Annotated in this window: 53 protein-coding genes and 1 pseudogene (2 of these 54 cut by a window edge); 32 read left to right on the top strand and 22 right to left on the bottom strand. The window is 73.0% G+C overall.

Annotated elements, in window-relative coordinates; translation table 11 throughout:
• A protein-coding gene (locus ACFFR3_RS08760) for a winged helix DNA-binding domain-containing protein (RefSeq protein ID WP_345407690.1) crosses the window boundary here: on the bottom strand, positions 1–853 show its 5' portion. The gene continues 242 nt to the left of window position 1, outside the view; 853 of the gene's 1095 nt are visible here — the first part of the coding sequence; its start codon is at positions 851–853; its stop codon lies off the left edge, out of view.
• A gap of 147 nt (positions 854–1000) precedes the next feature.
• Here ACFFR3_RS08760 and ACFFR3_RS08755 point away from each other — a divergent pair, with 147 nt between their 5' ends.
• The 12 genes from ACFFR3_RS08755 to ACFFR3_RS08700 all read left to right on the top strand — a co-directional run bounded on the left by ACFFR3_RS08755 (position 1001) and on the right by ACFFR3_RS08700 (position 10366).
• Positions 1001–1978: a helix-turn-helix transcriptional regulator gene (locus tag ACFFR3_RS08755; protein WP_345407688.1), complete on the top strand. Its 978-nt coding sequence runs from the start codon at positions 1001–1003 to the stop codon at positions 1976–1978.
• A 36-nt stretch (positions 1979–2014) separates the two neighbouring features.
• On the top strand, positions 2015–2659 hold the full coding sequence (locus ACFFR3_RS08750; RefSeq protein WP_345407686.1) for a GntR family transcriptional regulator: 645 nt from the start codon (positions 2015–2017) through the stop codon (positions 2657–2659).
• Positions 2660–2701: 42 nt separating this feature from the next.
• Complete coding sequence (locus ACFFR3_RS08745) at positions 2702–3901, top strand: MFS transporter (protein ID WP_364379516.1); 1200 nt, start codon at positions 2702–2704, stop codon at positions 3899–3901.
• A 137-nt stretch (positions 3902–4038) separates the two neighbouring features.
• The gene (locus tag ACFFR3_RS08740; RefSeq protein WP_379482900.1) at positions 4039–4272 is read left to right on the top strand and encodes a hypothetical protein; all 234 of its coding nucleotides are present in this window, start codon (positions 4039–4041) and stop codon (positions 4270–4272) included.
• Positions 4273–4393: 121 nt separating this feature from the next.
• Positions 4394–5155, top strand: a complete 762-nt coding sequence (locus ACFFR3_RS08735) for a TSUP family transporter (RefSeq protein ID WP_364379521.1) — start codon at positions 4394–4396, stop codon at positions 5153–5155.
• 51 nt (positions 5156–5206) lie between these two features.
• The gene (locus ACFFR3_RS08730) at positions 5207–6178 is read left to right on the top strand and encodes a helix-turn-helix transcriptional regulator (protein WP_345407680.1); all 972 of its coding nucleotides are present in this window, start codon (positions 5207–5209) and stop codon (positions 6176–6178) included.
• A 55-nt stretch (positions 6179–6233) separates the two neighbouring features.
• Complete coding sequence (locus tag ACFFR3_RS08725) at positions 6234–6851, top strand: LysE family translocator (protein ID WP_345407678.1); 618 nt, start codon at positions 6234–6236, stop codon at positions 6849–6851.
• The gene (locus ACFFR3_RS08720) at positions 6848–7582 is read left to right on the top strand and encodes an alpha/beta fold hydrolase (protein WP_345407676.1); all 735 of its coding nucleotides are present in this window, start codon (positions 6848–6850) and stop codon (positions 7580–7582) included. The genes ACFFR3_RS08725 and ACFFR3_RS08720 overlap by 4 nt, the downstream gene beginning before the upstream one ends.
• A gap of 3 nt (positions 7583–7585) precedes the next feature.
• The gene (locus ACFFR3_RS08715) at positions 7586–7798 is read left to right on the top strand and encodes a hypothetical protein (RefSeq protein ID WP_345407674.1); all 213 of its coding nucleotides are present in this window, start codon (positions 7586–7588) and stop codon (positions 7796–7798) included.
• 210 nt (positions 7799–8008) lie between these two features.
• Positions 8009–8665: a TetR/AcrR family transcriptional regulator gene (locus tag ACFFR3_RS08710; RefSeq protein WP_364385911.1), complete on the top strand. Its 657-nt coding sequence runs from the start codon at positions 8009–8011 to the stop codon at positions 8663–8665.
• A gap of 53 nt (positions 8666–8718) precedes the next feature.
• A complete protein-coding gene (locus ACFFR3_RS08705) occupies positions 8719–9891 on the top strand; it encodes an FAD-dependent monooxygenase (protein ID WP_379482899.1) in 1173 nt (390 codons plus the stop codon).
• A 4-nt stretch (positions 9892–9895) separates the two neighbouring features.
• Positions 9896–10366, top strand: a complete 471-nt coding sequence (locus ACFFR3_RS08700; protein WP_345407666.1) for a nitroreductase family deazaflavin-dependent oxidoreductase — start codon at positions 9896–9898, stop codon at positions 10364–10366.
• A 46-nt stretch (positions 10367–10412) separates the two neighbouring features.
• On the opposite strand, the gene ACFFR3_RS08695 is transcribed toward ACFFR3_RS08700, so the two are convergent.
• Positions 10413–11648 carry an aminotransferase class I/II-fold pyridoxal phosphate-dependent enzyme gene (locus ACFFR3_RS08695; RefSeq protein ID WP_379482898.1) on the bottom strand — a complete coding sequence of 412 codons (1236 nt, stop codon included), beginning with the start codon at positions 11646–11648 and terminating at the stop codon, positions 10413–10415.
• Between the two features lie 140 nt (positions 11649–11788).
• Between ACFFR3_RS08695 and ACFFR3_RS08690 the strand changes: the two genes are divergently transcribed.
• Positions 11789–12037, top strand: a complete 249-nt coding sequence (locus ACFFR3_RS08690) for an acyl carrier protein (RefSeq protein WP_345407661.1) — start codon at positions 11789–11791, stop codon at positions 12035–12037.
• Positions 12037–13248, top strand: coding sequence for a beta-ketoacyl-[acyl-carrier-protein] synthase family protein (locus ACFFR3_RS08685; RefSeq protein ID WP_364385898.1), 1212 nt, complete (start codon positions 12037–12039; stop codon positions 13246–13248). Before ACFFR3_RS08690 ends, ACFFR3_RS08685 begins: the two co-directional genes overlap by 1 nt.
• Here the strand turns inward: ACFFR3_RS08685 and ACFFR3_RS08680 are convergent.
• The 4 genes from ACFFR3_RS08680 to ACFFR3_RS08665 form a co-directional block, all read right to left on the bottom strand.
• Positions 13235–14104: a phosphatase PAP2 family protein gene (locus ACFFR3_RS08680; RefSeq protein ID WP_364385895.1), complete on the bottom strand. Its 870-nt coding sequence runs from the start codon at positions 14102–14104 to the stop codon at positions 13235–13237. The two genes, ACFFR3_RS08685 and ACFFR3_RS08680, sit on opposite strands and share 14 nt — an antisense overlap.
• Before the next feature lie 53 nt (positions 14105–14157).
• Entirely contained in the window at positions 14158–16299 is a 2142-nt protein-coding gene (locus ACFFR3_RS08675; protein ID WP_364385892.1) for an MMPL family transporter, read from the bottom strand.
• 271 nt (positions 16300–16570) lie between these two features.
• Positions 16571–17566 (bottom strand): endonuclease/exonuclease/phosphatase family protein, encoded by a 996-nt coding sequence (locus tag ACFFR3_RS08670; protein WP_379482897.1) that lies wholly within the window; start codon positions 17564–17566, stop codon positions 16571–16573.
• Between the two features lie 194 nt (positions 17567–17760).
• On the bottom strand, positions 17761–18402 hold the full coding sequence (locus ACFFR3_RS08665) for a hypothetical protein (protein WP_379482896.1): 642 nt from the start codon (positions 18400–18402) through the stop codon (positions 17761–17763).
• Between the two features lie 164 nt (positions 18403–18566).
• Between ACFFR3_RS08665 and ACFFR3_RS08660 the strand changes: the two genes are divergently transcribed.
• The 4 genes and pseudogenes from ACFFR3_RS08660 (at position 18567) to ACFFR3_RS08645 (ending at position 22896) form a co-directional block, all read left to right on the top strand.
• Positions 18567–19124, top strand: a complete 558-nt coding sequence (locus tag ACFFR3_RS08660) for a hypothetical protein (protein ID WP_364373285.1) — start codon at positions 18567–18569, stop codon at positions 19122–19124.
• 58 nt (positions 19125–19182) lie between these two features.
• Positions 19183–19668, top strand: a complete 486-nt coding sequence (locus ACFFR3_RS08655; protein WP_345407645.1) for a MarR family winged helix-turn-helix transcriptional regulator — start codon at positions 19183–19185, stop codon at positions 19666–19668.
• 88 nt (positions 19669–19756) lie between these two features.
• Positions 19757–20650: pseudogene (locus tag ACFFR3_RS08650) on the top strand (LLM class flavin-dependent oxidoreductase); the annotation flags it as partial.
• A gap of 2 nt (positions 20651–20652) precedes the next feature.
• Positions 20653–22896 carry an LLM class flavin-dependent oxidoreductase gene (locus tag ACFFR3_RS08645; protein WP_379482895.1) on the top strand — a complete coding sequence of 748 codons (2244 nt, stop codon included), beginning with the start codon at positions 20653–20655 and terminating at the stop codon, positions 22894–22896.
• Between the two features lie 7 nt (positions 22897–22903).
• Here the strand turns inward: ACFFR3_RS08645 and ACFFR3_RS08640 are convergent, their stop codons facing one another.
• The gene (locus ACFFR3_RS08640; protein ID WP_345407639.1) at positions 22904–23677 is read right to left on the bottom strand and encodes a phosphotransferase; all 774 of its coding nucleotides are present in this window, start codon (positions 23675–23677) and stop codon (positions 22904–22906) included.
• Between the two features lie 152 nt (positions 23678–23829).
• On the opposite strand from ACFFR3_RS08640, the gene ACFFR3_RS08635 reads away from it, so the two are divergent.
• Entirely contained in the window at positions 23830–25119 is a 1290-nt protein-coding gene (locus ACFFR3_RS08635) for a cytochrome P450 (protein ID WP_379482894.1), read from the top strand.
• Here ACFFR3_RS08635 and ACFFR3_RS08630 read toward each other — a convergent pair.
• The gene (locus tag ACFFR3_RS08630) at positions 25116–26000 is read right to left on the bottom strand and encodes an AraC family transcriptional regulator (RefSeq protein ID WP_417629306.1); all 885 of its coding nucleotides are present in this window, start codon (positions 25998–26000) and stop codon (positions 25116–25118) included. The genes ACFFR3_RS08635 and ACFFR3_RS08630 overlap by 4 nt on opposite strands.
• Before the next feature lie 13 nt (positions 26001–26013).
• Between ACFFR3_RS08630 and ACFFR3_RS08625 the strand changes: the two genes are divergently transcribed.
• Both ACFFR3_RS08625 and ACFFR3_RS08620 read left to right on the top strand, forming a co-directional pair.
• On the top strand, positions 26014–26982 hold the full coding sequence (locus tag ACFFR3_RS08625) for a zinc-dependent alcohol dehydrogenase family protein (protein ID WP_379482893.1): 969 nt from the start codon (positions 26014–26016) through the stop codon (positions 26980–26982).
• A 79-nt stretch (positions 26983–27061) separates the two neighbouring features.
• Positions 27062–29134 carry a hypothetical protein gene (locus ACFFR3_RS08620; protein ID WP_379482892.1) on the top strand — a complete coding sequence of 691 codons (2073 nt, stop codon included), beginning with the start codon at positions 27062–27064 and terminating at the stop codon, positions 29132–29134.
• Positions 29135–29299: 165 nt separating this feature from the next.
• Here the strand turns inward: ACFFR3_RS08620 and ACFFR3_RS08615 are convergent, their stop codons facing one another.
• Together ACFFR3_RS08615 and ACFFR3_RS08610 are read right to left on the bottom strand one after the other, a co-directional pair.
• Positions 29300–30127 carry a peptidoglycan recognition protein family protein gene (locus ACFFR3_RS08615; protein ID WP_379482891.1) on the bottom strand — a complete coding sequence of 276 codons (828 nt, stop codon included), beginning with the start codon at positions 30125–30127 and terminating at the stop codon, positions 29300–29302.
• Between the two features lie 198 nt (positions 30128–30325).
• Positions 30326–31291 (bottom strand): C40 family peptidase, encoded by a 966-nt coding sequence (locus ACFFR3_RS08610; protein ID WP_345407623.1) that lies wholly within the window; start codon positions 31289–31291, stop codon positions 30326–30328.
• Between the two features lie 119 nt (positions 31292–31410).
• Here ACFFR3_RS08610 and ACFFR3_RS08605 point away from each other — a divergent pair, with 119 nt between their 5' ends.
• Positions 31411–31692 carry a metal-sensitive transcriptional regulator gene (locus ACFFR3_RS08605; RefSeq protein WP_345407621.1) on the top strand — a complete coding sequence of 94 codons (282 nt, stop codon included), beginning with the start codon at positions 31411–31413 and terminating at the stop codon, positions 31690–31692.
• Positions 31693–31749: 57 nt separating this feature from the next.
• Here ACFFR3_RS08605 and sigJ read toward each other — a convergent pair whose 3' ends face one another.
• Positions 31750–32637: an RNA polymerase sigma factor SigJ gene (gene sigJ / locus ACFFR3_RS08600; RefSeq protein ID WP_345407619.1), complete on the bottom strand. Its 888-nt coding sequence runs from the start codon at positions 32635–32637 to the stop codon at positions 31750–31752.
• Between the two features lie 143 nt (positions 32638–32780).
• Here sigJ and ACFFR3_RS08595 point away from each other — a divergent pair, with 143 nt between their 5' ends.
• The 4 genes from ACFFR3_RS08595 to ACFFR3_RS08580 all read left to right on the top strand — a co-directional run bounded on the left by ACFFR3_RS08595 (position 32781) and on the right by ACFFR3_RS08580 (position 36602).
• Positions 32781–33938, top strand: a complete 1158-nt coding sequence (locus ACFFR3_RS08595; RefSeq protein ID WP_379482890.1) for a serine hydrolase domain-containing protein — start codon at positions 32781–32783, stop codon at positions 33936–33938.
• 11 nt (positions 33939–33949) lie between these two features.
• Positions 33950–35389, top strand: coding sequence for an MFS transporter (locus tag ACFFR3_RS08590; RefSeq protein ID WP_364373251.1), 1440 nt, complete (start codon positions 33950–33952; stop codon positions 35387–35389).
• An 89-nt stretch (positions 35390–35478) separates the two neighbouring features.
• The gene (locus tag ACFFR3_RS08585; protein ID WP_364373248.1) at positions 35479–35961 is read left to right on the top strand and encodes a carboxymuconolactone decarboxylase family protein; all 483 of its coding nucleotides are present in this window, start codon (positions 35479–35481) and stop codon (positions 35959–35961) included.
• Positions 35962–36095: 134 nt separating this feature from the next.
• On the top strand, positions 36096–36602 hold the full coding sequence (locus tag ACFFR3_RS08580; RefSeq protein ID WP_364373245.1) for a methyltransferase family protein: 507 nt from the start codon (positions 36096–36098) through the stop codon (positions 36600–36602).
• Here the strand turns inward: ACFFR3_RS08580 and ACFFR3_RS08575 are convergent, their stop codons facing one another.
• From ACFFR3_RS08575 to ACFFR3_RS08555, 5 genes are read right to left on the bottom strand one after another with little or no spacing between them, the layout of a single operon-like run.
• On the bottom strand, positions 36603–37676 hold the full coding sequence (locus ACFFR3_RS08575; protein WP_345407615.1) for an adenosine deaminase family protein: 1074 nt from the start codon (positions 37674–37676) through the stop codon (positions 36603–36605).
• Positions 37673–38725 carry an ABC transporter substrate-binding protein gene (locus ACFFR3_RS08570; RefSeq protein ID WP_345407613.1) on the bottom strand — a complete coding sequence of 351 codons (1053 nt, stop codon included), beginning with the start codon at positions 38723–38725 and terminating at the stop codon, positions 37673–37675. Before ACFFR3_RS08570 ends, ACFFR3_RS08575 begins: the two co-directional genes overlap by 4 nt.
• A 14-nt stretch (positions 38726–38739) precedes the next feature.
• Positions 38740–39717: an ABC transporter ATP-binding protein gene (locus ACFFR3_RS08565; protein WP_364373241.1), complete on the bottom strand. Its 978-nt coding sequence runs from the start codon at positions 39715–39717 to the stop codon at positions 38740–38742.
• Positions 39714–40505, bottom strand: a complete 792-nt coding sequence (locus tag ACFFR3_RS08560) for an ABC transporter permease (RefSeq protein ID WP_345407607.1) — start codon at positions 40503–40505, stop codon at positions 39714–39716. Before ACFFR3_RS08560 ends, ACFFR3_RS08565 begins: the two co-directional genes overlap by 4 nt.
• Positions 40502–41242: an ABC transporter permease gene (locus tag ACFFR3_RS08555; protein ID WP_345407605.1), complete on the bottom strand. Its 741-nt coding sequence runs from the start codon at positions 41240–41242 to the stop codon at positions 40502–40504. Before ACFFR3_RS08555 ends, ACFFR3_RS08560 begins: the two co-directional genes overlap by 4 nt.
• Before the next feature lie 217 nt (positions 41243–41459).
• On the opposite strand from ACFFR3_RS08555, the gene ACFFR3_RS08550 reads away from it, so the two are divergent.
• Positions 41460–42404, top strand: coding sequence for a LacI family DNA-binding transcriptional regulator (locus ACFFR3_RS08550; RefSeq protein ID WP_379482889.1), 945 nt, complete (start codon positions 41460–41462; stop codon positions 42402–42404).
• 84 nt (positions 42405–42488) lie between these two features.
• On the opposite strand, the gene ACFFR3_RS08545 is transcribed toward ACFFR3_RS08550, so the two are convergent.
• The 3 genes from ACFFR3_RS08545 to ACFFR3_RS08535 all read right to left on the bottom strand — a co-directional run bounded on the left by ACFFR3_RS08545 (position 42489) and on the right by ACFFR3_RS08535 (position 44714).
• Positions 42489–43304, bottom strand: coding sequence for an inositol monophosphatase family protein (locus tag ACFFR3_RS08545; protein WP_379482888.1), 816 nt, complete (start codon positions 43302–43304; stop codon positions 42489–42491).
• Positions 43268–43690, bottom strand: a complete 423-nt coding sequence (locus ACFFR3_RS08540) for a MarR family winged helix-turn-helix transcriptional regulator (RefSeq protein ID WP_364373230.1) — start codon at positions 43688–43690, stop codon at positions 43268–43270. The genes ACFFR3_RS08545 and ACFFR3_RS08540 overlap by 37 nt, the downstream gene beginning before the upstream one ends.
• A 193-nt stretch (positions 43691–43883) precedes the next feature.
• A complete protein-coding gene (locus ACFFR3_RS08535; RefSeq protein WP_364373227.1) occupies positions 43884–44714 on the bottom strand; it encodes an alpha/beta fold hydrolase in 831 nt (276 codons plus the stop codon).
• Positions 44715–44815: 101 nt separating this feature from the next.
• Here ACFFR3_RS08535 and ACFFR3_RS08530 point away from each other — a divergent pair, with 101 nt between their 5' ends.
• The 5 genes from ACFFR3_RS08530 to ACFFR3_RS08510 are packed head-to-tail and all read left to right on the top strand — an operon-like array spanning position 44816 to position 54131.
• The gene (locus tag ACFFR3_RS08530; protein WP_345407595.1) at positions 44816–45226 is read left to right on the top strand and encodes a winged helix-turn-helix transcriptional regulator; all 411 of its coding nucleotides are present in this window, start codon (positions 44816–44818) and stop codon (positions 45224–45226) included.
• A 21-nt stretch (positions 45227–45247) separates the two neighbouring features.
• A complete protein-coding gene (locus ACFFR3_RS08525) occupies positions 45248–45814 on the top strand; it encodes a GNAT family N-acetyltransferase (RefSeq protein ID WP_345407592.1) in 567 nt (188 codons plus the stop codon).
• Between the two features lie 41 nt (positions 45815–45855).
• The gene (locus ACFFR3_RS08520) at positions 45856–46185 is read left to right on the top strand and encodes a hypothetical protein (RefSeq protein WP_364373219.1); all 330 of its coding nucleotides are present in this window, start codon (positions 45856–45858) and stop codon (positions 46183–46185) included.
• Between the two features lie 12 nt (positions 46186–46197).
• A complete protein-coding gene (locus ACFFR3_RS08515) occupies positions 46198–53583 on the top strand; it encodes a zeta toxin family protein (protein ID WP_379482887.1) in 7386 nt (2461 codons plus the stop codon).
• A 2-nt stretch (positions 53584–53585) separates the two neighbouring features.
• Positions 53586–54131: a hypothetical protein gene (locus ACFFR3_RS08510; protein ID WP_364373213.1), complete on the top strand. Its 546-nt coding sequence runs from the start codon at positions 53586–53588 to the stop codon at positions 54129–54131.
• 54 nt (positions 54132–54185) lie between these two features.
• Here ACFFR3_RS08510 and ACFFR3_RS08505 read toward each other — a convergent pair whose 3' ends face one another.
• From ACFFR3_RS08505 to ACFFR3_RS08495, 3 genes are all read right to left on the bottom strand, one after another.
• Positions 54186–55427: an MFS transporter gene (locus ACFFR3_RS08505; protein ID WP_345407571.1), complete on the bottom strand. Its 1242-nt coding sequence runs from the start codon at positions 55425–55427 to the stop codon at positions 54186–54188.
• Positions 55428–55507: 80 nt separating this feature from the next.
• Positions 55508–55909 carry a hypothetical protein gene (locus ACFFR3_RS08500; protein ID WP_364373207.1) on the bottom strand — a complete coding sequence of 134 codons (402 nt, stop codon included), beginning with the start codon at positions 55907–55909 and terminating at the stop codon, positions 55508–55510.
• 79 nt (positions 55910–55988) lie between these two features.
• A protein-coding gene (locus tag ACFFR3_RS08495; RefSeq protein ID WP_345407562.1) for an aldo/keto reductase crosses the window boundary here: on the bottom strand, positions 55989–56056 show its 3' portion. Its footprint extends 919 nt past the window's final position; 68 of the gene's 987 nt are visible here — the last part of the coding sequence; its start codon lies beyond the right edge, outside the window; the stop codon is at positions 55989–55991.

The following is a 56056-nucleotide window of genomic DNA, read 5'->3' as shown; positions in this document are numbered from 1 at the left end:
AGCCGAGGATCGCGTTGTCGAAGGCGGGCAGGAAGCGTACGGGGGCGGGCGTGTCCGGGTCGGGGAGCGGCGCGTCCGGCAGGTCGAGCAGCAATCGCCCGCGCTCGTCCTTGAACGTGACCAGCTCGTCCCGCACCGCGGCGACCGCGGCAGGCAGCCCGGTCAGGCCGCACCAGGCGCGCAGATCAGCTGAGGCGGCGGGGCCGTAGGCGGCGAGGTAGCGACGGACGAGCTGCCGGCCCACGAGGTCGGAGCCGTCGGCGGGCAGCGGCTCGATCTCCTTGCCCAGCCACGACTCCAGCAGCGCGTTCCGCACCCCCGCCGTGGTCCGCCACAGCCCGCGCGGCGGCAGCTGCACCACCGGGACCAGCGCGGCCATCGCCAGCTCGCCCAGCGGCCGCGGGCCGGGGTCGGGCCAGCGCTCGGCGAGCGCGCGTCCCATCTCGCCCATCGAGCGCGGCTCGCCGTCCGCCATGATCTCGATGGCCGCTTCGCGCAGCTTCTCCACGTCGACGCCGGCCAGCTCCCGCCGGTACGTGGTCAGCACCTTCTGCCGCAGCATCGCGTCATGGCGGGCCCGCCAGGCCAGGGCGTCCTCGGCGGTGACGAGGTGCACGGTCCTGCGCATGAGGTGGACGCGGACGACCTGCCGTCCCGTCAGCAGGTCCGACAGCGCCTCAGGGCGGAACGGGGACAACCGCGACCAGAGCCCCACGAACGGCTCCTGCGGCTCCTGCGCCTGCAGCCCGCACAGGTGCGCGACCGCGTCGAGGGCCGGTACGGCGGCCCGTTCGAGCAGGGACTGCCGGGCCAGCGTGGCGCGGTTGAGCGCCCGCGTGCTGAGAACGACCATGAGCATCCTTCTGGGGGTACGAGATCGGCGCTGCACCGGCAACACTCGCAGGGATTGCGGCCAGTTCGTGGCCGCTTCTGGAGCGCCGCTGATCCTGGCAGGAGAAGGGGACAGGATGTGGCCGCTACTGCGGGCATCATGGCAGGCATGCACAAGACCTCCGCCCGCCTGCTGGCCCTGCTCTCCCTGCTGCAGTCCCGCCGCGACTGGCCGGGGGCGCTGCTGGCCGAGCGGCTGGACGTCAGCCCGCGTACCGTCCGGCGCGACGTCGACCGGCTGCGCGAGCTGGGCTATCCCATCGTGACCTTCAAGGGGCCCGACGGCGGCTATCGGCTGGGGGCGGGTGCGCAGTTGCCGCCGTTGTTGTTCGACGACGAGCAGGCGGTGGCGGTGGCCGTCGCGCTCCAGCTCGCCACCGCCGCCGGCGCGGGCATCGAGGAGGCCGCGGCGCGGGCGCTCACCACCGTGCGGCAGGTCATGCCGTCCCGGCTGCGCCGCCGCATCGACACCGTACGCGTCACCGCCGTCGGACGCCCCGCCGACCGGCCCGCCCCGACCGTGGACACCGGCGTGCTCATGGCCGTCAGCGCCGCCGTCCACGACCACGAGGTCCTCCGCTTCGGCTACCGCTCCGCCGAAGAGGAGGTGCTGCGGCGGGTGGAGCCGCATCATCTCGTCGCCTGGGGCGGGCGCTGGTATCTCGTCGCCTGGGACCTCGACCGCGACGACTGGCGGACGTTCCGCGCCGACCGCATCACCCCGCGCACCCCGAACGGCCCCCGCTTCACCCCGCGCGAGCTGCCCGGCGGTGACGTGGCCGCCTTCGTGGCCGCCCGCTTCCGCGGCGCCCCCGACCCGGGTCCCACATCGGGGGCGGACTGGCCGTGCCGGGGTGAGGTGATTCTCGATCTGCCCGCCGACGTCGTGTCCCAGTACACCCGCGAAGGTCTGGTCGAGGCGCTCGGGCCGGATCGGTGCCGGCTCGTCCTGGGTTCGTGGTCGTGGCCGGGGCTGGCGGCGGCGCTCGGCAGGTTCGACGCCGACATCGAGGTCGTCGGGCCGCCCGAGCTGAAGGCCGCCTTCGCCCACCTCGCCGAACGCTTCTCCCGCGCGGCGGCATCATAGATACATGCTTGCATCCAAGCCTGCTAATCTGGACATATGCCCGAAACCGCCAAGCGGCCGTCCGCTGCTCACACCGCGTACACCGTCACGAAGGAGCTGATCCTCTCCGGCGAGCTGCCCGGTGGCAGCCTCATCAGTGAGGGGGAGATCGCCGAGCGCGTACGCGTGAGCAGGACGCCCGTGCGTGAGGCGTTCCTGCGGCTGGAATCGGAGGAGCTGCTGGCGTTGCATCCCAAGCGCGGCGCGGTGGTCGTGCCGGTGCCGCCGGGGGAGGCGGCCGATGTGCTGGAGTTGCGCCTCGCCCTGGAACGTTCCGCCGCCGAGCGCATCGCCAGGAACGGTCTGCCCGGCGAGTACGACCAGCGGATGCGCGACCTGCTGACCCGGCAGCGCGACCTCGCGGCGGCGGCCGACGTCGGCGGGTTCGCCGAGGCGGACGAGGCGTTCCACCGGTGCATCGTCGAGGCGTCGGGCAACCGGCTGGCCGGCCGCTTCTACGCCACCCTCGGCGACCGTCAGCGCCGCATGAGCATCTCGGCCCTGCGGCTGCGTCCCGAGCGGCTGCCGCTGCTGGCGGGCGAGCACGAGACCCTCCGTGAGCATCTGCGTGCCGGCGACACCGCCGCCTTCGCCGCCGCCCTCGAGGCCCACCTGACAGCCACCCACGGCACCCCGCACTGACCCTTCACCCCTGCTCGTCACGACCTCGAAAGTTCCTCCTTCATGCTCGAAACCCAGCCGGCCGCCCGCCGCACGTTCTCCTGGCGGGTCGTGGCGGCGGCGATGCTCCTGTGCGGGTGGGGCGGTAACCAGTTCACGCCGCTGCTGCTCATGTACCGCCGCCTCGGTGGCTACTCCACGCTCGACGTGGACGCCTTCCTCGGCGCGTACGTTGTCGGCCTCGTCCCCGGCCTCCTCCTGGCCGGCCCGGTGTCGGACCGGCGCGGCCGGCGTCCCGTGCTCGTGGCGGGCACGGCGGCGTCGGCGCTGGCGAGCCTCGTGCTGTGCTTCGGCGCCCAGAGCGCGTGGGCGATCTACGCGGGCCGGCTGATCGCCGGGGTGGCGGTGGGCATCGCGATGGCGGTGGGCAGCAGCTGGGTGAAGGAGCTGTCAGCGGGCGAGGACGGCGCACTGCCCGCCAGGCGCGCCTCGCTGTGCCAGACGGCCGGGTTCGGGCTGGGCGCGGGGGTGGCGGGCGCGCTGGCCCAGTGGGGTCCGTGGCCGATGGTCAGCCCGTACGTCGTGCACGTGCTCCTCACCGCGGCCGTCCCCGTGCTGCTGCTGCGCGTGCCCGAGACGCGCGCCCCCAGCCCGGACCCGGCGGGGCTGCCGGCGAAGCTGGTGGACGACCTGCGCGTGCCGGCCCCGGCGCGGCGGCGGTTCTGGCTGGTGGTGCTGCCGATGGCGCCGTGGGTGTTCGGGGCGGCCGGGCTGGCGTACGCGGTGATGCCGCAGCTCGTGGAGACCCGCGTGGGGGAGTGGGGCCTGGCGTACGCGACGGGCCTGACCGTGCTGATGCTCGGCATGGGCGTGGCCGTCCAGCCGGTGGCCAAGAGACTGCGCGGGCGCGCGCCGGTCGCGGCCATGAGCGTGATGCTGGCCGGTGCCGCGTTGTGCGCCGCGGACGCGGTGCTGCTGTCGCCGTGGCTGGCCGCCGCCGCGGCGGCCGTGCTCGGCATGGGGTACGGGATCGCGGTCGTGTCGGGGCTGCTGGAGATTCAGCGCATGGCCGGCGCGGACGACCTGGCCGGCCTGACGGGGGTCTACTACATGCTGGCGTACACGGGATTCCTGCTTCCTGCCCTGCTGGCCGGATTGTCGGCGTGGCTGTCGTACCCGATCATGCTGGCGGCGGTGGCCGGCGTGGCGCTGATCTGCCTCGCGGTGGTCGCGACCGGCGTGAGAGTGACCGCGCGGGCCTAGCCGGAGCGATAGAAGCAGGCCGAGCCCGCGACAGCGCAACGTCACCGATGGTTACGGTGAGTAATGTTGCGGAGGGTAATCACAGCAGGTGCGCGGCGTCACGCCGTGCTTCTGTTCCCTGATCCATGGAGGTATCCATGCGCCCATCCCCTCGTAGCATCGCCGTGGTCGCCGCTCTGGCGGGCGGCTTCCTGATGGCGGCGCCGGCCGCGCACGCCATAGTCGACCCTGCCAAGATCAACGTGCTCGAGTCGCTCCAGAAGACCGACCCGGTCGTGATGGCCAACTGCGCCACCGGCACCGTCGCCGACCCCGTCGGGGCCGTCGTCATCCCACCCGAAGTCCCCCTCGCCGGCTGCCTGACCCTCTGAACGCGCCGGAACGGGACCCCCGCCGCGGGGTCCCGTTCCGCGTCCGGACCCCGAAGGCGGAGTGACCAGATCCCGGCTTGTACACTCTTGGCGTTTCTTGGGGGAATCGGGGGAATCGCGCGTGCCGCTGGAGCAGGTCCTTCTGTTGCTGACCGCGGCGGCCGGAGCCGGGTGGATCGACGCCGTCGTGGGCGGCGGCGGGCTGCTGCAACTCCCCGCCATCCTGGTCACTGGGATGCCGCCGGTCGAGGCGATGGCCACCAACAAGCTGTCGTCGGTGTTCGGCACCACCTCCGCCGCCGTCGCCTACGCGCGCTCCACCAAGGTCGACCGCCAGGTCGCGATCCCCGGGGCGGCCATGGCCATGGTGAGCGCCGGGCTCGGAGCGTGGGCGGCGGCGTCCATCTCGGCCGAGGTGCTGCGGCCCGCCGTCATGGTGGTGCTGGTCGCGGTCGCGGTGTTCGTGACGTTGCGGCCCGGCATGGGCGCGGTGCCGGTGCCGCACCTGCGCACCCCGTCCCGCGTGGTGGCGGCGGTGGCCGCGGCCGGGGTCGGCATAGCCTTCTACGACGGGATCATGGGGCCGGGGACGGGAACGTTCCTCATCATCGCCTTCACCACCATCCTCGGGCTGGACTTCGTCTCCGCGTCCGCCTCCGCGAAGATCATCAACATCGGCACGAACGTCGGCGCGCTGGCCGTGTTCGCGGTGCAGGGGCACGTGCAGTGGGCGCTCGGCCTCGGCATGGCGGTGTGCAACGTGGCGGGGGCGCAGTTCGGGGCGCGGACGGCACTCAAGCGGGGCACGGCGTTCGTCCGGATCGTGCTGCTGGTCGTGGTCGTGGCCATGGTGATCAGGCTCGGCTGGCAGCAGTTCGCCTGACCCGCACTCGGGGGCCGGTGGCGCGTACCCGCCGCAAATAGAATGGCCGGCATGCGCGCCAGCCGCCTGCTCTCGCTGCTTCTGCTCCTGCAGACGCGCGGCCGCATGACGGCCTCCGAGATCGCGGACGAGCTCGAGGTGTCCGTACGCACGGTCTACCGCGACGTCGAGGCCCTGTCGGCGGCCGGCGTCCCGGTCTACTCCGACCGCGGCCCCGCGGGCGGCTACCAGCTGCTCGACGGCTACCGCACCCGGCTCAACGGCCTGACCGCCGAGGAGGCGTCCGCGCTCTTCCTGGCCGGCCTGCCGGGGCCGGCCGCCGAGCTGGGCCTGGGCGAGTTCGCGGCCAACGCCGAGCTGAAGCTGCTGGCCGCGCTGCCGCCGGAGCCGCGCTCGCAGGCCGCGAGCATGCGCGAGCGGTTCCTGCTCGACGTGCCCGGCTGGTACCGCTCCGCCGACGACGTGCCGCACCTGAGCGAGGTGGCCGAGGCCGTCTGGGACCAGCGGCCGCTGCACATGACCTACCGGCGGTGGGGCAAGCAGGAGGTCGACCGCGTCATCCATCCGTACGGGCTGGTGCTCAAGGGCGGCTCCTGGTACCTCGTGGCCGCCCCGCCCGGGGGCTCGCCGCGCACGTACCGGGTGGCGCGCATCCTGACCCTGGAGACGATGCCGGGACGTTTCGCCAGGCCGGAGGGGTTCGAGCTGGCCACGTTCTGGCGGGAGTACGCCCGGGAGTTCCGCGAGCGGATGTACACCGCCGAGGCCGTCATCAAGCTCGCACCCGGGCGGGGCGACCTGCTGGCGTACACGATGGGCGCGGACGTCGTCGGCGCCGCGCTCGCCGCGGCCGAGGAGCCCGACCCCGAGGGCTGGCTGACGCTCACCGTCCCGGTCGAGTCGCTGACGCACGCCCGATGGCTGCTGCTGCGCATGGGCGCCGACGTCGAGGTGCTCGGCCCGCCCGAGCTGCGCACGCTGATGAGCGAAGCCGTCACGGACCTGGCCAAACTGTACGGCTGACGCCCGCGGCGAAAATGAGGCGACACCCCGCCGCGGGTTCTGTCAGCATCCCCGCATGTACCTTCTCGCTTTCATCGGCGCGTGCGTCCTGGTGGCCATGGCGCCCGGGGTCAGCACGGCCGTCATCCTGCGGCAGACCCTGCGCTCGGGCCGCGGCTCCGGTGTGGCGGCCACGCTGGGCAACGAGACCGGCATCCTGCTGTGGGGCCTGGCCGCCGCGTTCGGCCTGTCCGCGCTGGTCGTGGCCTCGCAACTGGCCTACGACGTCATGCGCGTCACCGGCGCGGTCGTGCTCGTCGTGATGGGCGCGCAGGCGCTGTGGCAGGCGAGGAAGCCGTTGCCGGTCACCGCCGTCGAGGGGGATGCGGTGGCGGGCCGGCGCGGCGCGTACCTGGCGGGGCTCGGCACCTGCCTGGCCAACCCGAAGGCGGCGGTGTTCGCGATGTCGTTCCTGCCGCAGTTCGTCCCGGCGGGCCAGGACGTGCCGATCACCCTCGTCACGCTCGCCGTCGTGTGGGTGGCGGTGGACGTGCTCTGGTACCTGGTGCTCATCTGGGCCGTCGCCCAGGCCAAGGCGTGGCTGGGCCGCCCGTCGGTCAAGCGGCGCCTCGAGCAGATCTCCGGCGTGGTGCTGATCGGCCTCGGCGTGCGGATGGCGGTGGAGTCCCGATGACGATCTGGTACGACGAGCGCGGCGCCGGCGAGCCGGTGGTGCTGCTGCACTCGACGGCGGCCGACTCCGGCATGTGGGACGCCCAGGAAGAGGCGCTGGCCGACCGCTTCCGCGTGATCAAGGTGGACTTCCGCGGCTACGGCCGCAGCCCCTACCGCTCCGACGGCCCCTACAGCGACGCCGGCGACGTCGCCAAGGTGCTGGCCGCGATCGGCGTCAGCAGGGCGGCGCTGGTCGGGTCGTCAGGCGGCGGCCGGGTGGCGCTGGAGCTGGCGGCGGCCGGGCTCGCCGGGCGGCTGGTGCTGCTCAACCCGCTCTCGACGCTGGAGCCGACGCCCGACCTGCGGGCCTACTGGCAGGAGGAGAACCGCCTGCTGGAGGAGGGCGACGTGCGGGGCGCGGCCGAGCTCAACGCCCGCACCCTGCTCGGCCCCGACGCGGGCCAGGAGGCGTGGGACAAGGTGGTGGCGATGCAGCGGCACGCGTTCGAGGTGCAGCTCGCCGCCGACCCCGAGCCCGAGCAGGTCGAAGGCGAGTTCTCCCCGGCCGGCATCGAGGTGCCCGCGCTGGTGGTGGCCGGCGGGCACGACCTGCCGTACTTCCGCGACAGCGCCCGCCACCTGGCCGCCGAGCTGCCCCAGGCGCGGCTGCTGGAGCTGGAGTGGGCCGGGCATCTGCCGGCGCTCGAACGTCCTGAGGAGATCAACGCGCTGCTGCTGGATTACCTTTAGTGCATGACGAACGACCTGGCGACCCTCATGAGGCAGGCACAGGACGACGATCCGCTGCTGGCCCTGCACGCCACGACCGCGTTGCGGCGCGAGATCGAGCGCCTGGAGGCGGTCCAGGTGCGGCGGGCCCGGGTCGCCGGGCTCGCCTGGTCGCAGATCGCCGACGCGATCGGGGTGAGCAAGCAGGCGGTCCACAAGAAGTACGGCCGCCGCTAGCCGTCGTGACCTCTGGCGCCGGCGAGCCGGGCGATCAGAGCGACGTGGAAGTGGCGAACCTCGCCGCCGGAGATGCGCGGCGGCGTCGGCAGCGGTGATGATCCATCTGGACTCGAAGGGGCGCAGGTCAGGCGTGGTGCGCCGGCCCGAGCGAGGGTGAGGTGGCCCAGGCATGGCGGCCTCCCGATCACGGCGTGCTAAGTTGGCCGCATGACTAACTTGGTCGATCGGCCAAAATCTTCGCGAGGGGATCGGCGGCGTGAGCAGCTCGTGGAGGCCGGCCTGGCGCTCCTGAGTGAGCACGGCTGGCCCGGCATCACGGCGCGTGCCGTCGCCGAGCGGGCCGGGACCAATGCCGGGCTGATCCACTATCACTTCGGCGGCCTGCCCGGCCTGCACGCGGCGATCTTCCGGCGCGGCACGGACCTGCTCGTCAACCCGCTCGTCGATGAGCTGCTGGCCGCGGAGGACGAGCGAGCCGCGCTTGACGCGATCCGCATGCTGCTGCCGCGGACCGCCGCCGACGAGCCCGCGTCCCGGCCGGCGGCGGACGGCGTGCCCGCATCCGGGCCGGTCGCCGGCGACGAGGACGGCTCCCGGCTGGCCGCCGAGCTGATCATCGGAGCGACGCGCGATCCCGCGCTCGGCGCCATGCTGCGCGATGAGCTTCGCCGTGCCAGGCAGCACATCGCCGATCGGTTGCGGGTCCGGCATCCCGGCTGGGCGGCCGGCCACGCGGCCGGGGTGGCGACGCTGATCGTCGCCGCGATCGACGGGCTGATGCTGCATCGCATGATCGACGGGGAGTTGCCCGTCGGCGAGGCACTGGATGTGGCGCAGGGGCTGCTTCCCGTGGAGGAGAGATGAGCGGTGGGGTGAGCGCTCTCGACCCGCCTGCTTGCCGGAGGAAAGGCGGGAGAGTGCTCATCAGCGGGGCCGGGATCGCCGGGCTCACGCTGGCCTACTGGCTGCGGCGCCGCGGGTTCGAGCCGGTGGTCGTGGAGCGCGCGCCACACGGCCGCCTGGGCGGCTACGGGGTCGACTTCTTCGGCAGCGGTTACGACGTCGCGGCTCGCATGGGCATTCTCGACCGGCTGACCCCGCACCGGCTACCGGTCGACGCGGTCGAGTTCGTCGACGCCTCAGGACGGTCCTCGGCCCGGTTGCCGGCTGAGCTGCTGGAGCGGGTCATCAGGGGGCCGCACCTGCCACTGATGCACACCACACTGGAAGGCGCCCTGCTCGACGCCGTGGACGGTGAGGTGGAGATCCGCTTCGCGGACAGTGTCGCCGACGTCCGCGACACCGGCGGCGCGGTCGAGGTCGCCTTCGCCGGCGGTGGCCGTGAGCGGTTCGACCTGCTGGTGGGGGCCGACGGCATCCATTCGCGGACGCGGGAGCTCGTGTTCGGCCCTGAGTCGCGGTTCGTGCACCCGCTCGGTACGCGGCTGGCGTCCTACCCGGTGCCCGACCGTTACGGCTGGGGCCGGGTACGCGCCCACTACACCGAGCCCGGCCGCCAGACCGTCCTCTATCCGAGCGGCGAGCCCGGCACCCTGGTCGCCCTGCTGCTGTTCCGCGCGCCGCGTGGCGGAGGCGTCCCGCGTGAGCAGCGGGCGGGCCTGCTGCGGGAGCGGTTCGCCGGCGCGGGCTGGCTCACGCCGGCGCTGCTCGCCGACGCACCCGCCGGCGATTCGATCTTCATGGACGAGATGGCCCAGGTCATGATGCCTGTCTGGCACCGCGGCCGGGTCGCTCTGATAGGGGACGCCTGCGGCTGCATGACCATGGTGTCGGCTCAGGGCGTCTCCATGGCGATGGCCGGGGCGTACGCGCTGGCCGAGGCGCTGGCCGAAGAGCCGGGCCACGAGCGCGCGTTCGCCCGGTACGAGGCCAGGATGCGTCCCGAGGTGCGGCGACGCCAGCGCAACGCCCTGCTGTTCGCCCGCATGCTGCTGCCCTCCGGCCGCGCGGGGTTGGCCGTGCAGGGACTCGCCAACCGGATCATCACCCGTCAGGCGTTCGCGCCCGTGCTGCGCCGGCAGTTCGGCGCGGGGAGCGTCCTGCCGCCCGCGACCACCCGAGGAAGGTGACGTCATGGAGATCGTCAAGAGGCCGGCACCGCCGACCGGGCTGCGCCGCAAGCTGTGGCGGCTGCCCATCCTGCTCTACCGGCTCGGCCTGGGCGCCCTGCTGGGCGGCCGGGTCATGCTGCTCAACCACGTCGGCAGGGTGTCCGGACTGCCGCGCCAGGTCGTCATCGAGGTCGTCGAGCACGACGAGAACGGTTACGTGGCCGCCTCGGGGTTCGGCGTCAAGGCCGACTGGTATCGCAACGTCACCGCCTCCCCCGAGGTGACGATCCAGGTCGGCGGACGCGTCCACCCGGTGACGGCCGTTCCGCTGCCGGCCGAGGCGGGGGCCGTCATCATGGCCCGCTACGCGTCCCAGCATCCGACCGCCGCCCGGCGGCTGTGCAAGCTCATGGGCTACGCCGTCGACGAAAGCCAGGACGACTACCACGAGGTGGGGAAGCACATCCCGTTCGTCAGGTTCGTCCCGCGCTAGCTCGGGCGGGCGCGGTCTCCTGCCGGGTTCGCGGGAGTGATCGCGCTCAGCCTCGGGCGTTCGGGCGGCGATGGCCCAGGGCGTGGGCAGGCCGTTCACCGGGCAGCTCACCGGTGACCGTGGCCACCGCCTCCAGGATCCGGTCCACCTGGGCGGTGGTGTGGGCGGCGGTGACGCTGAGGCGGATCAGCGGCTGCTCGCCCGGCACGCCCGGTGGCAGCATCACGTTCGCCAGCACGCCCTTCTCCAGCAGCTTCGCCCAGAAGCGGCAGCACGTCAGCGCGTCCGCCATCGGCAGCGCCACCGTGGGGGTGCCGCCGGGCGGGATCGCGTAGCCGAGCCTGGTCAGGCCGGCGCGCAGCCGGTCCGCCGCCGCCAACACCGCCCTGCGGCGCTGCGGCTCCGTACGGATGATGTCGAGCGCCGCCAGCGCCGCGGCCGTGCAGGACGGCGGCAGCGACGCCGAGAACAGCGCCGCCCGCGCGCTGTGCCGCAGGTAGTCGACCACGTGCCGGGGCCCCGCCACCGCGCCGCCCAGCGTGCCGAAACACTTCGAGAACGTCACCGTCTGCACGTCCACCGCCGCGCCCAGGCCGAAGTGCTCGGCCGCGCCCCGTCCGCCCGCGCCCAGCAGGCCCGCGTCGTGCGCGCTGTCCAGCACCACCCGCGCACCGTGCCGCTGCGCGTGCTTGGCGACGCCCGGCAGGTCGCACAGATCGCCGCCCACCGAGAACATGCCCTCGGTGAGCACCATCGCCCCGCGATCGTCGCCCACCTCCTCAAGCAGCGTCTCCAGGTGCGCCATGTCGTTGTGCCGGTAGCGCCGCAGCTCGGCCTGCCCCAGCCGGGCCGCGTCGATGAGCGAGGCGTGCATGTGCCGGTCGGCCACCACCACGTCATGCGGCCCGAACAGCGCGCTCAGCGCCAGGTTCGCCTGATAGCCGGTGGAGACCACCATCGCCGCCTCGTGCCCGAGGAACGCCGCCAGCTCCCGCTCAAGCCGTTCGTGCAGAGCCAGCGTGCCGTTGAGCACCCGCGAGCCCGAGTTGCCCGCACCCAGCTCCTCCATCGCCGCCACGCCCGCCGCCGCCAGCCGCGGGTCGCCCGACAGCGCCAGATAGTCGTTGGAGCCCGCCAGCAGCACCCGCCGCCCCGCCGCGACCACCTCGCCGCCGCCGAGCCTGCCCTCCACCGGCAGATAGAAGGGATAGACGCCGGCCGCGACCACCGCCTCGACCTCCTGGGGGAGCCGGCATTTCGTGAACGGGTCTCTCCGCCCCACGCACTTCACCTCGGATGGCCGTAGCTGACAGTGTCCGGTCGTAAGGGTAGAGTAATCGCCGCTGATCCGGTTCCCGGGCACGTCCCCGCCGGCCGGTCCGCCTCCCGCATGCCCCCAGACACCCCGACAAGGACGTACGCATGACCGAGGAAGAGATCTTCCAGCAACTGCGCACCATCTGCGCCCGGATCCTGTCGGTGGATCCCGCGCGCATCACCGCCGACACCGACCTGCGCCAGGAGCTCGACGCCGACAGCCTCGACATGGCCGAGCTGGCCGCCGCCAGCGAAGACCGCTTCCACGTCACCGTCGACCTCGACACCGCCAAGCAGGCGCGCACCCTGGCCGACATGGCCGGGCTGGTCCACGCCGGGGCGCGGGTCGGCTGATGGGCGCGCGGGTCCGCGTCGCGGTCACCGGGCTCGGCGTGCGTACGGCGGCGGGCAACGACCTGGCCGGGTTCTGGCGGACGCTGGTCGAGGGGCGGTCCACGGCACGCACGATCACCTCGTTCGACGCCGGTGAGCTGCCCGTCGGGTTCGCCTGCCAGGTGCCCGCCTTCGACCCGGCCCCCTACGTCACGGGCAAGGAGGCCCGGCGCATGGACCGCGCGACGCTGCTCGCCGTGTGCGCCGCCGCCGACGCGCTGGCCGACGCGGGCGGGCCGCACGTGCCGCCCGAGCGGCGCGCGGTCGTCACCGGCACCGCGCTCGGCGGCACCGAGACCTCCGAGGCCGCGCTGCTCGGCGGCGGCCAGCCCGGCGCCCTCTACGTGCCGCGGACGATGCCCAACGCCTCCGCCGCGTTCGTCAGCATGCGCCACGACATCCTCGGGCCCAGCATGACCGTCTCCACCGCGTGCGCCTCCGGCGGCCACACCGTCGGCGAGGGGCTGCGGCTGCTGCGCGACGGCTCCGCCGACCTCGTCGTGGCCGGGGGCACCGAGGCGTGCGTGTCACCGACCATCCTGCTCGCCTTCCACCGCTGCGGCGCGCTGTCCCAGCGCGGCCACGAGCCCGAGCGCGCCTCCCGCCCGTTCGACGCCGCCCGTGACGGGTTCGTGCTCGCCGAGGGCGCCGCGTTCGTCGTGCTGGAGCGTCTCGACGACGCCGTACGCCGCGGCGCCCGCGTCTACGCCGAGCTGGCCGGCTACGGCCGCACCTCCGACGCCCACCACCTCACCTCGCCCGATCCCAAGGGCGACGGCGCCGAACGCTGCCTGCGCCAGGCCCTGGCCGACGCCCGGCTCACCCCCGGCGACGTGGCCCACGTCAACGCCCACGGCAGCGGCACCGTGCTCAACGACGTGACCGAGGCGCGAGTGATCGCCCGCGTCTTCGGGCCGGGGCAGGTGCCGGTCACCTCCACCAAGAGCATCGTCGGTCACGCCATCGGCGCCGCCGGGGCCATCGAGGCCGTGGTCTCCGTGCTGACCCTGCACGAACGCCTCATCCACCCGACGATCAACCTCGACGTTCTGGATCCCGAGTGCGAGGTCGACGTCGTCCGCGAGCCGCGCCCGCCCGGGGCGGGGGCCGTGGTGTCCACGTCGTTCGCGTTCGGCGGCCACAACGCCGGCCTCGTGTTCACCCCGTCCTGACCGGGGTGCGGCGGGCGTTCTCGGTGCGGCTTGTCACCGCGTGCACGACCAGCGCCACCGCCAGCCCCGCGACCAGGTCCGACGCGTAGTGGTACGAGTTGTGCACCACCGCCACCGTCAACCCTGCGGCCGCGAGCCACAGCAGCCGGCTCGCGAGCCCGCGGACGTGGCGGCGCAGGGTGAGCACCGTGATCCAGGCGCCAGCCACGTGGGGTGAGGGGAAGCAGGCGCCGGGCGGGTCGAGGGCGGCCATGACGGCGTTCTGCAGCGGGGTGATCAGGTAGCCGGTGGGGCGCTGGGCGGCGTACAGCTCCGGCGGCCCCGGCGCCGGTCCTTCCAGCGGGAGCCCCATGAAACCGACGTAGCAGATGATCAGTGTGGCGAGCAGCGCGAACAGGTATCCCTCCGCGAGCTCTGTACGGCCTCGAAAGTAGAGCACCGGCGCGATCAGAAAACACCCATAAAAGGAGAAATAGCAGAACGTCACCAGCTCGGTGGTCGGCGGCATGGCCCACTCGACGACGACGGCGTTGAGGTCAACCCCGAACAGCCCCCGCTCCCAGGCGCGTACGGCATCGTCGAGAAATCGGCCATGCACGGCGAGCGCCGCCTCGGCGGCGATGGAGTAGACGACCGGCATCACGAGCAACGGCGCCATGAACCGCAGGCCCGCGACCCGCCGATCACCCGGCCACCACTGCCCGGCCCGCGCGACCACCACGAGAAAAGCGCCGCCGAGAACGCACCCGCCCAGCAAGCCCACCGCACCCGGCAACCGCTCGTGGGCCAGTGCGGCAATGGTCGCCATCAACGCGAAGTAGCCGAGCAGCAGCCCTTCGACCGGCCGGATCTCCACAATGCTCCTGCCTGCGAACGGCACCCGACGCGGCGTTCGGGAGCGGTGGCGGGTCACCGGGCGGTGACCGCGGGCGTGGGTTCGGTGGCTGGGCGAGGTGTGGGCGGGTGGTGGTGTTCGTGGGCGGGCCACCAGATGCGGGGGCCCAGGTGGTGGGCCAGGGCTGGGACCAGGAACGAGCGGACCAGCACGGTGTCGATGACCACCCCTACCGCCACCAGCAGGCCGAGCTGGACCACCGGCACCAGGGGCAGGACGGTGAGGACGAAGAAGGCGGCTGCCAGCACCACGCCAGCTGCCGTGATCACGCCGCCGGTCGCGCGCAGGGCGTGCAGGGTCGCCCCGCGGGTGCCGAGGCGTGGGGTCTCCTCGCGTACGCGGGCCATCAGGAAGATGTTGTAGTCGACGCCGAACGCCACCAGGAACACGAACGCGTACAGGGCGAACGACACGTCCATCACCGGATAGCCGAGCACTTGCGTGAACAGCGCCGAGCACAGCCCGAGCGTGGCCGCGAACGACAGCACCACCGTGCCCATCAGCAGCAGCGGCGCCACCAGCGAGCGCAGCAGGACGATCAGGATCAGGCCGACGACCACCAGGATCAGCGGCACCACGAGGCGGGCGTCGGCGAGGGCGGCGTTCTTGGCGTCGAGCAGCTCGCCGGTGAACCCGCCGACCAGGGCCGCGTCGCCGGCCGCCGCGCGTACGGTCGCTCGGAGGTTCTCCACCAGGCGCTCGGCGTGCGGCGTGTTGGGCTCGGCGGCCAGCACCACGTCGTAGACCCGCCAGGGGGCGGCCGGTCCGCGCCGCACCGACACCACGCCCTCGGCCCCGCGTACGGCCCGTGCCACGGCGGCGGTGGAGCCCTGCCTGGCCAGCACCACGACGGGAGCGCTGGCCGGATAGTGCCGTCGCAGCGCGTCGTAACCCTCCACCGAGGCCGTGCGCGTGGTGAACATGTCCGACGGCGGAATGCCGGACGCGTCGAGCGTGGTCAGCCCCAGGCACATCAGCGCGAGCAGCGCCAGCGACCCCGCCCACGCGAAGGGCGCCCGCCGCCCCACGAACCCGGCCACCCGCCCCCACACCCGATCAGGCCCCACGCCGGCGCGAGCCGGCGAGAACCGGCCCGGTTGCCCGCCGAGGGTGACCTGGTGGACTACGTGCCGCGACGCGCCGGTCGGCTCGTCCGGGGCCCGGTGGCTGGAGGGGGTGTCGTGGTGGGGAATGGCGGGCCAGAAGGCTCTTCGGCCACCGAGGAGCATGAGGGCGGGGAGGAGAGTCACCATTACGGCCATCGTGATGAGGACGCCGACGGCGGCTGCGGCGCCGATCGAGCGGAGGGCGTTGGTGTCGGCGGCGGCGAGGCAGCCGACGCCGCCTGCCACCGTCAGGGCCGAGGCGACGACCGTGCGGATGCCGCTCGACAGGGCCTGCTTCAGGGCCGTTGCGGTGTCGGGGGTCATGCGGAGGCGTTCGCGGAAGCGGGCCACCAGCAGCAGCGCGTAATCCGTGGCGACGCCGAAGACCAGTACGGTGAAGACCTCCGGCGTGGCCGCGCGCAAGGTGATCCAGCCTGAGCGGGCGAGGGCGTAGATCGCGGCGGCCGAGCACAGATAGGCCGCCGCCACGGCGAGCATCGGGATCAGCCAGAGCACTGGGCTGCGGTAGACGGCCAGCAGGACCAGGAGCACCACGGTCACGCTCAGCGCCAGCAGCGTGCCGTCCACGCGGAGGAACGAGTCGGCGTAGTCGGCTGCGACCCCGCCCGCGCCGGTCACGTGGCTGACCAGGCCCGGTGGGTTGGCGGCGGCCGCGATGCCGCGCACCTGCTCGACGAGCGGGGCGATCACCACGCCGGGCCGGCCGGACAGCAGCACCGTCACCTGGAGGGCGCGCCGGTCGGCGCTGGGCAGCGGCATCGAGGAGGTGCCGACCACGTCGGGCAGGCGGGCGAACTTCCGTAGGTCATGGCGTACGGCCGCGAGGTCCGCCGGCCGCAGCGGGCCCGTGCGTTCGTAGATCACGAGGGTGGGCACCGACCGCCCGGACTGCTCGGCCACCAGGTCGAGCACCCGCGCCGACTCGACGCCCCTGGCGAGCAGGGAGGTGCCGCTGGTGACGCGGACGTCCTCGAGCGGGCCGCTCGTGAGCACGGCCACCACCGTGAGAACGACCCACCCGAGCACCACGCCTGCGGCGATTGTCCGCGCGCGTATTGTGCGAAAAAGAACCGGCAATTCCCGCCCACCCCCGGCCTTGGTACAAAGGTGCCGGCCGACACGTAGACCCTAGGTTCCCGATCCCGCTCAAACAAATTGACGCAGCGGTCTTTTATTTACGTCGGGTGGTATCAAAAGCCGACATTGAGATATTCGAGTGTGGCGGCTATTTATGGAAATTGCGGAGTGTGCGGCTTTTGTTCTCCGGCGGGTTCGCCGCTCCGCGAACGGTCCCGGCGCGTCAGGGGCGGACGCGGAGGTCGGCGAAGAGGGCCCGGTGGTCGGAGCCAGGGACGTCGAAGATCTGGGTGGCCACCGCTCCGGCGCGCGCGTCCGTCAGTACGTGGTCGATGGTGACCAGGGGCGGCAGCGAGCGTCCGTGCGGCCAGGTGGGGACGAGGCCGTTGCCGGTGGAGGCGGCGGCGTCGGTGTAGCCGGTGCCGAGGAGGTCGCGGAAGACGGCGTGGTCGAGGGTGGCGTTGAAGTCGCCGGCCAGGATCCTGGGCGGCCCCGACGTGGGCGCGGGCGGCAGGGAGGCGACGCCGGCGTGCCATTCTGGCACCGTGCGGGGCACGGGAGCCACCGGGTGCACGACGACCACCTCGACCGGCGAGCCGCCGGGCAGAGACACCTCCGCGACCGGCATGTGGTGCCCGACCGGCCGGAACAGCCCCTTCCGCTCGCGCAGGGGATGCCGGGAGTAGATGCCGCTGCCCTCGGGGCCGCGTACGTCGGGCACGCTGATGTCGTACGGCAGCAGGTCGTCGAGCCCCGCCGCGGTCAGCCGGACCTTGGCCGACCAGGTGAGCTCCTGGATGCTGAGGACGTCCACGTCGAGGCGGCGTACGAGATCGACGATGACCGCCGCGTCGCCGCGCCCGCCGTTGAGGTTGGCGGTGAGCACCCGCAGCGTACGGCCACCGGCCGGCGCCGCGCCGTCACCGAACGCGCGCGGCACCACGCACCAGGCCAGGCAGGCGCACACCACCAGCATGATCGCCGCCGCGGCCCGGCTCCTGAGCAGGACCGCGACGCCCAGCACGACCAGCGCCAGCACCGCGAAGCCGGGGGTGAAGGCGGCCATCGGCACCAGGAAGACGCCCGTCTCCAGCCCGCCGAGCCGCACCACCGTGCCGGCCGCGAACAGCACCGCCACGGCGACCGTCAGCCGCCTGCGCCACACCCGCCTGGGCCGCACCTCGGGCGCCGCCGTCTCCGCATCCTCTTGCACCAGCACGAGCGCTCAGGCTAGAGGACCATCCTTAACGTCAGATGAGGATCAACCCGCCGTACGGGCCGCGCGGCACAGGCGTCCGGCGTCGCGGCCGGCGCAGCGCGGCGAGCGGTGGCGGTGCCGGCCGCCGGCGTCAACGGTCGGCGCGGTGCCGGCGAGCAGCGGCGGTGTCGGCCGTCGGCGTGGTCGGTCGGTCGTCAGACGAGGCCCACCATGAACCCCTCGTCCTTGACGCCCCAGTAGGCGGCCGGGCGGTACTGGCGCATGGCCTGCTCGATGACCGGGATGTACTTGGGGTTCGAGCCGAGCGGCAGCCGGTAGCCGTTCTTGACGGTGTGGAACTCCCACAGGTGCTCCATCTCCGGGTGCCGCTGCCGGAAGCCGGGGTCGGCGGGGAACAGGTCGAGCCTGACCATCGTCTTGCGGAAGATGTAGTCGGCGAGCTTGACGCGGCGCTGCTGCGTACGCGAGATGCCCACCCCCGCCAGCTCCTGCCACGCCGCCGCCCAGGGCCGTCCCTGGGGGTCGTCCCAGCGCACGCCGTGGGCGTCGAAGACCAGCCGGCGCGGGCGGGTCAGCTTCTTCCAGGTGAAGACCGGGAGCAGGCCGATGAGCAGGAAGATCGCCCCCACGATGCCGACGGCCACGGCGGCGCCCGAGCCGCCCGTGGTCTGCCCGGTCAGCGCCGAGACCACGGCGAGGAGCCCGATCCCGCCCGCGACCGACGCGCCGATCACCGACTTGGTCTTGGTGTCGCGGGCCACGTCGATGATCACGGGAGGCGGCGGGGCGGATGGTCCTGGCGGGGGATAGGGCGGGTTGTGGGGGCCGTACGTCATGACATGTCACGTTAACGGGCGTGAGCAGGGGAGACGTCATGCTTCAGGGTTTCGCGAAGCGTGTCCGGGCCGCCGTACGACATCACCCGGACGGGGGAGGCGAAGAGGCCGGTCCTCCGCGAAAGTCGTGACCGCACTTCACGCCGATCTCGTCAGGAGACGATATGCGTACGTACGCACGCGCCGCCGCAGCCCTCGCCCTCACCGCCACCCTCACGACCGGCCTCGCCCCCGCCGCGAGCGCCGCCCAGGACGGCACGATCACCACCGCCTCCATCAAGGGCTGGGCGCGGATGCACTTCCCTGCTCCGGGCAACGACGTACAGGTCACGGTGGACGCGCACGGTGAGTACACCGAGCGCAGCCCCGTCTTCCCCACGCGCGCGTGGGGCACGTTCCGCATCTATCACGCGGTCGAGGAGCCGGGGAAACCTCGGATGGTGAACTGGGGCGAGCTCCAGGTCGACTGCCTGACCACCGGCGGCCCCGTCGCGACCGTCACCGGGATCCTGGTGAAGGCCGCTCCCGGCGGGCCGTGGGAGGACATGGTGGCGCGGAAGGTGCGCCTGGGCGTGAGCTTCTACGTCACCGCCAAGGGCACCGGCCGCATCGGGCTGTCGGGGGCGACCGCGCCCGGGGAGCCGCTGCTGACCAAGTGCATGGCTCCCGCCCCGGACGCGCCGGTGATCAAGGGTGGGTACGTGCTCAAGGACAAGCGGTGACGTGTTGTCTGACAGAACGTCTGCGGTGCCGAAAGTCGGTGGTCGGTAGTATCCCGGTATGAGTGATGAGCCCGTGACCGACCACAACCTCGGCTGGACGCTCGGCGTGCTGCTGCGCGCCTACCAGAGCACGGTCGTCACGGTGATCGGCGACCTGCCCCACGGCCCGCGCGGCTACCAGACGCTCGCCGCCGTGGTGAGCGGCCGGCATCCGACCCAGCTCTCCCTGGCGTCCTTCCTCGGCATCGACCGCACGGTGCTGACGTACCTCGTGGACGACCTGGTCGAGGCGGGGCTGGTGGAGCGCAGGCTCAACCCGTCCGACCGGCGGCAGCGCCGCATCGTGGCCACCGGCAAAGGCGTGAGCGTCTACGAGGACCTCGAACGCCGCGTGGGCGACGCCGAGGACCGCCTGCTCGGCGCGCTGTCGGCGGACGAGCGCGAGGCGTTCATGAGCATGTTGCGGCGGGTGGCGTGTGACGCGAGCGACATCGAGCCGGCGAGGGACCCGTGCGAGGTGGCCGAGGAGATGCTGGCCGACTGACGCGGGAATGTGCCCGACTGATCCGTGGTTGTGCAACTCGTCTGGCGCGTAGATAGTCTTCGCGACAACATATCTTGAGGAGGGCACCATGCCTGACTACGGCCACGAGCTCACGTTCGGCACCTTCATCACCCCCGCGAACTCCGCGCCGAAGGAGGTCGTCGGCCTGGCACAGGAGTCCGAGGCCGCGGGGCTCGACCTGGTCACCTTCCAGGACCACCCCTACCAATCGGGCTTCCTCGACACCTGGACGCTGCTGTCCTACGTCGCCGCCAAGACCGAACGCGTCCACCTGTCCGGCAACGTCATCAATCTGCCGCTGCGCCCGCCCGCCGTGCTCGCCCGGGCGGCGGCCAGCCTCGACCTGCTCAGTCATGGACGGTTCGAGCTGGGGCTGGGAGCAGGTGGGTTCTGGGACGCGATCGAGGCCATGGGCGGGCGCCGGCTCAGCCCTGGCCAGGCCGTGGACGCGCTCGGCGAGGCGATCGACGTCATCCGCGGGCTGTGGGAGGCGGACAACCGGTCGCTGTTCCGGGTGGACGGGACGTACTACCAGGTAGACGGGGCCAAGCGGGGGCCTGCTCCGGCGCACGACATCGGCATCTGGCTGGGGGCGTACAAACCGAAGATGCTCCGCCTCACCGGCGCCAAGGCCGACGGGTGGCTGCCCTCGCTGCCGTACATCAAGAGCCTGGACGAGGTCACCCGCTCCAACGCGATCATCGACGAGGCCGCTGAGGCCGCCGGGCGGGAGCCCGCGGCGGTGCGGCGGCTGCTCAACATCGGCGGCCGGTTCGACTCCACCCGCGGTGACCGCCTCCTCGCCGGGCCGCCCGAGCAGTGGGCCGAGCAACTGGCCGCGCTCACCCTCGAATACGGCTTCTCCGGCTACATCGTGATGGCCGACGACGCCGGCACGATCAGGACGTTCGGCGAAGAGGTCGCGCCCGCCACCCGCGCGCTCGTGGCGCAGGAGCGCGCCCGATGACCACCCGGTACGCCCACCCCCTCCGCCTCGGCCTCCTGCTCACCGGCGCCACCCCCGGCACGGCGGCCGACCTGGCCCGGCTGGCCGAGGAACTGGGCTACGACCTGATCACCTTCCAGAACGAGCCTCCGACCTCCGGCGATGGGGGCGAGGCGGCGGGTCTGGACGCGTGGACGTTGATGAGCTGGGTGGCAGGTCGGACGGACCGCATCATGCTCGCCGCGATCGCCGCGCCCGCTGCGAAGCCCGCCACGTCGCAAGACACGGCGCCCGCCGCCGTGCCGGCCGGCGCGGCCGGCACAGTGCCCACCGTGACCGCGCGGGCCGCCGCGAGCCTTGATCTGCTCACGGGCGGGCGGGTCGAGCTGGGGCTGCTCGCCGGCGCCGACACCGGTGAGGCGGCCGACATCGTCCGCGGCGTCTGGTCGGCAGCCGAGCGCTCGCCCTTCCGTCATGACGGCGAGCACCACCGGGTGCCGGGCGCGGAACGCGGCCCCGCCCCCGCCCACGACATCCCGCTCTGGATCGCCGGCGAGCCCGGCCACGAAGTGCTCCGCCTCGCCGCCCACAAGGCCGACGCCTGGCTCTTCACCGCGTCCGGCCAGGACGCCGACGCGGCCCCAGCAGGAGGCGCGGGTGGCCGGCTGGTCACCGCGGTCACTGCGGCGAACGCCGTCATCGACGAGGCGGCCGAGGCGGCGGGGCGCGATCCACGCGAGATCCGCCGGATGGTCCAGGTCACCGGCGAGGCGACGGCGGCCGGACTACTGCCCCTCATCGAGGACGCCGGAATCGGCACCATCCTGCTGGCCACCGACGACTCCGACACGATCAGACGGTTCGCCGAGGAGGCCGCCCCGGCCCTGCGGGCGGCGGCGCAGGAGACGGCGACGCAGGTCAAGAGCCTGTTCGTGCGCAAGCACCGCCACGCCGGCATCGACTACGACGCCGTCCCCGCGAGCCTGGCCGCCTCGGCCGTGGAGCCGGGCGACCCCGGCTACGCCCGCGTGCGCTCGACGTACCTCAGAGGCGGATCCCCCGGGCTGGTCCTGCGCCCAGGCACGCCGGACGAGGTGAGCGAGGCCGTGCGGTACGCCCGCACGCAGCCGGTGAAGCTGTCGATCCGCAGCGGCGGCCACGGCATCAGCGGCCGCTCGACCAACCACGGCGGCATCGTCATCGACCTGTCCCGCCTGCACGCCATCGACGTCCTCGACAAGGACACCCGGCGGGTCCGCATCGAGCCGGGCGCGCGCTGGAGCGACGTGGCCGCCGCGCTCGCCCCGCACGGCTGGGCGCTCAGCTCGGGCGACTACGGCGGCGTCGGGGTGGGCGGGCTGGCGACGTCCGGCGGTATCGGGTGGTTCGTCCGCGAGCACGGCCTGACCATCGACCACCTCAAAGCCGTGGAGATGGTGCTGGCCGACGGCGCGCGCGTGCGGGCCGACGAGGAGGAGAACGCCGAGCTGTTCTGGGGCGTGCGCGGCGCGGGCGCGAACTTCGGCATCGTCACGGCGTTCGAGTTCGAGGTGGACGAGGTGGGCGACGTCGGGTTCGCGCAGTTCGTCGTGGACGCCACCGACACGGCGGGCCTGCTGGAACGCTGGGGCGCCGCCATGGAGGCCGCGCCGCGCGACCTGACCAGCGCCCTCATCATCGGCCGCGCCCGGCCGGGGCAGCCGCTCATGGGCCAGATCATGGCCGTGGTCGACTCGGACGACGCCGAGACGATCGTCGCCAGGCTGCAGCCCATCGCCGCCGCCGCACCGCTGCTCGACTACTCCATCCAGGTGCTGCCGTACGACGCGGTCATGCACGTGCCGCCCGCCGCGCACGAGGGTCAGGGCGAGCCGGTGACCAGGTCGGGGCTGGCCGACCACCTCACGCCCGAGCTGGCCGCGGCGGCGCAGCGGCTGGTGGCGAGCGGCCAGACGTACTTCTTCCACGTCAGGGGCATCGGCGGCGCCTCGCGTGACGTGCCGTGGGACGCCACCGCGTACGCGGGCCGCTCGGCCAGCTTCCAGCTCGTCGCGTTCGGCCACAGCCGGCGCGGCCTGGACGCCGCCTGGGACGCCATGCTCGGCCACTTCTCCGGCCTCTACATCAACTTCGAGACCGACCAGCGCCCCGAACGCCTGCTCCAGGCCTACCCCGAGCCCACCCTGCGGCGGCTGCGGGAGCTGAAGCGCCGCTACGACCCGGGCAACGTCTTCCGCGACAACTTCGCCATCGAGCCATGAGCGGGGCTCACGCGAGGTCCCACAGCAGCCGGTAGTAGGCGAGACGTACGGGGTCGGGCTCGATCCCGTACCCCTCGTACAGGCCGGCGTCGTGGCCGGGCCCGAAGTCGTGGTCGAGGCTCCACGCCGCCACCGCGAGGTCGGCCCACCGGTCGGCCACGCCGAGGGAGCCGAGATCGACGTGCGCGGCGAACGCGCCGTCGTCGTGCAGCAGCGTGTTGGGGACGCACGCGTCGCCGTGGCAGACGACCGGCCGGTCGAGCGGCGGCGGGCGTTCGATGATCGCGCGGGCCTCGTCGAGGCCGAGGTGGCGGTGCTCGGGCGACCAGTCGTCCGGTCCCTCCCCGTCGGCGAACCGCTCCCGGGCGCGCCGCAGCCGTCGTTCGACACTCCAGTCGTACGGGCACGCGCTCGCGGGCAGCGTGTCGTGCAGCAGCCGCAGCCCGCGCCCGATCGCCCGCGCCGCCACCTCGGGCTCGCCCCGCCACCGCTCGTTCACGGCCGAGGTGCCGGGCACGGCGGCCGTCACCAGCCACTCCTCGCCAGGGCTGGTGCCGTGCTCCAGCACCGGTGGCACGGCGACCCAGCGGGACGCCCACGCCAGCCGCTCGGCCTCGGCCATCAGGTCGATCTCCGGCGTGCCCGCGGCGACCCACTTCGCGTAGCGCACCACGGCGCCGTCGAGCCGGTACGTCAGCCCGCCCAGCTCGTTGCGCCACACCAGCGTGACGGTGTCGTCGCCGGCCAGCTCGGCGATCACGGCGGGGACCTCGGTGCTCACAAGCACGTGATCATGGCAGCGGCGAGCCGGCCGATGCCACCGGTTTTCGCGATTCGTGCACGTCGTGCATACATGCGCGTCGTGTAAGTTTTGCGCTGAAGGACGTGCCGAACGCTGACGGGCCAGCCCGAGCCCGGGAACAGGATGCGCCGATGAGCAACGACAGCCTCACCGAGGAGACCCCCGCCGCCAACCCCACGGCGATGCGCAGGATCCTGCCCGGCGGGATGGTGGAGCGCGGCGGGTGCCCCTTCGACCCGCCCCCCGGGCTGGTCGAGCGGCGCGGCAAGGGCGCCGTCCAGCCGCTGCCGCTGCTCAACGGGGCCGAGGCGTGGCTGGTGACGGGGTTCGACGAGGCCCGTACGGTGCTCGCCGACCCGCGCTTCAGCGCCGACAGGATGCGGCACCGCGAGGCCACGTCCCTGCAGCCGCACGAGGTCGAGGCGCTCAAGGCCGGCACCCTGCCGCAGGGCCCGGCCATCGAGACCCGCGAGGACGGCTTCTTCGTCTTCATGGACCCGCCCGAGCACACCAGGATCCGCAGGCTGCTGACCGGCCAGTTCACCGTGCGGCGCATGAAGGCCCTGGAGTCGCGCGTCACGGACATCGCCGTCGAGCACATCGAGGCCATGAAGGCGGCCGGCGACCACGCCGACCTGGTGCCGGCGTTCGCGCTGCCGCTGCCCTCGCTGGTCATCTGCGAGCTGCTCGGCGTCGACTACGCCGACCGGGCCGAGTTCCAGGAACGCACGGCCATCTCGCTCAACTCCAACACCCCGCCCGAGGAGCGGGCCAAGGCCGGGGCCGAGCTGTACGCGTTCATGCAGGGCCTGGTCGCGGCCAAGCGCGCCGAGCCGGGCGACGACCTGCTGTCGGGGCTCATCCACGAGGCCGAGCCACCGCTGACCGACGGCCGGCTCGTGGACATCGCGCTCGTCCTGCTCGGCGCCGGTCACGAGACGACCGCGAACATGCTGGGGCTCGGCACGTTCGCGCTGCTGGAGAACCCCGGCCAGCTCGACGCGCTGCGCGCGGACCCGTCGCTGATCGACAACGCGGTCGAGGAGCTGCTGCGCTACCTCAGCATCATCCAGCTCGGCGTCAGCCGCGTCACCACCGAGCCGGTGACCCTCGGCGGCGTGGACATCCCCGCCGGCGCCACCGTCGTCGTCGCCACGCCCGAGGTCAACCGCGACCCGCAGCACTGGCCCGACCCCGACCGCCTCGACGTGCTCCGCCCGCGCACCTCCCACCTGGCCTTCGGGCACGGCGTCCACCAGTGCCTGGGACAGCAGCTCGCCCGGGTCGAGATGCAGATCGGGCTGCGCGAGCTGATCACCCGCCTGCCGGGCCTGCGCCTGGCGGTGCCCGCCGACCAGGTGCCGTTGCGCAACGAGATGCTCATCTTCGGCGTGCACTCACTGCCGGTCGCCTGGTCCTAGATCCCTTGCGCGGCCTGCCTGCGATACCTGCCGGGCGACACCCCGAACTCCCGCTTGAACGCCTTGGCGAACGCGAACTCCGAGGTGTAGCCGCCACGTTCGGCGACGACTCGCAGCGGGAGGTCGCTCGTGGCCAGCAGGCGGCCGGCGACCGTCATGCGCCACCAGGTGAGGTAGGCCAGCGGCGGCCGGCCCACGACCGTCGTGAAGCGGCGCGCGAAGGCCGCGCGTGACAGGCCGGCCCGCGCGCCGAGCTCCTCCACCGTCCAGGAGCGGGCGGGATCGCCGTGGAGGGCGTGCAGGGCGTCGGAGATCGCCGGGTCGGTCAGCGCGGCGCCCCACCCGGTGGCCGCCTGCCCGGCGTGCTCGTGCAGCCAGGCGCGCAGGACGTAGAGCAGCAGCGCGTCGAGCAGCGCCGGCACCAGCGCGTCGGAGCCAGGGCCAGGGCGCTCCAGCTCGGCGCCCAGCAGGTCCACGGCGGAGCGGAGCGCCGCATTCGTGCCGATCCTGGCCGGCAGGTGGACGACGTCGGGAAGCCCGGTGAGCAGCGGGTGCGCCCGCGCCCGGTTGAGCCGGTAGGCGCCGCACAGCATGAGCGTGGCCGGGCCCGTGCCCTGCGGGGGCTCCTCGCTCAGCGTCCACGTGCCGTCCTGGTCCTGGACGACGTCGATCAGCGGCGTCGCGGGATCGTCCGCGATCGCGTGCCCGCGTCCGTGCGGGAGGAACACCACGTCGCCGGGGCCGAGCGGGATCTGCTCCCCATCGGGCGGCAGGAGCCGGCAGGAGCCTTGCAGGATGACGTGGCAACCGGCCCCGTCGGAGGGGGCGAACCGCATGCCCCAGGGCGCGGACATGAGCGTGCGCGAGGAGTGGGGGACAATCCACGCACGAACGGTGCTCTTTCATGAACTCGGCGGCCCCGACGTCCTGAAGATCGAGGACGTCCGGCTCGACGCCCCCGGCCCCGGTGAGGTCCGTGTCCGGGTCGAGGCGATCGGGCTCAACCGCGCCGAGGCGCTCTTCCGCGCCGGTACGTACTACTACCAGCCCGCTCTTCCCGGCTCCCGGCTCGGTTTCGAGGCGGCCGGGACGGTGGAGGAGGTCGGGCCGGAGGTCGCGGGCTTCGCGCCGGGCGACGCGGTCAGCATCCTGAGCGATCAGGAGATGTCACGCCATGGCGTGTACGCCGACCGCGTCAACGTCCCGGCCGGGTGCCTCCTGCCCTCTCGGGTCGACCCGGTCACCGGTGCCGCCTTGTGGACCACGTACCTGACCGCGTACGGCGCCCTGGTCGAAGCAGGCCGCATCAACCCCGGCGACAGCGTCGTCATCACCGCCGCGTCCAGCGGCGTCGGGCTCGCGGCCATCCAGATCGCCAACCACCTCGGCGCCGTTCCCATCGCCGTCACCCGGACCGCCGCCAAGTCCGCGCGGCTGCTGCAGGCCGGCGCCGCCCACGTCATCGCGGCCGACGAGGACGATCTCGCCGGCCGGGTGGCCGCCGTCACCGGGGGACAGGGGGCAAGGGTCGTCTTCGACGCCGTGGCAGGGCCCGGCCTGAGCGAGCTGGCCGAGACCGTGGCCGCCGACGGCCTGCTGATCGTCTACGGCTGGCTCGACCCCCGGCCCGCGCCGCTGCCCATGAACTGGCCGATCACCGTCCACGGCTACCACGTCGGCCTCGTCACCGCCGACCCCGGCCGGATGAAGCGCGCGCGAGCCCTCATCGAAGCCGGACTCCGTGCCGGGACGCTGAAGCCCGTCATCGACCGCACCTTCGACCTGGCGGACATCGTCGAGGCGCACCGCCACCTGGAGTCGAACACCCAGATCGGCAAGATCGTGGTGACCGTCCGGCACTGAGGCCGGCTTACGGGGTTCGGCCCAGACCTATTGCGGCGAGTTGACCGACACGGGCGGTTCCGGCTGGGACAGTCGCGGCGTGGAGAGTGTACGACTTGTGGCGCGGTTGCGGCGGGGTGGGGTGTTGTGGCCCGGTTCCCGGGCGGCCGGGGTCGATGTGGGGCGGCTGGCGGTGCCCGGTCTGGTGGTGTTCGCGCCACTGGCGTGGTTCGCGGGGCTGGCCGCCCTGCCCATGGTCGGGTCGGTGGCCGTGGTCAACGGTGAGCTGGTGCTGGCCGAGGATCCCGGGCCGTGGCAGCCGGGCTGGATGGCGGGGGTCGCGGTCGTGGTGGTGGCGGCGTACGCGGTGGTGTCGGGCGCCACGACGCTCCTGGCCGCGGCGCGGCAGACCGGGCGCCAGGCCGAGCCGGCGGCGGCGCTCGGGATGGCGGTGCGGCGGTGGCCGGCGCTGCTCGCGGTCACCGCGATCACGGTGCTCGGCGCGGCGGCGGTGGTGGGGGCGGTGGTGGGGGTGCAGGTGGCCGTCCGGTGGGAGTTCCTCTCCTGGCTCACGGCGGGCGGGCTGGCGCTGGCCGCCTCGCCGGTCCTGCTGGCCGGGCCGGTGCTGGTGCTCGAACGGCGGGGGCCTGTCCAGGCGGTCGGGCGGGCGTACCGGCTGGCCGTCGAGGGCACATGGCCGGACGTGATCGCGCTGCTCACCGGGGCGGTGCTCGTGCCCGCCCTCGCCGTACGGGCCGCGCTGTGGGCTCTGGACGCCGTCCCCGCCCCGCTGGCGATCACCTTCACCGCCGCCCTGGCCGTGACCGTGCTGCCGTTCCAGGCGAGCGTCCTCACCCGCGCCTACCTGCAACGGCTGGCGTGGCGGCACACCGCGCTCCAGGACTCGGCCGTCTTCCCGGAGACCGTCGCACTCAAGGACATCCCCTCGTGCCAGAACGGCCACCCAGAGCCGGCAGGGACCTGGCTGTGGCGGTTGGTGGCCGCCGTCCTCCTGCCCGCCGTCCTGTACGCGATGACCGCCACCGCGAACCTGCTCGACCGCCCCGAGCTCCACCAGCGACCGGTCACGGCCGTCTCCGACCCGGCCGCCGCGCACCTGACCGGCGACGGCCGGCTGCTGCTGCTCCTGGACGACCTGGACACCCCGCCGACCCTGCTGGCCTGCACGGACCCCGCCTGCACGGACACCGCCACCGTCTACGCCGGCCCGGCGGGCGAGGACCTGTGGCGGGACGTGGCCTCGGCCCCCATGCCCGGCGGCCGGCTGCTGCTGGCCTCGTGGGCCACCACCGACGGCGGCGCCGGGCGGCTCGACCTGCTGCTGTGCGACGCGAAGAGCTGCACCAGGCCGCGGGGCCCGGCGGGGCGGGTGTCGGCGGGGCCGCACGAGTTCGCGCTGGCGGTGGCCGCTCGGCCCGGCGGCGGCGGGCTGGTGCTGGCGCACGCGGGCGAATCGGGCGCCGGGAAGCCGGGGGAGCAGACGGTGGCGTTCACCTCCTGTGCGGACCTGGCCTGCGCCACGCCGGTCACCCGGCAGGCGGCGGTGCTGAAGGTGCCGGCGTACCTGGACAAGGAGGACGGCTTCGCGCTCGCCGTCGCCCCCGACGGCCGGCCGGTCGCCGCCCAGCTCGACGCGACGACCGGTGCCGTGCACGTCGTCTCCTGCCAGGACGCCGCCTGCGAGCGGGCCACCGTGAGCACGCCCGTGCGCGGCTCGGCGGCGCCGGCGCGGGGCTTCGCCCTGGGGACGCCCCGGTCCGGGCTCGCGCTGGCGATGCGGCGGGACGGGCGGCCGGTGATCGCGTACCAGGCGGGCGCGGGCGGCGCCGTCACGCTGCTCGACTGCCGCACCGCCGACTGCCCGGACGGGCGGACGACGCGGCTGTCCGAGGCCGTCCACGGCCCGCCCGTGCTGGTGCTCGACCGGGCGGGCCGGGCCCTGGTCGCCTACCAGGACGTGACCCGCGACAGGATCGCCCTCACCTCGTGCGCCGCCACCCGCTGCGGCACGGTCCCTGTCGCCAGGCTGAACGGCGCGGGCGGCCGCCTGGCGATGACCCTGGACACCGCCGGACGGCCGATCCTCGCCTGGACCGCCGCCCACGACCGCGACGGCGGCCACGTCCTGGTCAGCACCCTGCTCGACCCGTGAGAGCCGGGCAGGGAGGACGCCGCTCCTTGTCCCGCTCGCGCGGCACCTCCCTCGCCCGCCGGGGCGCCGACGCCCGCCACCACCTTCTCGCGTCCCTCCACGACGACATCGTGGTGAACCTCGCGGACGTCCTTGAGGTGCTCCTCCGCCGCCGATCGGACAGCGTCAGATGCGCAGCAGCGGCGGCCAGGTCAGCGGCCCGACCTCGCCGTCGGCCTCGAGGCCCTCGGCCTGCTGGAACCCGCGGACCAGCTCCACCAGCTGGTCGTCGCAGAGCGTCGACGTCAGCCAGCCCTCCAGCCCGTCCGCGACCTGCGCGTACGCGGCCGGCGGGACGTGCCCGCGGGCGAACAGGCACCCCCTGACGGTCTTGACGTCGAAGTTGTCGTCGCCGAGCCGGACCAGCGGCAGTTGCTTCACGATGTCCTCCGTCCAGGACCCTCCGGGGCCGGGGCCTCCAGGGGCGGGCGTGTCGCCGACGAGGGCCGCGACGGCCGCCCTGAAGTCGGTCATGTCGATCGAGTGGGGGTCGGGCTTGGAGGTGTTGACCTCCCGGTGCGCCTTGACGCGCGAGGCGGGCAGCCCGAACTCGCGGCACAGCTCCGCGCACAACTTCCGGTACGCGTCCAGCTGCTCGGCCGGCCACGGCTGGGAGCCGTCGTTCTCCGCCTCGATGCCGATGGAGCTGGAGTTGTCGTGGAAGGCCGACGTGGAGGGCGCGTTGTGCCAGCACCGGCCTGCGGCGATCACGTAGATGTGACCGGACCGGCCGAGCCCGAAGTGGGACAGCGGCCCCTCGAGGTCGGGCCGCCCGTCACGGACGACCGCGAGCGAGGGGTAGTCGCCGCCGCCCGCGGGCCCCGCGGTGTGGTGGCAGACGATGCCCTGCACTTCGGGCTGGGGGCCGTGGCCGCGGCCACGCCAGCCGGACACCTCGGTCACCGGATGCCCGGTGCGCCGGGCGACGTCGGCGAGCTGGGTCAGGAAAGGCATCGAGGACCTCCGTGGTGCGTCTCGATGATGCTCACAACCTTCGGTGTTGGAGGACAAGACGACCGCGTCATCGCGGTGCACGGCCGCCGCGGGGGATGGGCGGCCGGTGGCCTCGCCGGTGTGGCGGGCGCTTACAGATCACTAGCACGCGGTACCCGAGCGCGACCGGAAAATGCGCAGAAATCACAGCGCCGGAGGTCAGGGCCGTACGGCGCCGATCAGGCGGTCGCGCCAGTAGCCGTCGAGGGAGACGATCTTGACGACGTCGCCGGTCTGCGGGGCGTGGACCATCTTGCCGTCGCCCACGTACATGCCCATGTGCCCGAGACCCCTGCTGAACAGCAGGTCGCCGGGCTGCGCCGCCGTCACGGGGACCCGCCGCGCGGCGCCCCAGCTCCACTGCGTGTACGTGGTGCGCGGCAGCGTCACCCCGGCCGCCCGCCAGGCCGCCTGCACGAGCCCGGAGCAGTCCCACGAGCCAGGCCCGGTGCCGCCGTACCGGTAGGGCTTGCCGATCTGCGCGAACGCGAACTCCAGCGCCCGCCGCGCGTTCCCCGACGCAGGCCCGGTGTAGGTCTTGCCGGTGCTCTGCGGATTGCCGGTCTTGAACGCCCCCAGCCGCCGCAGCAGCGCGGTCTGCTGGTCCACCAGCTTGTCGACCTGGGCCTGTTCGCGGCGTACCTCGTCGCGGGCCTCGTCGGCCTCGGCCAGCACGGCCTTGGCCCGGTCGCGCTTCTGACGCAGCCGCGCCGTGGCCGACTCGAAGGCGCGCAGCCGGGCGGCGCGGTCGCGGGCGAGCTGCTCCAGCGCCGCCATGCCGCCGAGCACGGCCTCGGGGTCGCCGCTGCCGACGAAGCGCTGCCAGCTCAGCGGCGAGCCGAGCTGGTAGTCACGCGCGGCCAGGTCGGCCAGCTCCGCGCGCAGCTCCTCGGCGCGCGCGTCGTCCGCCGCCGCCTCCGCGTCGAGCGCGCGGTAACGGTCGCGGGCCGTCTTGTACGCCTCGCTCGCCCGGTTGTAGCGCTCGACGAGCTGGTCGGCCTTCTCGTTGAGCTTGACCAGCCTGGCCCTGGCCTGGGCCGGTGACGGGTCGGCCATGGCGGGGCCGGGTAAGGCCACGGCCATCGTGCAGACCACCGCTGACACCGCCGCCGTCCGTACCCTCACGTGTGCGCCTCCTCCGTCGTCACGACGAGGTACGCAGGCGCGGCGCCGTCCGGTTCAGCGGCGGCCCGGAATACGGTACAGGGGTATGGTGTTGCGCAGAGGCGAGGGGAGGGCGTGACATGGCCGGATACAGCGCCAACAAGCAGGACCACGCCATGCGGCTGCGCCGCGTCGAGGGGCAGATCCGCGGGCTGCAGCGCATGGTGGAGGACGACCAATACTGCATCGACATCCTCACCCAGGTGTCGGCGGCGACCAGCGCGCTGAAGGCGTTCTCGCTGTCGCTGCTGGAGGAGCACCTGGCCCACTGCGTCGCCGAGGCCGCTCAGAAGGGCGGCCCCGAGGCCGACGCCAAGGTCAAGGAGGCCTCCGACGCGATCGCCAGGCTCGTGCGCTCCTGACGCTCAGCCGGGGGCGGGGCCCGTGCTGCCGCGTACGAGCAGCCGGGCGGCCGGGTTTCACAGCTCCAGGTGGGTGAGGTCGAGCCGGGCCAGCCGGTCGGAGTCGGACAGGATGTCGATGGTGGAGATCTTGCCGTCGGAGATGGTGAAGCTCATGACGGAGATGAGCCGTCCGTCAAGGGTGTTGACCAGGCCGGCGAGACCATTGACCAGCGCCGGGTGGGCGGTGGCGCTGGTGGCCATGCGCTGGAAGGTGCCGAGCTGCCCGGCCACCGCCGCGACACCGCGCAGCACCTTCATGCCGCCGGCGAGCGTCCCGCCGTCGCCGCGCAGCACCACGTCGGGGTCGAGAATGGACACCAGCGCGGCGAAGTCGCCGCCGCGGGCGGCGGCCAGGAACGCGTCCACCACGCGGCGCTGATCGGCCGGATCGGGGTCGGGGTTCGGGGCCGCGCCGCGGACGCGCTGACGGGCGCGGCTGGCGAGCTTCTTGGCCGCCACGGGCGTGCGGTCCACGATGGGCGCGATCTGCTCGAACGGCAGGCCGAACATGTCATGGAGCACGAACGCCAGCCGTTCGGCCGGGCTCAGGGACTCCAGCACGACCAGCAGCGCCAGGCCCACCGAATCCGCCAGCAGCACCTCCTGCTCCGGGTCGGCGGCATCCGCGAGGCTGACCACCGGATCGGGCAGGCGCTCCTCCAGCGACTCCTCCCGCCGGGACTTACGGGCACGCAGCATGTCCAGGCACACCCGGCCGACCACGGTGGTCAGCCAGCCACCGAGATTGTCGATGTCGCCCGAGTCCGAGCGCGCCAGGCGCAGCCATGCCTCCTGGACCGCGTCCTCGGCCTCGCTCAGCGAGCCGAGCATGCGGTAGGCAACCGCCTTCAGATGGGGACGGTGCCCCTGGAACTGGTCGGCCAGAAAGTCATGCGGCGTCACGGTCGTCTTCCTCTCATCTCAGTCACGTCAAAGCGCTGACGCATCAAATCAAGGAAAGGTGACCGCGTACGCACCCGGTCACCTTTCCCGCGGACCATGCGTCATGTCGGTGCCCAACACTCCTGACGAAGGGTTGCCGAACGATGAGCAGGATGAATGTCCACGGAACGGTCGCGGACGGCTTCGAGCCGGTGCGCGAGGAGTTCACCGCGATGGTGGCCGAGCAGGACGGCCAGGCGGGCGCGCAGCTCACCGCCTACGTCCGCGGCCGGCGGGTGGTGGACCTGTGGAGCGGAGACGAGGCCGACGGTGACACGCTGACCGCCGTCTACTCCTCCACCAAGGGCGCCGCCACGCTGGTGACGGCGCTGCTGGTGCAGGAGGGCGTTCTCGACCTGGACGAGCCGGTGGCCCGGCACTGGCCGGAGTTCGCCGCCGCCGGTAAGGACACGATCACGCTGCGGGACGTGCTCACACACCGCTCCGGCGTCATCGGGATCGACGGCGGGCTGTCGGCGGCCGAACTGGCCGACGACGCGGTGATCGCCTCCTGTCTCGCCGGGCAGCGGCCGTACTGGCGGCCCGGTTCGGCCTACGGCTACGGCGGGTTCGTCACGTTCGCCATCGTGAACGAGGTGATCCGGCGGGTGACCGGCCACTCGCTCCAGCAGCTCTACGACGAGCGCATCCGGATCCCGTACGGGCTGGACCTCTTCCTGGGGCTGCCCGCGGCCGAGGAGCAGCGGTTCCGGCCCATCCAGTGGTGGACCGCCACACCGGAACAGGAGACCGCGTTCTGGTCGAACCTGCCCGGCCCGCACAGCATCCTCGGCATCGGCTACGGGCTCAACAGCACGCCGCCGCTGGACCAGGTCGCCTTCGCCAACACCCGCGCCGTCCGCGCCAACGGCCCGGCCTCAGCCGGCGGGGTGGGCAGCGCACGCGGCCTGGCCGGCCTGTACGCGGCGGCCGTCTGGGGCCTCGACGGACGCCCCCCGCTCCTCAAACCGGACACCGTCGCCGAGTTCGCCCAGCTTCACTCGTCCGGCTCGGATCTGGTCCGCGGCGCGCAGGGCAACTACGCGCTCGGCTTCCAGGCCAAGGGCCTGCGGTACACGTTCCTCAGCGCCAACGCGTTCGGCCACGACGGCTCGGCGGGCTCGGAGTCCTTCGCCGACCCGGTCAGTGGCATCGCGTTCGGCTACACGCGCCGCCGATTCGGCTTCGCCTGGTCCTACCCCGAGCACGACCGGCTCGCCGCAGCCGTCCACCGCGCCGCCATCGCCGCCATCGCCGCCTGAGGAGCCTGGTGATGAGTGTTCCCGAAAGAAGAAGCGGCCTGGCCCTGCTGGTGATCGCCGCCGCGCAACTGCTGATGGTGATGGACGGCACCATCGTGACCGTGGGCCTGCCCGTCATCGGAGCCGGGCTCGGCATCGCCGAGGCCGACCTGGACTGGGTGCTGACCGCCTACGCCCTGGCCTTCGGCGGCCTGCTGCTGGCCGGTGGCCGCGCCGGCGACCTGTTCGGCCGGCGCAGGCTGTTCCGGGCCGGGCTGGTCGTCTTCCTGGCCGCCTCCCTGCTGGGCGGCCTGGCCGGCACGGGGAGCGTGCTGATCGCCGCCCGGGTGCTGCAGGGCGTCGGAGCCGCGATCGTCGCTCCGGCCGCGCTGTCCCTGCTCGCCGACACCTTCCCCGCCGGGCCGGAGCGCAACAAGGCGCTCGGCGTGTACGGCGCGATGGGGGGTCTCGGCTCAGTCGCCGGCCTGCTGCTGGGCGGCGCTCTCACCGAATACGCGGGCTGGCGCTGGATCATGTTCGTCAACATCCCCATCGCACTCGTGGTCCTCGCCGGATCCTCCGCCCTGACACCCGGCAGCCGCGAGCGCGGCCAACTCGACCTGCCCGGCGCGGCCACTGTGACGCTCGCCCTCGGCTCACTGGTGTACGCGATCAACCGGGCCGGCTCGCACGGCGCAGACGACGGGCTCACCCTGACCTTCGGCTCAGCCGCAGTCGCGCTGCTCGTGGTGTTCGCGTTCATCCAGCGCACCGCGCGCAGCCCGATGCTGCCCTCAGGCGTCCTGGCCGACCGCGGCCGGCTCAGCGCCAACCTCGTCATGCTGCTCATGGGGGCCGGGCAACTGGCCACGTTCTACTTCCTCACCCTCTACATGCAGACGATCAAGCAGTACTCGCCCATGATCACCGGTACGGCCTATCTGCCGTTCGCGATCGGCATCGGCCTCGGCTCCGGCCTCATCGGACCCCGTTTGCAGGCCCGCACCTCCACCCGGGCCGTCCTCGCGATGGGGATGGCGGTGGCCGCCGCGGCGATGGGCTGGTTCAGCCTGCTCACCCCCGACCAGAACCCCCTGCTCGCGCTCCTGCCCGCCCAGCTCGCTGGCGGCATCGGTCTGGGCATCGGCTTCGTCGCGGCCACCATCGGCGGCGTACAGGGCGTCGCACCGCGCGACTCAGGCATCGCCTCCGGCTTGGTCAATACCAGCCAGCAGATCGGCGGCGCCCTCGGCCTGGCCGTCCTGGCCGGCATCGCCGTCACCGCCACCGCCGACCAGCCCTCGGGCACACCCCTGCCCGACGCGCTGACCAGCGGCTACACCGCCGGCATGCTCGGCGCGGGCGGCTTCTACCTCGCCGCGATCCTCACCGCCGCCCTCCTCCTACGCCCCCGGCCCGCCAACCGGGACACTGAGCCCACACCGCAGGCCCTCGGCAGCACGCCCGGCTGAAATCGACCGCCCCAACCGGTCACCTTCGCTCCACACGATCCGTCAAAGCAGCGATCCACGAGTTGAGACTCCCGAAGGGAACACCCACCATGACCACCATCGAGTCGCGCCTGCCCAACCCCGCCGTGCTCGTCCCCGAACTCAAGGACATCGGCGGCGCCCTGTACAAGGCAACCGGCAACGGCACCATCCCGCAGACCACCATCAGCCTCATGCAGCTGCGCGCGGGCCAGATCGCCGGCAACACGTACCTGACCGTCCTGCACACCGGCAACCTCCGCAAGGCCGGCGCCACCGAAGAGAGCATCACCGCCGTGGCCTCCTGGCAGGACGCGCCCTACTTCACCGACGCCGAACGCATCGCACTGGAGCTCGTCGAATCCGTGCTCACCCCGAACCCGTCCGGCGAACGCGTCTCTGACGAGCTGTACGCCCGAGCCTGCGAGCACTACGACGACAAGGCGCTCGCCACCCTCATCATGGCCATCGGCCAGGTCTGCTTCTTCCTCCCCCTGGCCCTCATCGGCAAGCCGCTTCCCGGTGTGTCGCCGGCGGAGCAGTGGAGACCGTAACGCCCGAAATCCTCAGGGCGAGGACACGGCAACCCGTGCCTCGCCCTGCCCGGGGCCAGATCAGGGCCGAGAGCGTTGACCGGCCGCTGCCCCCGACCTAAACTCATCACATGATGAATTGATCGGAGGCAGCGATGCACAGAACGACGGCAGCAACAGTGAGCACGGCGTTCTTCGCCGTCGGCCCCGGCCTCGTCGCCGTGGCAGGTCCCTGGTGGGTCTCCCGCTGGCAGCTGCACGAGCCCTTCCCGGCCTGGGCGATGGTGCCGGTCAGGGCTGTGGGGGCGCTGCTCTTAGCGGCCGGGCTCGTCATCCTGGCCCAGGCGTTCGTCCGGTTCGTGGTCGAGGGCTTCGGCACGCCGATCCCCGCCGCGCCACCGGACCGCCTGGTCGTGGGCGGCCTGTACCGCTACGTGCGCAACCCCATGTACCTCGGGCTGTTCGCCGCCGTCATCGGGCAGGCCATGGTGTTCGGCAACGGCTGGCTGCTGGTCTACGCGGCCGTCATGGCGGTCCCGGTCGTGCTCTTCGTCCGGCTCTACGAGGAACCGAGGCTCCGGCGCAGTTTCGGCGCCGACTACGAGCGCTACCGCGCGGCCGTGCCCGGATGGTGGCCGCGCGTGCGCCCGTACCGGCCCTGATCACCCGGCGGCGGCCAGCTCGCTCTCCATGCGCCGGCGCAGCGCGGCCTTCTCCGGCTCGGGCAGCCAGCACGCGTCCACCCCGGCCAGCGCCATCGCCTTCAGCCGCTCGTCCGGCACACCGAGGTCGTCGGACAGGATCCGGTACTCCTGCGTCAGCGACGTCGGGAACATGCCGGGGTCGTCGGAGGCGGGGATCACGTTCAGCCCGGCCTCGATCATCGCCGCGATCGAGGCCCGCCGCCACGGCCGCCACGAGCGCCGCGACGTCGTCGAGATGACGGTGAACGGAACCCGCTCGTCCCTGACCCTGGCCACCACCTCGTCGTCCTCCAGGACGAAGTAGCCGTGGTCGATCCGGTCGCAGCCGAGCACATCGAGGCAGGTGATCGTGTTGACGGCGACGGGCGCGTGCTCGGAGGAGTGCGCGGTACGCCGCAGCCCCGCCTCACCCGCCAGCCGGAACGCGGCCGCGAACCGCTCGGGCGGCCCCGCCGTCTCCAGGTTGTCCAGCCCGATCCCGGCCACGTAGTCGTGCGGGTGGTCCACCACCGTGCGCACCCAGGCCAGCGCCTCGTCACCGGTCCTGCTCCGGTCGACCGCCGCGATGAGCCGGCCGGTCATGCCGAAGTCGCGCTCGGCCATCCTGATGCCCTCGGCGTACGCCTCCACCACGCTCGCGTAGCCGAGCTTCTCCTGCTGCTCGGTCAGCGCGTCGAAGGACAGCTCCAGATGCCGGGTCGCGCTCGTGCGGTGGGCCGCCTCGAACGCCTCGTAGGTGATCCTGGTCAGATCGTCGGCGTCCCGCAGCACCTGCAGCACCCACGACGACACCTGGAACAGCGAGTACGACACCTCCGGCTCGTCCGCGCCCCTGCCCTGCGGCACCGGCACCCGGGTGTTCAGATAGAGCCCGGGGTCCGGCGGCAGCGAGTTGACGTCGGCGTAGATGCGTTCCGGCGTGTCCGGCAGGTCGAGCTTCTCCCGCCGGGCCAGCTCGGCGAAGGTCGAGGCGCGCACCGTGCCGATGAGGTGGCAGTGCAGATCGACCTTGGGCAGCGCTGCGAGGTTCACTTGCCGGCCACCTCGCGGGTGAAGCGCTTGACCCAGGCGTCGCGGGTGTCCACGAGCTGGGCCGGGTCGAGCGTCTTGTACCCGGCGGCCACCGGGTCCTTGGCCGCCTCGCCGGTCACCTTGGCGATGTCCGGCGGGATGTCGGCCTTCGGGTTCACCGGCAGGTCACCGACGATCTTCGCCGTGGCGCTCTGCGCCTCCGCCGACAGCAGGTAGTCGATGAACTTCTTCGCGCCGTCCTGGTTGCGCGCGCCCTTGGGGATCATCGCCCGGTTCGTGGCCATGTAGCGGCCCTTCGCGGGAGCCGTCCAGGCGATCGGTTCGCCCGAGGTGACGAGCTGGGTAGCGAACCCGCTCAGCGCGTCCGCCGCGACGATCTCGCCCTGCGACAGCAGGTTCGTGACCTCGGTGGTGGAGCTGTAGAACTGCAGCACGTTCGGCGCCCAGCCGGCCAGCGTGCGCAGCGAGGCGTCGATGTCGTACGGCCCCTTGCCGTACGCCTCACCCACACCCGAGATCATGAGCTGCCCCGCGGTCACCGAGATGTCGGGCAGCGCCACCTTCTTCTGGTACGCGGCGTTCCCGAACAGCTGCCAGTCGGCGGCCTGCTCCTTGGTCAGCTTGTCGGTGTTGTAGATGACGCCGTTCAGCTGGTGGGTGTAGGCGGGGCCGTCGTAGGCGCCCTCGGTCGCGAACGGCGCCAGCTCCTTCATCGCCGGCACGTCGACCTTCTCGAACAGGCCGTCCTTCTGGCCGAGCGCGGCGAAGTAGTCGGAGATCAGCACCACGTCCGCCTCCGGCTCGCCCTTGGCGAGCTTCAGCTTCGACAGCCGGTCGGCGTTGGAGCCGGTGTCCAGCTCCACCTTGATTCCGGTCTTCTTGGTGAACGGGTCGACGACCGCCTGCTCGAACTCCTTCACCCCGAAGGGGAAGGTGCTGACCACGAGGGTGTTCTGCGCGGCCTGCTCGTCGCCGGAGCTCGACCCCGAGCATCCGGCCGCGGCGAGCAGCGTCAGGGCAACGGCCAGTACGGCACGGCGCGTGGGCATGGGTGTTCCTTCTTTCAGCGGGGGAGGGGGACCAGCCGGTCGTCCGGCGTGATCACCGAGACGCTCGATCCTGGAGCGGGGGCGGCGCCGCCGCGCACGTCGGCGAGCAGCCTGACGGTCGCGCCCGACGGGTCCACCACGTCGAGCGAGACCAGCAGATCGACGCCGCGGAAGGCCACGTCGGCCACCGTCGCGCCGAGCCCTTCACCTTCGCCGGCCAGGCGCAGGTGCTCGGGCCTGATCGTCATGGGGGTGCCGTCGGCGGCGGTGAGGAAGTTCTCGTAGCCGAGGAACTCGGCCACGAACCGGTCGGCGGGGCGCGGGAAGACCTGCTGCGGTGAGCCCTGCTGCACGATCCGGCCCTCGTTCATGATGACCATTTCGTCGGACATCTCCAGCGCCTCGTCCTGGTCATGGGTGACGAGGACGACCGTCAGCTCGGTCTCGGCCTGGATGCGCCGGATCTCGGCCCGCATCTGGATGCGCAGGCGGGCGTCGAGGTTCGACAGCGGCTCGTCGAGCAGCAGCAGCTTGGGCCTGATCGCGATCGCCCTGGCCAGCGCCACCCGCTGCTGCTGACCGCCGGACAGCTTCTTCGGCTTGCGATCGGCCAGGTGCGCGAGCCCGACCAGCTCCAGCGTCTCCATGACCCGCGCCCTGCGCTCGGCGGCCGGCACCTTGCGCAGCTTGAGCCCGTAGCCGACGTTGTCGGCCACCGTCATGTGCGGGAACAGCGCGTACGACTGGAAGACCATGCCGAGGTTCCGCTTCTCCGGCGGCGTGCGCGTGCTGTCGACGCCGTCGATGCGGATCGTGCCCGACGTCGGCTCGGCGTAGCCGGCGACCATCCGCAGCGTGGTGGTCTTGCCGCAGCCGCTCGGCCCCAGCAGCGTCGTCAGCTTGCCGGCCGGCACGGCCAGGTCGATCGCGTCCACGGCGGTGAAGGCGCCGAACGACTTGGTGACGGCGATCAGCTCGGCGGCGGCGGTCATTGGTTGATCCCTCCGAAGATCTTGGCGAACCCGACCGTGCGCTCGGCGACCATCGCGATGACCACGGTGGCGGCCAGGATGAGGGTGGAGGCGGCGGCCACCATCGGGTCGTAGGACTGCTGCACGTAGTCGAGCATCGTCACCGGCAGCGTCCTGAAGTCGCGTCCCTGCAGCAGCAGCGACAGCGGCACGTTGTTGAACGAGGTGACCACGCTGAGCAGCCCGGCCGAGAAGATCCCCGGGCGCAGCAGCGGCAGCGTCACGTTGAAGAACGCCCGCAGCGGCGAGGCGCCGAGCCCGCGGGCGGCCTCCTCCAGCGCGGGATCGGCCAGCGCCAGCGACGCGCCGGTCACCCGCACCGCGTACGGCAGCATCAGCGCCGTGTGCCCCACCAGCAGCGTGCTGAAGTTGTCGAGGTCGAGGCCGATCATCAGCTGCTGGAACAGCGCGAGCCCCACCACCAGCTCGGGCACGATGAGCGGCGACAGGAACAGCCCCTCGACCAGCCCCTTGCCCGGCAGATCGCCCCGATGGATGGCGAGCGTCACGGGCACGCCGACCAGCAGCGCGAGCACGGTGGCCAGCAGCGCCAGCTCCAGGCTCGACAGCGCCGCCTCCATGAACGGCTCGTAGCCGAGCGCCTCGCCGAACCAGCGCAGCGAGAACCCCTCAGGCGGGAAACGCAGCACGCTGCCGCTGGTGAAGGCCGTGGCCACCACGAAGATGATCGGCACGATCATGATGATGTAGCCGACGACCGCGAGCGCCGCCGTGATCGGCCGCTTCACGAGGTGGCCCCCTTCCGTCCCATCAGCGAGGACAGCCCGGAGACCAGGAAGACCAGCACCGTCATGATGAGCGCCGTCGCCGAGGCCGAGGCCCAGTCGACGGTGGTGCTCGCGTACGTGAACAGCTGCGTCGACAGCATCCGCTGGCTCGACCCGCCCAGCAGGTACGGCGTCGTGTAGGCGGTGACGGCCCCGGCGAAGACCAGGGTGGCGGCCACCACGATGCCCGGCATGGTCAGCGGGATGACGACGCTCCACAGCGTACGGATGCGGCTCGCGCCGAGCCCGCGTGAGGCGTCGTCCAGGCCGGGATCGACCTGGGCGACCGCCGAGTAGCAGGAGATGATCGCCAGCGGCAGGAACAACTGGGTCAGGCCCAGCACGATCGCGAGCTTGGTGTAGAGCAGCTGCGGCGCCACGTCCACGAGGCCGAGCGTGACGAGCAGCTGCCCGAGCGCCCCCTTGGAGCCGAGGATCACCAGCCATCCGAACGTGCGCACCACGTTGCTCAGCATCAGCGGGAAGATCGCCACCGCCAGCAGCACGCCGCTCCACCGGGACGGCGAGCGGGCCAGCCAGTAGGCGATGGGGAACCCGAGGACGACGCAGATGACGGTGACGATCAGGGCCAGCCCGACGGTGCGCCCGATGACCTCGAGGTCGTAGGGGTCCTTGAGCATCTCGCCCAGGCGCGCGAAGATCTCACTGGTCGAGACGTCCGGCGGCGCGAAGAGCATCGCGGCCGAGGGGACGAGGAAACCCGCGAGGAGAAGGACGAGCCCTGGCGCCAGTAGGAGGGCCGATTTGCGTGAGATGTCGGCGTCCTTTCTCCGTGGCGTACGCTGTGGTCTGGAACCGGTTGTGGAACCGGTTGCATGAGCCTGACCATAGATTACGAGCGGCCTCGCGCACAAACCGCCGCGTTAATTCCGTGTTACCGCTCAAGGAGGATCAGTGCCGACACTGGCGGACGTGGCCGTACTGGCGGGGGTGTCCAAGGCGACGGCCTCCCGCGCTCTGGGCCGGCCCGACCTGGCCGCCCCCGAGACCGTGGCCCGCGTGCGCGCGGCGGCCGAGCAGCTCGGATTCGTCCCCAACCGGGCCGCCACCCAGCTCGCCAGAGGCAGGACCGGCGTGGTCGCCATCGTGGTGCCCACCCTGGACAACACGTTCTTCACGCCGATCATCGGCGGCGCCCAGGCGCGCGCCGCCGGCTCAGGGATGCAGCTGACCATCGCGGTGCACTCGCTGGAACACGCCGCGCAGCTCGCCGCCGTCGAGCAGCTCGCCCATCAGGTGGACGGGTTCCTGTTCGCCGCGCCACGGGGGTCGGACGAGATCGTGCGGGCGGCGGCGTCGTACAAGCCGACCGTGCTCATCGACCGCGAGATCGACGGCATGCCCTCCACGGTCGCCGACACCGCCACCGCGTTCGGCGCGCTCGTCGGCTGGTTCGCCGAGAAGGGCCACGAACGCATCCTCTACATCGGCGGCCCCGCCGGCTCCTGGCAGGACGGCCAGCGCCAGGCCGCCATCCGCGCCGCCGCCTCCGCGAACGGCGTGACGCTCACCATGCTCGGCCCCTACCCCTCGACGTTCGCCTCGGGCGTGGCGACCGCCGAGGCCGTGGTGGCCGCCCGCGCCACCGCCGTCGTCCCGTACGCGACCTCAATCGGCCTCGGCCTGATGTTCGCGCTGATGCGGCGCGGCGTCACCGACGTCGTGGTCAGCTCGGAGGGCATGGTCGTGGAGAGCCTCGGCCTGCATGACGTGCCGTCGATCGACGTGGACGGCGAGAAGCTGGGCGAGGTCGCCATGGACCAGCTCATGACCCTGCTCGGCGAACGCCGCACCCCCGCCCCACCCACCCGCCACCGCCTCACGGTCCCGATCAGCTAGTGCTTGCTCGCCGAGCCCGGTCGCGGCTTCCAGGCGATCGGTCCAGTGGCGGCTCCTCCTACGCACTGGCGATTCCTTTGCAGATCACCGGATGCCGACGAGGTCCAGCAAGGCCTTGTGGGTGTCCTGGTCGGCGGCGGCTATGAGGCCGCCGGTGCCCCTTTCGGGTGGGTTGCCGTCGAGGCCGGTCACCACGCAGCCGGCGGCGCGGCACAGCGCGATCCCGGCGGCGAAGTGCACGCTGTCGTGGACGTGGCCGTCGGTGACGTACGCGGCGCGCCTGCCGGTCGCCACCCAGGCCAGGGTCAGGGTGGTGGAGGTCACCCGCGGGCGGAACCGCTCCGTGAAGCCCGGGTCGGTGAGCAGGGTGGTCGCGCGGAAGGCGGGGGCGTTCGGGAACGGCGGGTCGAGGTTCAGGTCCACGAGAGGCGGGTGCGCCGACGGCTTGAGGGGCTCCTTCGTGTCGTTCCGGGACACGGTCGCGGTGGTGCCGTCGGTCCAGAAGACCTCGTCGGTGAACGGATCCGCCACGGCCGCTACCGCGATGTCCGTACCCGTGCGCAGGGCGACGTTCACCGCGACCAGCCTCGTGCCTGCGGCGTAGTTGAGGGTGCCGCACAGGGGGTCGACCAGCCACGTGCGGTCGGAGGTCGCTGGGCCGGTGTGGCCGCTCTCCTCGCCCGTTATGGCGTCGTCGGGTCTGGCGGTGCGGATGGTGTCGATGATGGCTCGCTCCGCCGCCACGTCGGCCTCCGTCGCGAAGTCGCCGGCGCCCTTGTCGAAGTGGGTGTGCGTGGCGCCGAACAGGTCGTGGGCGATCGCCGCGCCCGCCAGCGCCGCTGTGCGGGCCACGTCGGCGTCCGTCATGACCGCGGCGCCGGGGTGCCGACGATGGTCCATACCAGGTGCTCCAAACGCTCGCGGTCATCGGGGGCGATGTCCCCGATCAGCTTCTCGACGTGCTCGGTGACCTTGCGGTGGGCGGCGTACGCGATCTCCTTGCCCTGCTCGGTCAGCTCGATGCAGGCGGCGCGGCGGTCGCGCTGGTCGCGTACGCGGGCCACGACGCCGCGCCGCTCGGCCCGGTCGACGAGCCCGGTCATGCTCGACCTCTCCAGCCCCAGCGCCCGGCTCATGTCCGTCATGCCGGTCGAGCCGCCCAGCAGCATGCACAGCAGCTGGGTCTGCTGCGGGGTCAGCTCGAACTCCTTGCCGACCTCGGCGTAGACCCGGCTGACCAGCTGTGCGAGGCGTACCAGCGCGGTGGCCAGCGTGGTGTCCTCCATGCTCCGCATCGTAGTCGACAGTACTTCGTAGTACGAACATCTTGCTTCGTGATACGAACAATTCGTACTACGAACTAAGGTGAGGTGGTGAGAAGTGGCTCAGGACTGGCCATGGCCACGCTGCCGAAGCTGATCGGCGATCTGGTCCCTGGCCGACGAACTGCCCGCCGAACAGCGGCCAAGGAGCGCGCGGTCACTCCTCGATGAACGGGCGCAGCAGCGCGAGCAGGGCGCGCGGCCGGTGCAGCGGGATGATGTGGCCGCAGTCCTCGATGACGTGGCCGGTGAGGTCGTCGGCGTAGGGGCGAAGCTGCCGCTCCAGTGCGGCGCCGACGGGTTTCGCGCCGATCGCCAGCGTCGGCACCGTCAGCCGGGCGGTGACCGCCTGCTCGATCTGCGCCGCGCTCTCCCGCAGCGCCCGGTAGTAGGAGAACGCGCAGGCCAGGGCCTCGCTGCCGGTGTACGCGCGGACGAAGGCGTCCCGGATGGCGGGGGTGACGACGCCCTCGCCGAGTGTGCCGGCGTTCAGGAACCAGTCGACGTACGCGGCCTCGTTGCCCTCCAGCACGGTCTCCGCGAGGCCGGGCACCGCGTGGAAGCCGAACCACCACGGCGGCCCGCCGGCCAGGAAGTCCTCCGCGCCGGGCAGCCGGCCCAGCAGCGACTCCATGACGACCAGGCGCCGCACGAGGTCCGGACGGCGGGCGGCGAGCAGGAAGGCGGGCGGGGTGCCCGCGTCGATGCCTGCCACCGCGGCCGAGGACACACCGAGCGCGGTGAGCAGCGCGGCGGCGTCGTCGGCCAGGGTGGCGGCGTCGTACCCGGTGGCGGCCCTGCTGCTCGCGCCGAACCCGCGCAGGTCCGGCGCGATCACTTGATGGTGAGCCGACAGGTCGGCCATGACGTCCGTCCACACCTGCCAAGTGTGCGGGAAGCCGTGCAGCAGCAGGACGGCGGGGCCGGAGCCGGCGATGGCGACGTTCAGCTCGACGCCGTTGACGGGGACGCGGCGCAGCTCGGGCATGTGAGCACTCCAGACAGGGTGAAGAATGGTGACCACGTCACGATAAGGAACTAGGGTGGTTCGCCCAAGACGGCACTTTTCCCTCAGGTGGTGAGCTCCAGGTGACCACGTACGAGAGCACGTACGAGACCACGGGTGACCGGCGCGGGGACCTGCTCGACCCGCTCTGCCCGACCCGGCAGCTGCTCGACCGCGTCGGCGCCAAGTGGACCTCGATGGCGGTCAAAGTGCTGGCCGAGGCGGCGCCGGGCGAGTTGCGGTTCGCGGAGCTGCGGCGGCGCATCCCCGGCATCTCGCAGAAGATGCTCTCGGTCACCCTGCAGAGCCTGGTGCGCGACGGGCTGGCCGAGCGCCGCGTCGAGCCCACCGTGCCGCCCGCCGTCCACTACCGGCTCACCGATCTCGGCCTGTCACTTGAAGGCCCGCTCGCCGCGCTTCGCGAGTGGGCAGAGACCCATATGGCGCAGATCGACCGCAACAACCGGCTCGCCGAGGAGGTCGGCCGCAGCTGAGCGTGCGATAGGTTGCCCGCCATGTCTGAGATCGGACCCGTCACCTGGCCGCCCGACCCCATCGAGACCGAACGCCTCATGCTGCGCTCGTCCGAGGCCCGCGACCGCGCGGCGTTCATCGAGCTGCTGGCCTCGCCGGAGGCGCACGCCTACCTCGGCGGTCCACGGCCCCGGGACGAGCTGGAGCGCGACGTGCCGCCGGTGCCCGCGCGGTGGGCGGGCAGCTTCGTCGTCGAGCTCGACGGGGAGATGATCGGCAACGTGCTGCTCAAACGGGCGACCGAGCACAGCCGCCCGGCCGCCGTCGGCAAGGCCGAGCTCGGCTACCTGTTCCTGCCCCGCGCCTGGGGCCGCGGGTACGGCACCGAGGCGTGCGCGGCGGCGCTCGCCTGGCTCGACCGCGCGCTGCCCGGCGAGCCGGTGATCCTCACCACCCAGACCGCCAACACCGCCTCCATGCGGCTCGCGGCCAAGCTCGGGTTCACCGAGGTCGAACGCTTCCACGCCTGGGACGCCGAACAGTGGCTCGGCCTGCGCGACCCTTCGACGATTGCTGAAACGAGCGGCGGGCCCGCCGGCGTGCACTAGCGTTCCGCCGCACGGGGACCGTTGCGTCGAGGGGGCACGTCATGGGGGAACGGCTGGAGATCCACCGGGAGACCGTGGAGGCGGGGGTGAAGCGCTGGTCGGCCGCCGCCGCCACGCTCCAGGCCCGGCTGGCCGACGCTCGCGCCAGGATCGAGAGCCTGCACGCCGCCCGGCCGTGGGGGCAGGACGCGACGGGCAGGGAGTTCGAGCGGGCGTACCTCGCCGATGACGGCCCCGGCACCCTGCTGCGGGCCGGCGCCGACTGGGCGGACTTCGCCGTCTCCGCCGGTCCCGGCGTCCTGGAGAGCGTGAACACCTCCGCCTCCGCCGACGCCGGCCTCGCCACGCCCAGGACCCAGCGCGCGTCTTGACGGGGGACCAGCGTGGTCACGAACGTCAGCAGCCCGGTCACCGACCCGCTGCCCGGGCAGGACGACACGATCGGCAGCTCCGGCTACGCCACCGACGTCACGCCCGCCTGGGGGACCGGCCTGCCCGCCTGGTGCGACGCGCTCATCGCGCTGCTGTCGTCCGGGCAGCTGTGGCCGGAGGCCAGCGAGTCGGGCGAGGCCGCGCTGGCCGTCGCGTACGAGGACTGGAGACAGGCCGCCCTGGATTTCGCGGCGGCGGGCGGCACGGCGCGCGACCTCATCCTCCAGGGGTGGGAAGGTCCCGCCGCCGACGCGTTCCGGCAGCGGGCCGAGCAGATGATCGCCGAGGGCCAGGGCATCTCCGCCCTCGCCGCGCTCGCCCGCCAGTACGCGCTCCAGCACGACAGCCTGGCCCGCGACACCCAGTACGCCAAGCTGGTGATCAACGTCGGCTTCTGGATCACGGTCACGTCGATCGCCATCGCCGCCGCGGCGGCCGCCCTCAGCGCGGGCGCCCTGGCGCCCCTCATCGGCCCGTACGCCGCCCGCTTACGGTCCTTCCTTGACAAGGTGTTCGCCTGGCTGGAGCGGGCGGCCGGGGTCCGGTACGCGGGGGCGGCCGGGGCCAGGGCCGTGCCCAGGCTGGCCGCGCTCGGGGCGGGCCAGGGCGCCAAGGGCCTGCTGGCCAGGGCGGTCTCCAGCCACATGCTGCGCGAACTGCCCGAGGAGCTCGGCGAGGGCCTCCTCGGCGACTACCTCGCGCAGAGCGAGCAGCTGGCGCGCGGCACCCGCACGAAGTGGGACAGCCAGTCGACCGCCGCCACGTTGCTGGGCGACGGCCTCGGCGCGGTCCTCGCCTCAAAGGTGACCCGCCCCGTGGGCGGCCTGGTCGACCGCCTCCCCGGCATCAAGGCGCTCAACGCCGCCGCCGGCGACGCCCCGGGCGCACTGAACGCCCTGATGCGCTTCCCCGGCCGCGCCACCCAGACGGCCCTCACGAACATGGCCGTCTCGGCACCGGCCGGCATGGCCTCGAACGGCATCGTGTACGGAAGGTGGGAAGCCCCGAGCCTGGAGTCCTTGCTGGGCAGCGCCGCAGCAGGCGTAGGCCGTACGAACACGATCAGCCCCTTCAGCGTGGACGTGATGAGCGCAGTGGCCAACCCCCACCGCGCCTTGGACACGGCAACAGCAACGGCCCTGTCCAGCGACACCACCCGCGCCACCCCTCCACCCCCACCCACCCCCACGCCCACCCGGCCGTTGGACGGCCGCACCCCGCAGTCGGCCCCCACCCCATCCCCACCCACGGAGGCGACCACCCCACCGAGAACCACCCCTCACCGCACCCCGGACACCGCGCACCCCCGCACGCCGCTTCCCCCACGCGCCCAGGAGCAGGCGCGGGTTGAGGAGAGGGGCGAGACTCACGCCCGCACGCAGGGTTCTGGGCAGGCCCAGGATTCCGGGCGCGGGCAGGATTCGGGGCGCGGGCAGGGTTCCGGGCGCGGGCAGGGTTTCGAGCCCGTCCAGGATTCGGGGCGCACGCAGGGCTCCGGGTCCGCACCGGACTCCGCGCGCACGCAGGAGCCCGCGCGAGCCCAGGACCCCGTGCGTGGCGAGGACCGTGGCAGGGCCGAGGGGTCCGGCCAGGCGCAGGCGCGTGCCCAGGAGCACGGGCGAGCTGAGCAGCAGCCGCCGGCGCAGGAGCAGCCGCAGCGGGCCGCGACCTCGCAGCCTTCCCGGGCGGCGGCCCTTCCCGGCGACGCCCGGCCGGTGGCCGCGTCGGATGACGTCGCCACGCCGGATCCGCGCTCTCCCGCCACGACCGCTGGGACGACCTCCCGCCCCGGCCCCGTCGCTCCCGGCAGCACCCCCGCACCGGGCGACACCGCCGTCGCCGGCCAGGCGGCCTCCGGTCCGGTCCCTGGCTCAACCGTCGGCCCGGCCACGGGCCAGGGGACCGGAAGCGGGGCGGCTGCCCAGCCCGGGGAGGGCCGAGAGCGACAGGCGGCGGTGCCTGACGTTCGGAGGTTGGCCGCGCTGCTCAGTGGGAGGCCGGTTGCCGCGGACGGTTCCGTTGAGGCGGTGACGGAGTACCGCTACGTGGAGAGCGGGCCCGGCTCCTGGAAGCTGACGGATGAGGACAATGAGCTGATCTTCCGGCGGGACATCGTGCCCGCGCTCATGGCGGGGGTGCGGTGGCCGGAGCATCCGCGGGTGGTGTTCGTCGGGGGGCAGCCCGCGTCGGGGATGACGACGGCGCGGCAGGCGGCCATGGAGGCGATGGGCTCCGACGGCGCGCTGGTCGCGGACTTCGACGGGTTGCTGCGCTACGCCCCCAAGTACGCCGAGCTGATGGCCCGGAACGACCGCATCGCCGCGGCCCAGGTGGGCGGGGACGCGTACGTGTGGATGAGGAAGGTCATCGCGCTGGCCGGCGAGCTGCGCGTGAACCTCATCCGCGAGGGCGCGATGAACAGCAGCCCCGGCGTGGAGGCGGAGGCGGCCGAGTTCAGGAGGCTCGGTTACCGCACAGAGGCGTACGTCATGGCCGTCCCCGCGGCGCTCAGCCGGCTGTCGGTGCTCGACCGCTACCAGCGGATGCGCGAGACCGACGGGTACGGCCGGCTGGTCGCCCAGGAGATCCACGACACCGCGTTCGACGGCATCCCCGGCACCATGCGGGCCATCGACGACGCCCGCTACGTCGACGCCGTCACGATCCACCGCAGGGACGGCGAGGCCGTCTACCGCAACGAGCTGGACGAGCAGGGCAGGTGGCGGCGCACGCCAAGAGCCCGCGAGGCCCTGGAGGAGGTGCGCGGCAGGCCGTTCACCGAGGAGGAGGCCCGCTGGTTCAGGGAGACGTACGAGCGCCTGAGCACCAGGCTCCCGGACGAGCTGAAGGACCAGCTGCCGGAGATCGCCGACCTGGGCGCGGAGCACGGCGTGGACGTCGACCCGCGGGGCAGGGCGCAGCGGCTGCGCGAGCGGTACACGACCGAGGCCGACGGCATCCTGCGCGACGAGCACGCGGCGGAGCGCGAGCGGCTGGCCGCGCAGCACCGGCGCAGCCTGGCCGGGGCGGCCCCGCACGAGCGAGAGGGGCTGCGCGCGGAGCAGGCCGGCGAGTGGGACGGCCTGGTCCGGCGGCAGGAGCTGGGCAGGACCGGGCTGCGCGTGCTGGCGTACTGCACGGAATGGGACCCGCACCGAGGCGGCATCATCGCCGTCAACCGCAACCTGGCCGAGGGGCTGGCGCGGGCCGGGCACGAGGTGTACGTCCGGGTGGGCCACGAGGTGCCGCCGGGCGTCGGCGGCGAGCGGCTGCACGTGATCGGCCCGAGGCGCCCCGAGCCAGGCCGCAGCGAGATGGACCAGCTGAGCTTCGACGGCGAGGAGCTGCCGCCCGAGGTGGACGTGGTCATCGGGCACAGCCGCTACTCGGGCCCCGCCGCCATGCGGGCCCGCGACCGGCTCTACCCGGACGCGCCGCTGGTGCACGTCCTGCACATGGTGACGGGGGCGCTCGGCCGGATCGCGGACAGGCCGGCGCTGGGCCGCGACTTCGAGAACATCGAGCGGGCGGTCATCTCCGAGGCCGACATGCTGGTCGGCGTGGGACCCGTGCTGTCCGGGGAGGCGCGGCGGCTGGCGGACAGCAATCCGGGCGACCGCGAGCCGCCGGTGCACGAGCTGCTGCCGGGCGTGCCGTTCGAGGCGCCCAGGCAGCGGCCGTTCTTCGGCGAGCGGACGCGTACGGTGCTGCTCATCGGCCGGGCGGACGCGGCGCAGAAGGGCGGCCACGAGGCGGCGCTGATGATCCGCGAGCTGCAGAAGGATCTCGACGTGCGGCTGGTGATCAGGGGCGCGGCGCCGGAGACGGTGGAGGAGGTCAAGGAGCGCCTGTCGGACGTGGCCGGCCGGGAGGTCGAGGTCAGGCCGTTCACGCTGGACCGCGAGGAGATGCTGGCCGACATCCGCGCCGCCGACGTCGTGATCATGCCGTCGCGGGGGGAGGGGTTCGGCCTGGCGGCGCTGGAGGCGGCCGGGGCGGGCGCGCCCATCCTCATCCCGAGGTCGAGCGGCCTCGGCGGCATGCTCGGCGACCCGAGCCGTTTCCCCCCTGCGCTGACGAAGGCGAGCCTGGTCGAGCAGGGCTTCGAGGACGAGGTGCCGGTGCGGCGGTGGGCCGCGCACCTGAAGGAGACGCTGCGCGACCTGCCACGTGCCCAGGAGCAGGCCCGCCAGCTCCAGCGGCTGCTGCGGGAGGCGAACGCCACCTGGGAGGGGGCGGCGGAGTCGCTGGTGGCCGCCGTACGCGAGCTGGATCGGCCGGGGCCGGCGATGCGGGCGCCCGTCCTCCCGCCGATGTCCGGCGACGGCTGGGTGAACTGCGCGCAGGGCCATGCCCACTGGGGCAGGTTCGGCGGCGCGGGCCTGCTGGTCCACCATCGGGGGCCGGACGGCGTCCACGTGCTCATGCAGCGGCGCGGCGAGGACACCCACCTGGGCGGCACCTGGGCCCTGCCCGGCGGGGCGCGCGACAGCGACGAGTCGCCGGCCGGGGCGGCCCTGCGCGAGACGGCCGAGGAGAGCGACCTGGCGCAGGCCGCGGTCCAGGTCGAGCACGTGATCAGGGACGACCACGGCGGCTGGGCGTACGACACGGTGATCGCCGTCGCCGCCGAGCGCGTCCAGGTCCGCGGGCGCGGCGAGGAGTCGCTGGAGCTGGCCTGGGTGCCGATCGAGGAGGTCGCGCGGCTGAACCTGCATCCCGGGTTCGCCGCGTCCTGGCCACGCCTGCGTGCGGTGCTGGAGGGCGCGCCGCTCCCGGCACCGGCCGAGGCGACGCCGTATCCCGAGGCGGGGCAGCTCGGGTTCGGCGGGGCGCCGGTCGTCCCGTTGCCCGCGCATCCCGTGACCGGGGCGGCCGTGGCGGCGCGGGAGCCGCTGCCGCACGGGGACGGACTGCTCAACCGGGAGCTGGTGACGTTCGCGGACGGGACACGGGTGACGTACGAGCGGTTCGAGCGGCCGGGCGACGCGGCCGTCAGGGTACTGGACGCGCACGTCGGCCGGGCGGTGGGGGCGCGGGTGCCGCTGTCGTACGCGCTGGGCCTGCGCGACGTCTACACCGACCACATGCCGGGCGAGCGCGCGCCAGCGGACCTGCGCGAGCGGGCGGCCACCCGCGACGGGGTGTTCCTCGGGCTCTACCACGCGGTGACCGCCAAGCACGGGTTCGGCCATGGCGACCTGGTGCTCGGGCCGTCCGGCGGCCTCATCCCGACCGGCAACGGAACCGCCTCCCACCTGCAGATCCCCGACGCGGCGAACCCGTTCGTCCAGGCGTTCTTCCGCGAGAGCGAGCCGCGCGTGTTCCGGTGGGCCGCCAACCCGCTCACCCCGTCCGACGTCGCGATCATCAGACGCGGCCTGGACGCCCTGCGCCCGCTCTTCGAGCGGCTCAACAGGCTCCCCCTGTACGAGGGCGTGATGCAGCGCTTCGAGCAGGCCGCCGAGCAGGCCCGCGGCACCGGCGACCTGCTGCCGAGCCCGGCCGGCCACCCGGTCACGCTCCCCGAGCGGGAGACCGAGGCCCGCTACCCGGCCCCGCCGCCGCCCGACTCCGCCGAGGCCGCGCACCACCGCCGGGTGGCCGAGGCGCTGATGACCGCCGACGGCACGTTCACCGACACCAGCGAGGCCAAGACGTATGTGATCGACGCGCTGGCCGAGCGGATGCGCTCGACGACCCCGCAGCTCGTCATGGCGGCGACCGGCCTGCACGTCGGCTCCGACATGATCAACCGGCTCGGCGACCCCGAGCACGTCCTGGTGCCGTTCAACGAGCGCTTCCCCTCCATGGGCGCCGAGGTCAGGCACGTGGACGAGCTCGACCCCCGCCACCCCCCGGCCGCCGCGCTGCGGATGGACTCCCCGCAGGCCGAGCGGCTCGTGCGGCGGATCGCGGTGAGCGAGCTGCTGCACGCCTGGGCCCACCGCAACGCCAACAGCAACGTGCGCGTGCTGGCCATCCAGGAGGTGGTGCAGGAGGAGTTCGGGCTGACCAGGGCGATGTCGTGGCCGATGGACGGCAGGACGCGCGCCGCCGTGGACATGGAGCTGCTCTACAACCGCCGTGCGCTGCGCGACTTCGTCCGCACCCAGTACGACTTCACCCAGGAGGTGCTGGCCGCGCGCGGCATCGAGGAAGTCGTCGCCTACCGGGGGATGGCCTGGTCGGAGGGCCGCCACTCGGTGTGGGACGCGCTGCGCCCCGGCGACATGATCGAGATGCGGCACCGCCCGCTGGCGAGCTGGTCGGCCGACCGCCAGGTGGTCATGGACTGGCTGGACACCCTCGACGGCCGCGGCGTGCTGCTGGTGGACAGAAAACCGGCCCGCGACATCCTGTCCCTGCCGGTGACCGGCATGGGGTACTTCGTGCAGCGGGAGTTCGTCGCGCTGCCGGGGGACCGGCTGACCACGCTGGGCCACATCACGCCGGGCCGTCCCGCCCCGCCGCAGGACGACCCGCCGATCGTCACCCGCCAGGACGCCCCAGCGGGTAGCTGGCGGCCGACCCCTGTGACGGCGGGGCCGCTCGACCTCGCCGACCCGCTGGACCGGCGCGTCGCCCGCGTGCTCGACGGCACCGACCCGGCCCCGCCGTGGTGGCCGCGCGACGACTCCGGCTACGCGGTCGCCAAGCGCGACCTCGACTTCCTCGGCATCGCCCCGAGGCAGCTCGCCTGGCTGCTGCGCAGGCAGGCGCCGCTGGGCATGACCCCCCGACAGTACGACCGCTACGCCACCCAGCTGCTCGAAGCCCTCGGCAGGGACGGCATCGACCCCTCCCAGGTGGACGTCAGGCTCAGGGGCACCGGCGCCGTGCTGTTCGCCGGGCGGCACAAGACGTTCCCGGCGGAGGATCAGCTGACGCCGCAGGCGCGGGAGCGGCTGAGTGAGTGGTTCGGCGACGACCCGGTACGCCCCAAGCGCCGCCTGTTCGACGCGATGTACCGGCTGGGCCTCGAAGCCGAGCCCAGCGACTACGACATGGACCTGTCCAGCACGCCCATGGTCCGCAGGGCCCGCGTCGGCTGGACGCCGGGCCGCTTCCCCGGCGACTTCATGGGCGGCCACGGCTACATCGACAAGCGGACCCTCATGGAGGCGTTCCCCTGGCTGGTGACATGGAAGGATGACTGGGAGGCGACGCTGGGGCGGCCCATCTCGCTCGGCCTGTTCGAGTCCAGCGGGCCGTTCGACGGGCAAAGCATGGGCCTTGAGCTGTCCTCGCACCACCAGGACTCCGACTGGGTCATCCACCGGCCGGACCGCCCCATGGCCTGGAGGCAGCCCATCGACGACGAGCGTGGAGAGTGACGATGCTCTGGCCGGCACTGCGAGTCCTGGCGTACGGCGAGCTCGGCCGCGAGCAGGCGGCGGAGCTCGCCCGGCTGCTCGGCCTCGACGAGGGCCCGCGTAGCGAGGGCCCAGGCGAGGAGGCGAGCCTGGGGCACCGGTCCTTCACCGAAGGGGTGCGCCTGGTCCTCGACCTGTCCCGGCTCGGCACGACGGGCTGGCTGCTCACCCTGCTCGCCGAGGGCGAGCCGGGCCCGCAGGTCGTGGAGCGGCACCGGGCGCTGCTGCGCGACGCCGCGGAACGCTTCGGGCTGTCCGTCGTCCAGGTCGATCCGCCGCGGACGGCTGACGAGGTGTTCCTGCCGCCGCCCGCCGACGAGGGCTCGATCGGGCAGTCGTGGGAGCTGCCGTTCGACGAGCTGGACCAGCTCTGGCCCCACCTCGGCGTACGCGCGGACGCGCCGCGCGAGGTGAAGCGGGTCAAGCTGGAGGCGATGACGCGCGCCCCCGTCTGGAGCTCCGCCCCCGAACGCCTGCGCCGCCAGGCCGCCGAGTTTCTGCGCGCCTGAGGACCGGCGTACCCGTCTCCTGGCAGGCCAGGCGGCGGGTCTCCCGGACCCGTGTCAGGCGGCCGGTACGGGCTCTCCGGTGAAGCGGCGCAGCTCCGGGCTGAGGGCGGCGACGGCGGCGGTCAGGCAGAGCAGGCCGCCCAGCGTCAGGAGGGCGCCCGCGCCGCCCAGAGCCGCGGCCAGAGCGCCGCCGAGCACGGGGCCGAGGGGCTTGAGCCCCATGCCGCCCATGCTCAGCACCGCGCCCATCCGGCCCAGCATCGGCTCCGGCACCAGGCGGGCGATCACCACGTTCAGCACCACGTTCAGGGAGGGCGTCGACAACGTGATGAACACCAGCGGAACCATCGGCCACCACATCCCCCAGGGCAGCGCCGTGGCCGCCAGTGAGACGCCGAACACCGTCACCACGGCCAGCACGATCCTGCCCGGCGGCATGAGCCGGCTGATGCGGCCCGACAGCAGCGCCCCGGCCAGCCCGCCGATGCCGAACCCGGCCAGCACCGTGCCGGTGACGCGCGCGTCGCCGCCGCGCTCGCCGACGAGCACGATCAGCGGGATCATCGAGGCCCCGCCGAGCAGGTTGAGCACCATCACCACGCCGGTGGCCTCGCGCAGGCCGGGCCGGCGCCACAGCCAGGCGAGCGCCGCCAGCGCCTCCCTGCCCATGCCGCGCCCCTCCCCGCTGTCGTCGTCGGCGGCGTCGTCGGCGGTGCTGGGACGGCGCGGCACCTTCGCCAGGGCGTAGAAGAGCGTGGCGGCGAGCAGCGCGAAGGTCTCGACGACGAACGGCACCGCCCGCCCGAGCCCGTACAGCAGGCCGCCGAGCGGCGGTCCCGCCAGCCCGGCCGCGTGGGTGCGGGACTCCTCCTGCGCGTAGGCGCCGTGCAGCTGTTCCGGCGGGACGATGCCGCGGATCGCCGTGTCCTGGACGGGCCCGATGAACGCCGTGCACAGCCCGTCCAGCACCGCCAGCGCGACGAAGTGCCAGACCTGCACCTGATCGGTGAGGATCAGCGCCGCCAGCAGCGCGGAGACCGCCGCCTGCAGGCCCTGGGCGGTGACGAGCGTGCGGCGGCGGTCCCACCGGTCGATCCAGACGCCCGCCGGGATCTGGACGGCCAGGAAGGCGGCGGTGCGGGCGCCGGCGACGACGCCCGCCAGCCCGGGTGAGCCGGTGAGCGCCAGCACCAGCAGCGGCGTGGCGAGCCTGCTGAGCTCCGTGCCCAGCTCGGAGACCGCGCCGCCGATCCACAGCAGCTGGAAGCGGACGTTCTTGCGCAGCGGGACGGTCACCGGGGGGTCTTCCTCGCGTGAGTGCGGGCGTAACCGGAGGAAGATACCTCAGAACGTCCTACGTCGTCCCTACGTCGTCCCTACATCGTCGTGCAGGGCAGGCCGTAGCTGGAGTAGCCGCCGCCCGGCTTGTGGTACCACAGCTCCGCGCAGATGTTGGTGCCTGAGGGCACCGGCCAGGTGTAGGAGAAGTCCCTGTTACCGCCGCTGTAGGTGTAGGTGGGGTAGTTCATGTCGCGGCCACCGCCCCAGACATGGATGTGGTACGTGCCGCGCGGGCTGCAGTCCGACCCCCAGTGCCGCAGCAGAATCGCGTTGTAGTCGGCCAGCAGCCGCAGGCAGACGCTGGTGCCGGCCGGGCCGGCGACCCGGCCCGCCGCGCTCGCGGCGGGGGAGAGCGTCATCGCGGTGACGGCCGTGAGCACGGCCGCCGTCGTCAGGAGCCGCGCCAGGGATCGTCCTGGCCTTTCCAGTGCCTTCATGGGATCTCCCCGTGGTCCGGAACGTGCGATCCCTCCCAGCCTCGTGCCGGTCGGCCGCGCTCACCAGGACGTACGCCGGTCACTTACCGGGCTTTTCCGCACGCTCGTCCAGCAGGCCCTCGGCGCACAGGTCGGACCACAACCCCT

Origin of the sequence: Nonomuraea salmonea (assembly GCF_042428605.1) — a bacterium.
Taxonomy (GTDB): Bacteria; Actinomycetota; Actinomycetes; order Streptosporangiales; family Streptosporangiaceae; genus Nonomuraea; species Nonomuraea salmonea.
This window is presented reverse-complemented; position numbering and strand designations above follow the sequence as displayed.

Bases quoted from the DNA above. Each gene is read 5' to 3' on its own strand.
- ACFFR3_RS08525 (WP_345407592.1), top strand. From the start codon at position 45,248: ATGTCTGAGATCGGACCCGTCACCTGGCCGCCCGACCCCATCGAGACC.
- ACFFR3_RS08745 (WP_364379516.1), top strand. From the start codon at position 2,702: ATGCTCGAAACCCAGCCGGCCGCCCGCCGCACGTTCTCCTGGCGGGTC.
- ACFFR3_RS08715 (WP_345407674.1), top strand. From the start codon at position 7,586: ATGACGAACGACCTGGCGACCCTCATGAGGCAGGCACAGGACGACGAT.
- ACFFR3_RS08555 (WP_345407605.1), bottom strand. From the start codon at position 41,242: ATGCTCTTCGCGCCGCCGGACGTCTCGACCAGTGAGATCTTCGCGCGC.
- ACFFR3_RS08660 (WP_364373285.1), top strand. From the start codon at position 18,567: ATGCGTACGTACGCACGCGCCGCCGCAGCCCTCGCCCTCACCGCCACC.
- ACFFR3_RS08615 (WP_379482891.1), bottom strand. From the start codon at position 30,127: ATGCCTTTCCTGACCCAGCTCGCCGACGTCGCCCGGCGCACCGGGCAT.
- ACFFR3_RS08540 (WP_364373230.1), bottom strand. From the start codon at position 43,690: ATGGAGGACACCACGCTGGCCACCGCGCTGGTACGCCTCGCACAGCTG.
- ACFFR3_RS08710 (WP_364385911.1), top strand. From the start codon at position 8,009: ATGACTAACTTGGTCGATCGGCCAAAATCTTCGCGAGGGGATCGGCGG.
- ACFFR3_RS08520 (WP_364373219.1), top strand. From the start codon at position 45,856: ATGGGGGAACGGCTGGAGATCCACCGGGAGACCGTGGAGGCGGGGGTG.
- ACFFR3_RS08635 (WP_379482894.1), top strand. From the start codon at position 23,830: ATGAGCAACGACAGCCTCACCGAGGAGACCCCCGCCGCCAACCCCACG.
- ACFFR3_RS08665 (WP_379482896.1), bottom strand. From the start codon at position 18,402: ATGACGTACGGCCCCCACAACCCGCCCTATCCCCCGCCAGGACCATCC.
- ACFFR3_RS08655 (WP_345407645.1), top strand. From the start codon at position 19,183: ATGAGTGATGAGCCCGTGACCGACCACAACCTCGGCTGGACGCTCGGC.
- ACFFR3_RS08750 (WP_345407686.1), top strand. From the start codon at position 2,015: ATGCCCGAAACCGCCAAGCGGCCGTCCGCTGCTCACACCGCGTACACC.
- ACFFR3_RS08580 (WP_364373245.1), top strand. From the start codon at position 36,096: ATGCACAGAACGACGGCAGCAACAGTGAGCACGGCGTTCTTCGCCGTC.
- ACFFR3_RS08565 (WP_364373241.1), bottom strand. From the start codon at position 39,717: ATGACCGCCGCCGCCGAGCTGATCGCCGTCACCAAGTCGTTCGGCGCC.
- ACFFR3_RS08510 (WP_364373213.1), top strand. From the start codon at position 53,586: ATGCTCTGGCCGGCACTGCGAGTCCTGGCGTACGGCGAGCTCGGCCGC.
- ACFFR3_RS08755 (WP_345407688.1), top strand. From the start codon at position 1,001: ATGCACAAGACCTCCGCCCGCCTGCTGGCCCTGCTCTCCCTGCTGCAG.
- ACFFR3_RS08535 (WP_364373227.1), bottom strand. From the start codon at position 44,714: ATGCCCGAGCTGCGCCGCGTCCCCGTCAACGGCGTCGAGCTGAACGTC.
- ACFFR3_RS08690 (WP_345407661.1), top strand. From the start codon at position 11,789: ATGACCGAGGAAGAGATCTTCCAGCAACTGCGCACCATCTGCGCCCGG.
- ACFFR3_RS08700 (WP_345407666.1), top strand. From the start codon at position 9,896: ATGGAGATCGTCAAGAGGCCGGCACCGCCGACCGGGCTGCGCCGCAAG.
- ACFFR3_RS08595 (WP_379482890.1), top strand. From the start codon at position 32,781: ATGAGCAGGATGAATGTCCACGGAACGGTCGCGGACGGCTTCGAGCCG.
- ACFFR3_RS08730 (WP_345407680.1), top strand. From the start codon at position 5,207: ATGCGCGCCAGCCGCCTGCTCTCGCTGCTTCTGCTCCTGCAGACGCGC.
- ACFFR3_RS08605 (WP_345407621.1), top strand. From the start codon at position 31,411: ATGGCCGGATACAGCGCCAACAAGCAGGACCACGCCATGCGGCTGCGC.
- ACFFR3_RS08585 (WP_364373248.1), top strand. From the start codon at position 35,479: ATGACCACCATCGAGTCGCGCCTGCCCAACCCCGCCGTGCTCGTCCCC.
- ACFFR3_RS08685 (WP_364385898.1), top strand. From the start codon at position 12,037: ATGGGCGCGCGGGTCCGCGTCGCGGTCACCGGGCTCGGCGTGCGTACG.
- ACFFR3_RS08725 (WP_345407678.1), top strand. From the start codon at position 6,234: ATGTACCTTCTCGCTTTCATCGGCGCGTGCGTCCTGGTGGCCATGGCG.
- ACFFR3_RS08570 (WP_345407613.1), bottom strand. From the start codon at position 38,725: ATGCCCACGCGCCGTGCCGTACTGGCCGTTGCCCTGACGCTGCTCGCC.
- ACFFR3_RS08500 (WP_364373207.1), bottom strand. From the start codon at position 55,909: ATGAAGGCACTGGAAAGGCCAGGACGATCCCTGGCGCGGCTCCTGACG.
- ACFFR3_RS08590 (WP_364373251.1), top strand. From the start codon at position 33,950: ATGAGTGTTCCCGAAAGAAGAAGCGGCCTGGCCCTGCTGGTGATCGCC.
- ACFFR3_RS08545 (WP_379482888.1), bottom strand. From the start codon at position 43,304: ATGGACCATCGTCGGCACCCCGGCGCCGCGGTCATGACGGACGCCGAC.
- ACFFR3_RS08645 (WP_379482895.1), top strand. From the start codon at position 20,653: ATGACCACCCGGTACGCCCACCCCCTCCGCCTCGGCCTCCTGCTCACC.
- ACFFR3_RS08720 (WP_345407676.1), top strand. From the start codon at position 6,848: ATGACGATCTGGTACGACGAGCGCGGCGCCGGCGAGCCGGTGGTGCTG.
- ACFFR3_RS08740 (WP_379482900.1), top strand. From the start codon at position 4,039: ATGCGCCCATCCCCTCGTAGCATCGCCGTGGTCGCCGCTCTGGCGGGC.